This is a genomic window from Finegoldia sp. P2-F-LR (assembly GCF_052932265.1).
In genome coordinates this window covers 1-57,671 of record NZ_JBRFJF010000002.1, presented here as the reverse complement: position 1 = coordinate 57,671, position 57,671 = coordinate 1, and the positions used below count along the sequence as shown (strand labels likewise).

Below are 57,671 nucleotides of genomic sequence, written 5' to 3'. Positions count from 1 at the left end.
AAAATGGCAGAAGAATTTATATATTGAAAGAACTAAAAATGAAACAAAACATGAAAGAACAGTTGTTGACCAAGAAGCCATTGTCTTTAATGTTTCAATTATCTATACCAGCAGTAATTGGCATGGTGGTTATAGGTCTATATCCACTTATGGATGGAATATTTGCTGGACAAATAATTGGTGAGAATGCTATGGCGGCTTGCTCAATAGCTATGCCACTTACATTTTTTAATAATGGGATTGCAACGCTTATAGGGATAGGTTCGGCATCAATTTTATCAAGAGCCATGGGAAAGAGTGATAAAGATACTATAGACAAGCTTATGGGAAATCTTATCTATTGGATTATATTTTTTTCAACGATCATAACAATAGGAGGAATACTTCTAGGACCATATTTTTTAGATTTAATTGGAGCAACAGGAGAAATAAAGGCATTAGGCATAAGGTATTTAAGAATAATATTTCTAGGCTCAAATTTTGTAAACTTTACCCAGTCAGCCAATATGGTTATGCGTGGTGAAGGACTTATGAAAAGAGCAATGAGTATCATGGGACTTGGTGCCTTTATCAATATAGCTCTTGATCCAATACTAATGAAATTAATGGGTGATTATGCCATTGAGGGAGCAGCTATAGCAACTGTAACAGCACAAATAATTCAAGCGGTTATTACTCTTTATTATTTTAAGAGTAAAAGTGAAAATGTAAAAATAAAGAAAATAAAAAAAGAAAAAGATATATCAAAGGAAATGTTTGGAGTAGGAGTATCAGCTATGATCATGCAAGTATTTTTCATGGTTCAACAAACATTGCTTTATAGACAAGCTTTTAGATATGGAGGAGATCCAAATGCAATATTAATGTCTGCAACTTTGAGGTTTTATGGATTTTCATTTATACCAATTTGGGGAATGAGTCAGGCATTACAGCCGATTATTGGTACAAACTTTGGAGCAAAACAATACGATAGAGTAAAGGAAACTATGAAGATATTTTCTATAGGAGGAACAGTACTTGCGGCAATTTTTTGGTTACCAGCACAAGTATTTTCAAAACAGTTACTTGGTTTATTTAAAGTAAGTCAGGATATAATTTCAAGTGGAGTTAATAATTTCAGAATGTTCTATTCAGTATTTATTCTTTATGGAATTATGATTATGACAATAACTTTTTTCCAAGCGATAGGGGATGGAAAAAAAGCTGGAATGATTGTAATGTTAAGACAGCTAATACTACTTGTTCCAGCCTTACTTATATTACCAAGAGTATTTGGAGCAGCGGCTGTTTGGTGGACAGAACCAGTTGTAGATTTTACTATGATAATGGTAGGTTTAGCAATGCAAGCAAAGGCTCTTTCAAATATGAATGTAAATGATTAAAAATAAAATAAAAAGAAAAATAAAAATGACAGAAGAATTTATTTATTAGGAGGATTAAAATGGATACTAAAAAATTAAAAGTAAAAGATTTAGTGAGTATCGGTGTTTTTGCCGTAATTTATTTCGTCTTGATGTTTGGTGTTGGCATGATGGGTATGATTCCAATATTGTTTTTAGTATACCCAACAGTTTTAGCCATAGTTGCAGGAACGGTAGTTATGTTATTTATGGCTAAGGTTCAAAAACCATGGGCATTATTTATATTCGGTATGATATCACCACTTGTTATGTTTGCATGTGGTCATACCTACGTCCTTGTAGTTTTATCGCTTATAGTAATGATAATAGCAGAATTAATTAGAAAGATTGGTAATTATAATTCCTTTAAATACAATATGCTTTCTTATGCAATCTTCAGCACATGGATATGTAGCTCTTTAATGCAAATGCTTTTAGCAAAAGAAAAATATTTGGAAATGTCTATTGAAATGATGGGAAAAGATTATGTTGATGCAATGGAAAAACTAATAACATATCCTCACATGGCCTTAGTAGCCTTAGGTGCTTTTCTAGGAGGAATAATTGGAGCATATATAGGCAAGGCTCTATTGAAAAAACACTTTGAAAAAGCAGGCATTGTATAATGCCTACCTTTTCTTCAAATGCTCCCTTTAATCCCAATCCAATAAGTAAGATATTAGTAGTATTTCTTACAGGATTAACTATTGCGCATAGCATAAACATCCGTTTTGAACTAGCGATTGTTTGTCTTATTGGTATTTTGTTTTATTTGAATGGGTACAAAAAAACACTTTTTAAATGGATAATTTTATGTATAGCATTATATTCTTTACCTAATTTTATGGTGCTATCTAATATAAATCCAATAATTAAGATGTTTTTAAGCTTATTTATTATCTTCAGAATGTTTTTATTGCCATTTATGGCAGCTAGCTTCATGATAAAGACCTCTGATGTAGGTGCAATAATTTCATCAATGGATAAGCTTAAAATTCCAAAAAATCTTTCCATACCTATTGCGGTTATGTTTAGGTTCTTCCCATCTTTTAAAGAGGAGAAGAAAAACATCAAAATGGCTATGAGAGTAAGGGGGATAAATTTTAAAAATCCAATCAAATATCTTGAATACGTTTCAGTGCCACTACTTATTATATCTTCAAACATTGCAGATGACATTGCAAAAGCGGCAGAAACAAAGGCAATAGAAAATCCAATCGCCAAGACTAGATATATCAGTGTAAAGATACAGCTAATTGATTTTGTTTATGTTTTCGCAGTTGCTGGACTTATTGTGGGAGGCTTAATATGGTTGAAATAAAAAATTTAAGTCTTAATTATGGCGAAGTGCATATATTGGATGACATATCACTATCAATATCCGAGGGAGAGTGTGTGCTATTTACAGGAAAAAGCGGAAGCGGTAAGTCATCTTTAATAAATTCTATCAACGGACTAGCTGTAAGGTATGATAACGCAAAGACAAAGGGCGAAATAATTATTGATGGCAAGAATATAAAAGAGTTGGAGCTTTATCAAATCTCAATGCTTGTCTCAACTGTGTTTCAAAATCCTAAGACATATTTCTTTAACATTAATACTACATTAGAGCTGCTATTTTATTTGGAAAACATAGGGCTTACAAGAGAAGAGATGGACAGACGTTTGAATGAGATGCTAGAAGTTTTTCCAATAAAAAATCTATTGAACAGAAATATATTTAATTTATCTGGCGGTGAAAAACAAATTCTTTGCATTGCCGCTTCTTATATAGCAGGCACAAAGATTATAGTTATGGATGAGCCTTCATCAAATTTAGATATAAAAAGTATAAGTGTTTTGGCAAAGATGCTAAAGATATTAAAAGAGAAAGGCATAAGCATAATTGTTGCAGAGCATAGAATTTATTATTTGATGGACATAGTTGATCGTGTATTTTTGATAGATAAAGGTAAACTTAAAAAAATTTATAGAAGGAGTGAATTTTTAAAGTTTGATAAAAATGAATTGAACGCTTTAAGTTTAAGGGATAAAGAATTAAGCAAAATAGAAGTTTCTTATTTAAAAGAAGGTGGAGAATATCAGATAAAAAATCTTAGCTACAAATTTACTGATGATGAGTGTTTAAGTATAAAAGACATCTCATTTAAGCTTGGTAAAATTTATGGCATAATAGGATCCAATGGACGAGGAAAGTCAACGCTTTTGAGATGCTTAATAGGTCTTGAGAAAAAATCAAAAGAAGGGATTTATTTTAAAGGAGAAAAACTATCCAAGAAAGAAAGGCTGAAAAAATCTTCACTTGTTATGCAAGACGTAAATCATCAATTATTTACAGATGAAGTATTCAAAGAGCTTAGCCTAGGTGTAAAAAATTTTGATGAAGAAAAGGCGAAAATCATTTTAAAAGATTTAGGCCTGGACGAATTTATTGAAAGGCATCCGATGAGTTTATCAGGAGGACAAAAGCAAAGACTTGCAATAGCGTCAGTTATGTGCAAGGACTCTACTTTTATTTACTATGATGAGCCAACTAGCGGGATGGATTATTCTAATATGATAAAAATATCTGAACTGATTAAAAAATACAGAAATAAGGATAAAATAATTTTTATAGTTTCTCATGATATTGAGTTTTTAAATGAAGTGGCAGATGAGATTTTCGAAATATAAAAGATAGACCCTGTGAGCTAAACCTATAGAACTTGATGGTGGTTTGAAAAAATTGACAAATCAAGGTAATTACTATATTATATAGGCAACAGTACCCGATACGCCTCTTAACAATGCGTACCAAGTCGGGTCTTTTGATTATAAGGAGTAATAACGTGAAGAAATCGCCATTTATACAAAACTTCAAAGAAAACTATTCAAGGAGAATAAATGAGAATAGATAGAATCAATACATATGATGACAATCGCTTCAGTCAAGAAGCACTATATCAGCACGGTTGCTACATTGTAGATGGCGATGTGCCTGTAGAAATTAAAATCATATCACAGACCGAGGCGCTTATAAAAGGAGAAGGAGCATATTTTGACGAGGTCATTGAAGAGTTTCGATTTAATGCAGAGCACATCACAAATTTTTATGATGAAAGTGGTAAGCTTATTAAGAAATTCAAAGACGTGGAGGTCTTTAAGCTTGATCTAGATAAAATCCAGCCGATACAGTTCTTTATAGATAGTGATAAATTAGAGGCAGTTAAGAGCTTTGTCAATAGAGAAGAAGACGTGATTATCCCAGTTACAATATGCGAAGACACATACGCGTCCCTAGATGGACACACACGCCTCTACCTTGCATATAGCCTTGGATTCAAGTACGTATACGCCTATCTTAGTGAAACCTTCTGTGGATTTGACTATTTCTTTGATGAAGCAAGAAAAAGAAATATATATACAGTAAAAGACTTGACCTTGCTCACACATGATGACTATACAGTTAAGTGGGATAAGTTTTGCGATGAGTATTATATGAGTATAGAGTGTGAATAGACGAGTGTATTGTTCGGGTAAAATAGTAAATAATATTAAGATAAACTAGTAAATTTCTGGACTGATTTTAGAAATCAAGGACTTGATGGGCTTAAACCAAAAAAGAGAGGAAGACCTTCAAGTATAAATATAAGGTTTCAAATCTTTATATATACAAATTTCGCTGGAAAAATAAAAGCTGACAAAGAAAAATCTACCGAAAAGATAGATGGAGTTATTGCTATGGTGAGCAATAAGGTGTGAAATGGACAAGTCAATCTGTTTATGATGATAGGGGATTGATTGTTTTTATGGGTATAAATTATTAAATAGTATTAGGAGGTACAGACAAATGAACAATAGATATAGTCTTACAAATAACTAAGAGAGGAAAAAATCCTCTCAAAAAAACATAGGAGGATTTATGATATATATACAAAACTTAATAAAAACTTTACCAGATAGAAAGCTATTTGAAATTGATAGTTTATCAATAAATGAAAATGATAAGATAGCCTTAATAGGTGACAATGGAACGGGCAAAACTACTATTTTAAGAATAATATTAGGACTAGATAAAGACTATACTGGTCAAGTAAGAGTGGATAGAGATTTAGGATATTTATTAAATTATGATATTCAAGCTAAGAATTTTTCCGATGAAATCTATTCCAAATCTCAGTTAAAGATTGATGACGATTATAGTCCGGGTGAGGAGCAAAGGTTAAAATTAACAGATATTTTATCAGATAGTTTTAAGTTTCTTTTAATAGATGAGCCTACATCCCATTTAGACTTAAAGCAAAAAGAAGAACTTATAGAAAAGCTAAATTCAAGAAAAACAGGATATATTATAATTTCGCATGATCGTGATTTCATAAATAGAACTTGTAAAAAGATTCTAGAGTTAAAGGATGAAAAAATTGAAGAATATAATGGAGACTACAATTTATATCTTGAAGAAAGAGAAAAAAGACAAAAGTTTCAAGATAAAGAGTATTCAAACTTTATAAAAGAAAAAAGACGATTAGAAAATCTAGCCATAAATATAAAGGCACAATCATCAAAAGTAAGAACCACACCTAAAAGAATGGGGAATTCAGAAGCAAGACTCCATAAGATGGGTGGTCAAGAAAACAAGAAAAAATTAGACAAACAAGTAAAAGCTGTAGAATCTAGGATAAATCAACTTGATACAAAAGAAAAACCTAAAGAAGAAAAAGAGATACAACTATCTATTCCAGATAATAAACGAATTCATTCTAAAATATTGATAAGAGCGGAAAACATAAATAAAAAATTTGGAAATAAGGTTTTGTTTGAAAAATCCAACTTCCAAATAAACAACAATTCTAAAATAGCGCTAATTGGAGAAAACGGAAGTGGGAAAACTACCCTTTTAAAGATGATTCTTAATAAAGAAAATATATGGGTGCATCCAAATCTTAAAATAGGTTATTTTAGTCAAATGAGTGATATTCTAGAAGAAAATTCCAGCATCTTAAAAAATGTATCAAATACGTCTATATATGATGAAACAATGACAAGAATTGTTCTTGCAAGACTAGGGTTTAAGACTAACGATGTATATAAGATTATAAATGTATTGAGCGATGGAGAAAAAGCTAAGGTAAAATTGGCTAAAATTTTAACATCTGATTTTAATTATCTTATATTTGATGAACCGACAAACTTTTTGGATATAAGAGCAATAGAAAGTTTAGAAAATCTACTGAAATCTTATGATAGACCATTTATTTTTGTAAGTCATGATGAGGAGTTTATAAATAAAATAGCCGATACACTTATGATTATAGAAGATAAAAGAATCAAAAATTTTAAAGGTAATTTATCACAATACAAAAATAGAAATAAGAAGACAACAATTAACAAGGATAGAGATATTTTATTACTTGATTTTAGAATATCCTCTATAAGTTCTAGACTAGCAATGGAGATACCCAAAGAGGAAAGAGAAAAACTAGAAGAAGAGTATAATAATCTTATTGAAGAAAAAATAAATAAATTTTAGCATCTTTTATCAATCGGGCTATTAATTTGTTTTGCTGAAAATCTCAACGATATAAAACAAATCTTGAAATTAGTGTAAATCTCGTCAATAGAATTATAAAATCTGAATTTGGAGGAAATAATATGATAATAGATAGTTTTGATAATGAAACAGAGCCACTTATCAGTCTAAAAGACTTTTATGGAGAAAAGAAAAATATTGCAGAAAAATGTTTGATAATATATTCAAAAAGCATAATAGAATATTTGCTTGATAATTTTGAATGCGAAGAAATTGGAAATATAGGATCTGTAAATGGGTCAAGATCAGTATATAAAAGTAGCTTTGAAGGTCAAGAATTTGTATTTTATCTTACTATGATGGGTTCGGCTCTTGCTTCAGGAGGTTGTGTAGAAGTTAATTGGATTACAGGTGCAAATAAATTTATTATGTTTGGATCTTGTGGCAGTCTTGATAAGGAAAAAACTTTTGGAAAGTACATTATACCAACAGAGGCTTATAGAGGTGAGGGAGCATCTTATTACTATGCGGCTCCTTCAGATTATCTTGATATTAAAAACTATGATAAGCTTGAAGAATTTTTTATCAAGGAAAAAGCTCCCTACACTAAGGGAAAAGTCTGGACTACAGATGTTATGCTTCGTGAGACACGCGGACTCGTTTCAAAGAGAAAGGCAGAAGGATGTATAGTAGTAGAAATGGAGCTTGCAGGTGTCCAAGCAGCTTGTGATTTTTATGGATTTGAACTTTATAACTTTCTTGAAGCAGGTGATGTATTAGATGAGAGCTGTTATGAGGTCGAAGGACTCCATAATGCCAACCATGATCTTGGGAAATTGTATTTGGCATTAAAATTTTTAAAAGAAATATAAGATAAACAAATCTAGAGGTTAGTATTGAAATAAATGGTTTTTAGGATTTAAAAGAAATCTTAAAAGCCGTTTTTTATTTAAAAAAAAGTAATATGAAATTTGTTGTGGAAGTCGTAATCTGTCGTTTACACCAGTTTGTTTTGCATAAAATCTTAAATCAAAAGGAGAAAAAGTGGTATAATATAGATGAGAATAAGTATCAAGAGGAGGAAATGTTTAAGCGTTTTTTTGAAAATTTTAGAAAACCGAAAGACAATTTTGGCGGTAGATTTATGTTAAAAAGCATGAATAAAGGACATGAAAAATTGGCAAGTTGGGGAAGGTCTTACATAAATATTGAAAACGATTATATTCTCTTAGATTTGGGCTGTGGCGGGGGTCGTAACATAGAATATTTTTTAACTAAGGCAAAAAAAGTTTATGGAATTGACCACTCAGAAACAAGTGTAAATATGGCAAGTGAGATAAACAAAGAAGCGATTGAGGCTGGAAGATGCGAGATTTCGCTGGGAGAAGTAAGAAGCCTTCCTTTTGAAGATGAATCCATAGATATCGTCACAGCGTTTGAAACTATTTATTTTTGGAATAATATAGAAGAATGTTTCAAAGAAATTTATCGTGTGCTTAAAAAGGGCGGACAATTTTTAATATGCAATGAAGTATCATCTATGAAAAGAAGAGAAGTAAAAAAATTAGCGGATATGATAGAGATGGAAGTATACACACCTGACGACTTAACAAGAATGCTTGGAAAATTGGGATTTAATTTTGAATATCATTTAGATAGAAAACAACAAGTCGTATTTATCGCACGAAAATAGATAAGATAAAGAAAGGCAAGGATAAAAATGAAATATCACAGTTTTTATTTCTATCAGTTTCAACATCCTATGAAAAAAGTTTTGGTGGAAAAATATGGAAGAAAGTATGCCAGGGATATCCTCAAAAAAAGCAAAAAAATTTATCAAAAACTAGTAGAAGAAGCAGATGATATCGGAGATGATAATCCAATGGCATACAATGAGATGTTCGCTCTTGTATTTGTTGCGCCATATTTAGCAAGCGAAAAAGAAATTCCACCAGAGACCATCCAGGAAATGATGCGTCGTTCTCTGTATTTTGTCAAATGGTTTTTTTCATTAACTAATCTAAATACTAATAGAGGAAAAGAGGCTAATAAGAAAAATATAGTTAAGTATTATAAATGGTATACAGAAGAAAAAGAAAAGCTCTATCCCACATCATTTAAGGTCGATTTTGTGGGAGAACCATATGAGGGCGCTTGTTATTACAGAATTACTCGTTGTCCTATTTGTACATACACTAAAAAGCTTGGGGTAAATGAATTAATGCCGCTATTCTGTGAATTGGATGAGGTTATGATAAGTCTTCAACATGGTGTTTTACATAGAAAAGGCACGATAGCAAATGGAGCAGATTGTTGTGATTATTTTATTACAGGTGATAGAGAATGAACCAATGTTATATGAATAAGAAATTGGTAAAGTTTGTGATTAATTTATTATTATTGGAGTAGAATAAAATGAGCTTAACTTATAAAATTGCATCGACAATTGTAAGACTTATCGGAGTTAAAAAAATGTTTTTAAAGAACAAAGAAGAGATGCTTGAGTATGCAAAAGGTGAAAATGCAAAAGTAGTATTTGATTTAGAAAAGGCAAAGGCAAGGGCTACGAGAAAGAATTATTATCTTTTTGATAGAGATGTTATGGGATACAGACTGATTTCATATCAAAAAAATCAAACGCCCGCCGACGGTGCAGTTCTTTATCTATTTGGCGGAGGAATGATTACACAACCGAATAAACTGGATTTTAAATTATCGGAAAGAATAATGGAACAAACCGGAAAAGATGTTTGGTTTTTATTTTATCCTCTTTGTTCAGAAAATGTAAAGATAGATAAGACATATGAAGTATCATTTGAAGCTTATAGACTGATGACCAAAAGTTACAAGGCAGAAAATATCAGCGTCCTTGGATTTTCATCAGGAGCTTGTCTATCACTAGGGATTTTTTTGCATAACAACGCCATAGGAAGACCACTTCCGATGCCAGTCAAGATTATTTCAGTTTCTCCTGGAGGAATTCCGGATGTAACTGTCGATGAAAACAAAGAAATTTGGGAGAAATTAAATGCACTTAACCACAAGGATGTAATGATTGAACCGACGTATATCAAAACAGCAAGAGAAATCGCAAAAGGAGATGAAGACATACCTGAATATATGTTAGATGGAACTGTAGGAGATTTTACAGACTTTCCGAAAACATATTTTTATTACGGCGAAAATGAATGCCTCTATGCCTTTGCGCAAACCTTTAAAAAAGCAATGGAAAAATACAACGCCCCATACGAAATTATTGTTGGAAAAGGAATGTGCCACTGCTATCCATTGGTGAGATTTTTTAAAGAAGGAAGAGAAGCACAAGATGAAATTATTGAATTGTTAGGACAATAATTTAGTACAGACAATGAAATCACAAGAATTTAAAATGCCAATATTCGGTGTCGGGCCAATATATGTAATAACATGTCTAATACTTACAATCGCTGGGATATGGCTTCATCTCAATGGATACATTTATCAAGGAGAACTAAGCCAAGGCAAAATATTTTTTATCATAGCAGCAATATTCATGATCCTTTTAGGAATATATTTATGGATCCAAGCAGTAATAGTTCAAAAAATAAATAAAAAAGTTACAGAAAAAAAGTTGATAACAACAGGAGTATACAGCATAGTAAGAAATCCTGTTTATTCAGCATTTATATTTATATTCACAGGTCTACTTTTATTTACAGCAAACTATATTTTATTAATACTTCCATTTGTATTTTGGGCTTTTTTAACAATACTAATGAAAAATACAGAAGAAAAATGGTTAAAAAATGAATTTGGAGAAGAATATGAAGTATATTTAAAACAAGTAAATCGAGTATTACCATGGATTAAAAGAAAACTAATTCTATACAAGCATCTACAGTTGTAGGTGCTTTTTTATGGATAATTTTAGGAAGAGGTAGTAAATGCAGAAAAATATAAAGCTGAACCGTCAAACACTTGAATGGAAAACCGTCAAATACTTGAATGAAAAACCGTCAAATACTTGAATGAAAAACCGTCAAATACTTGAATGAAAATCTACTAAAGTAACGTGCATGGGAATAAATTATTCAAAAGTATTTATCCAGTTTGAATTAAGTGCTAGATGAACGATTAGACGAAAAGAGTGTTGTTCGAATTTCAAGCTTCAAAATGATTTAAAATTACATGCATCATTTATCGGCCCTGTCCTATATCAGTCTTGTCCTAGTTTTAAAATGATTTTTCTTTTACAACTACTATCTTTATACTTAAAAGATTTTTGTTTTATCTTTAATGCTTTATTATAGAAAGCTTGGGGTATAAGTAATATTACAGAGAAAATATTGGTAAGAAATATTAGAATCTAAGGAACATAATAGGAGGAAAACATGTCAGATAAAAAGGATAATGGCAAGCACGAATTTATTAAAGCACCTTTAACACCAAATGGATCTGAAAAAGTTGATCCTGTAAAGGATAACGACAAGATTAAAGATCTAGAGAAAAATAAGGTTGATAACAAGAATAAAGCTTTCACTACTAACAAGGGTCTTAAGATGGCTGAAGATGAATTTACACTTAAGGCTGGTAGAAGAGGACCAAGTCTACTTGAAGATTTTCATTTTAGAGAAAAAATCATGCACTTTGACCATGAGAGAATTCCAGAAAGAATTGTACATGCTCGTGGTGTGGGTGCTCATGGTATTTTTAAATCCACAAAGGATATGAGTGAGTACACAAAAGCATGTCTATTTTCAGGTCATAATAAGCAAACTCCTCTATTTTCGAGAATATCTACTGTAGCAGGATTTAGAGGTTCTACAGATACTCCTCGTGATGTACGTGGTTTTGCAATAAAATTTTATACAGAAGAAGGAAACTACGATATAGCTGGTAATAATGTCCCAGTATTTATTATCCAAGACGCTATTAAATTCCCTGACTTTGTCCATTCAGTTAAGCCAGAGCCAGACACAGAGGTTCCTCAAGCTCAGTCAGCTCACGACACTTTCTGGGATTTTGTAACTCGTAACCAAGAATCAGCTCACATGGTTATGTGGCAAATGAGTGATAGGGCTATTCCTTTAAGTCTAAGAATGGTGGATGGTTTTGCTGTTCATACATTTAGATGGATAAATAAGGATGGCAAGGCATGTTTTGTTAGATACCAATGGAATCCACAATTAGGAGTTCACTCAAGAGTATGGGATGAAACATTAAAAGTATCAGGTAATGATCCAGATAGCCAAAGAAAAGATTTGTATGATGCGATTGATGAAGGTTCATATCCAGTATGGGATTTCTGTGTACAAATCCTACCAGAAGAAAAAGAACATGACTTCCCATTCGATATACTAGATCCTACTAAAGTTTGGCCAGAAGAAGATATTCCTAAGGTTAAAATTGGGGAAATGATCTTTAATAGAAATGTAGATAATTATTTTGCTGAAACTGAACAAGTTGCATTTAACCCAGGTAATGTTATTCCTGGTATCGACTTTTCTAATGATCCACTTTTACAAGGTAGACTTTTCTCATATACTGATACACAACTTCTAAGATTAGGTGGACCAAACTTTGCACAAATTCCAATAAATAGACCTATAGCTGAAGTTCACAATAACCAAAGAGATGGATGGCATCAACACATGATAAACAAAGGACCTGTAGCCTACCATAAATCAAGTATTGATGACCAATCTCCATATTACGAAAAACCAGAAGACGGTGGATATGAACACTATCAAGAAAAAATTGATGGCGTGGCAATAAAAGCAAGAGATGATAGTTTTAGAGATCATTTTAGTCAAGCTACAGCTTTTTATAAATCTGTAAGTGAAGTTGAACAACAACACATTATCAATGCATTCTCTTTTGAATTATCCAAAGTTAAAAGAGAAGAAATAAGACAAAATGTAGTGGATATGTTTGCCAATGTAGATCAAAAGATGGCAGAAGAAATAGCTGAAAATGTAGGCGCTGATAAGCCAGATGCTGAGCGTGGATTCGACCCTGTTGGAGTTAAACCAAGCGAAGAAGCTAAAAAAGTAAGAATGCCAGAATTTGCTCAAGCTAACACAATCTTTAAGCCAGATACTTTAAAGGTTGGAATTTATTCTGATAATGACGACGACTTTGACTTTAAATCCTTGGTTGAAAAGATTAAAGATTCTAAGGCTAAGGCTGAAATTATCCAAGGAAATCTTCAAGATACTAAGGACGGACAAAAAGTTACTCATAGATATGAAACAGTTCATCCAGTTTTAGAAGATGCTCTAATTGTGGTTGTACCAGAAAAGCCATCCAAAGACTTCAACAAAAATATAGGCGAATTTATAGATGAAACTTTCAAACACTACAAACCTATTTGGATTATAGGTGATTCTGAAGGAATCTTAGACAAGGATCAAGAAAAAGCTTCAGGTGTCATTGTAAGTAAGGATTTGAAGAAAATAGATGACTTTATTGAAAACTTGACTCAACAAAGATTCTGGGATAGAGACGGTTCAATATAGATAGAAAAAAGGGCTTGATTTTTTGAACTGACCCCCAAAAGTTAGACCAAAAAACTAACTAAAGGAGGTCAGTTTTTTAATGGCAAAATATAGTACAGAATTCAAAGTAAAAATAGTAAAAGAATATTTAAAAGGGAATATAAGCTTAAAAAAATTAGCAGAAAAATATAGTATTTCTCACCATGACATAGTTAGAAGATGGGTTAGTTCATACCAAAGACAAGGCTATGAAGGACTAAAAGTAAAAAGAGAAAATACACAATACACTTTGGAATTTAAGTTAAATGTAGTAAACTTGTACTTAACAGGAGAAATGTCCTATCAAAGCCTAGCAAATGAATTAAAGATAAATAATCCTTCAATGATAGCAAGATGGGTAAACGACTTTAGAGAAAAAGGCATAGAAGGACTAAAACCCAAAAAGAGAGGAAGATCTTCAAAAATGCCAAAATCCCCAAAGAAATCAAAAGATATCAAAATAGATTCATCAGAAAACTTAACTAATTTAGGAGATAATTCATTAACAGAAACACAATTAAAAGAAAAAATAAAGAAATTAGAAGAAAAAACTATTGGCTTCAATTAGAAAATGATGCAATAAAAAAAAGATAGAATTGTCTCAAATGACAGATGCAGAAATAAGACAATTACTGAAACAATCGGGATTTTAAGAAATAAATGCAAATTAAAAGACTTGTTAAAATACTTCAATCTTCCAAAATCAACATATATGTATTGGCAAAAACGCATAAATAGACCAAATAAAGATATGGAAATAGAAAACAAAATACTCAAAATTAGAAAAGAAAATCCAAACTATGGATACAGAAGAATAACTGCTATGTTAAAAAGATTAGGACTAAAAATAAACAAAAAGAAAGTACAAAGATTAGTTCAAAATCTAAAACTTCAAGTAAAAAGTTTTTCAAGAAAATCAAGAAAATACTCATCATACAAAGGACAAGTAGGGAAAGTAGCAGACAACAAAATAAAAAGAAACTTTAAAGTAGAAAAACCATATACACAAATAACAACTGACACAACAGAATTTAAGTATTTTGAAAAAGATAAATCAGGGACCTACCAAATAAAGAAACTTTATCTAAATCCATATTTAGATATGTACAACAGTGAAATACAAAACAACCAACTCTAGAACCAATCCTAAAAGCCTTAAACAAAGCCATAGAAATAACTAACAAAAGAAAAAAGAATATTTCACTCAGATCAAGGCTGGGCATACCAAATAGATCAATACACATCAAAACTAGATTCTAACGGTATCACTCAATCCATGTCAAGAAAAGGAAATTGCTTAGATAACTCTCCAATGGAAAACTTCTTTGGAATATTAAAACAAGAAATATACTACGGAAATAAATTCTATTCATACGAATACTTAAAACAAACAATAGAAGATTTCATAAAATATTACAATGAAGAAAGGATAAAAGAAAAACTAGGATATTTATCACCAGTAGAATATAGAAAGAAAAATGTAGCATAAAAATTTCTACCCCTAGGGGTAGAATAGGACAAAAAAACCAGAGACAAATATTTTTAAATGTCTCTGGTACAAAGTCCAACTTTTTGGGGTCACCTTAATTTGTAGGTGCTTTTTTATTTTACTGACAATTTAACAAAGTGAAATTATATTTAACCGAAAATTTTTCACTGTAAGGATAAATTGTTTTACATATTGACAAGTATCGATATGAATATTAAAATATAAATAGATTGATAGATATCGATATTAGAAATTTATTTTATACTAAGGAGATTTAAGTGAAAGAATTATATGCTTATTATGCAGATGTGTTGAAAGTTATTTCTGAAGAAACACGCTTGAAAATTATTGATATGCTTTCATGTGGAGAGATGTGTGCATGTGAGATTTTAGAGAAACTTAGTATAACGCAATCGACTTTGAGTTATCATATGAATTTGTTGACTAAGAGTAGACTTGTTTTTGCGAGAAAGGATGGGTTATGGATGAAATACAGATTAAACGAGTCTAAATTCAAGGAATTAAAATCTTTTCTGGATAAAATAAGCACTGACAAAACAGATTGTATCTGTAAATAACAAAATAAAGGGGAAAAATCATGAAGAATAAAGTTGCATTTGTTTGTGTACACAATTCTTGTAGAAGTCAAATAGCTGAAGCACTGACAAAAAAATTTGCTGGAGATTCTATAGAGGTGTATTCTGCAGGTACAGAATTAAAGGATCAAATTAATCAGGATGCAGTAAGGCTTGTCAAAGAAATGTATTCAATTGATATGGAAAAGACTCAAAAACCAAAACTTCTAGATGATATTCCTGAAGTTGATTATCTAATTACAATGGGATGTAATGTCGTTTGCCCAGTTATACCTTACGCTGTTAAAAAAGATGATTGGGGTCTTGAGGATCCCACTGGAAAAAACGATGACGAATTTATTGCAGTAATTAAGACTATTGAGAAAAAAGTAATAAATTTGATTGAAGAGTTAGAAAGAAGAGGCAAATATTAAAATGAAAGAAAAACAAATAGGTTTTTTGAGAGAAATCTTACATTTTGGGTTTTGATTTGTATGTTTCTGGGAGTTTTCATTGGGAAATTTCTTCCACAAATTCCAAATACTTTATCTAAGTACGAGATAAACAATGTATCAATTCCAACAACGATTTTGCTATGGATATGATTTACCCGATGATGTTAAAAATTGATTTTAAGAGCATTAGAAGTATCAAGGAAAATCCTAAGGGATTGTTTGTAACGTGAATTGCTAATTGGTTAATTAGACCATTTTCGATGTATCTTATATCTTAATAATTCTTTTTTATAATTTACAGTAGATTAATAGTTTTGAACGTTTTTTTCACCCTAGCATTTTATATATTTGATAAAATCTAGAAAATATAATATAATTTAAAAGCAAAGATTTGGTCAAAAAAAACTAAACTGATTACAAACTGTTCTAACATTGTTTAGATTGAACAGACGAAGGAGGACTTCATGAAAAAACCAAGCATAACACAAACAATTCTTTGTCTAATAATAGGACTACTCCCTCTTATTGGATATTATTTTTTAATGATAGAATATTTTAAGGTCAGTCCATTTGAAGGCTATTATTGGATTCCTACAATTTATTTGATAATTTGCTATGTATTATATCCTTCAGCAGTGGGGAAATTGAGCGATTCAACATTTGAGAAAACTTCAACTGAATTTATTTCAGCCAAGACTATAATGATGCTTTCATTTATTTTTGCACCATTTATTTTGATTTTCAAAAGAAATAAATAATTAATGTGAAAATCTTCTCTGTGTACATACGGTGAAGATTTTTAGTTTGTTACAAGTTTTCGATAGTATATGAATTTTGAAAAAATAACTAATTGAGATATAATGTTGACCGTAGACTTGATATTTCTTATAACAACAGATTAATGGAGGTAATTTATGGCTTTATTTGGACAAAACAAAACACCAGAAGAAAAACACGTCGAAAAGTTGCAACAATTTATAAAAGAATACAATCTAGAAGATTTGGACAGAAAAAGCGCGGAAGAGATATTTCAAGCTTCAGAAGTCATGACTAAGAGTTATTTTTCAGCTTTAGTTAAGCAAAATGTTATTATAATTAAGCAGTTGAACAAACTCAATGAAAATATCGAAAAATTATTAGATAAATAAAGTTCACGAAGCATCTACATTTGTAGGTGCTTTTATTGTGGCTAAAATTACCATTTGAAACACAAATTGGGTATAAATAATACAACGAAAGTATATAGGAGTTTATTATGAAAAAATCGATAGTATCTAGAACGATTAAAACGGCTTTGGCTTCACTTTTGGCGATAATTGTCTCGCAAGAGTTATCTCTTGAGTTTGCAGCTGCGGCGGGAATTATTGCGATATTAAATGTGTTTGATACTAGAAAAGCTACGATAGAAGGTGGCTTGAAGAGGACTTTGTCCGCAATAATCGCTCTTTTGATTGGAGGATTTTTATTTGAAAAATTAGGATACAAAACTTGGGTTTTCGGATTGTATTTGCTTTTATTTGTGCCTGTGTCTTTTTTGTTAACGATAGAGCTGGGGTTGGGACCTTCAAGTGTAATTGTGACACATTTATTGGCGTTCGGAAGAATTGACTCAGCTATTATTTTGAATGAAATGGCACTAGTGTTTATAGGGACATGATTTGCAATGCTAACCAATTTCTACGCTCCTACAAGCCAAGATAGATTAAACAAGTTAATCGATAATATTGACGAAGATATGACGTTCATTTTGAATTTGTTCGGACAATCTCTGATAACACATTTAGATGTGAAATTATACAAAGACAAGATTTCAAAACTTGATGAAGACATCGATAAGGCGATTGAAATTGCGATAATTGAAAATGATAATTTAATTGAAAATAGCAGAGATATACTGGACAATTTGCGTTTGAGAGATAGGGAGATGGATTTATTAGAAGAGATGTATCATGATTTGAAGACAATTCCTGCTGAATACTCAGATGGAAAATACATTTCGGATATTTTAATTGAAACTTCTGAAAATTTGAGAAATGGTGAAGAAATCACGAAAGTAAAAAATAGAATTGATTTTCTAAAAAATCATTTCAATATGATGAAATTGCCGGAAAGTCACGAAGATTTTGCTATTCGTTCTGCAATTTTTCAAGCGTTCAGAAGTCTGGATCAATTTGTGGATATAAGTATATATATTAATAATAAACTTAATAAGGAAAAAGGTAGAAGGTGATTATATGTGTGAAGGAAAGAATGAGGAGCTGATTTTCAAGGAAAAGCTAGAGGAAGCTGTGGAGAGTTTTGGCAAGGGTAGCCAAGAGGGAGCGAAGGTTTCTATTAGAAATTGCCAGGATTTTTTTGGTTGTGTTTCGATTAGTCACCAAAAACAAATAGCAGACGCTTTTGATATTGATGAGAAATACATCAAGACGATTATAAAATTCATTCCATCTATCAAAGAATCAAAGGTTGAATACGAGGTTGTGTGCTGTTCGGGACCTAGATGTGCGAAGAACGGCTCGATGGAAGTGTTGAAGATGGTGAAAAAAGAGCTTGGAATGGATTTTAATGAAACATCTGCTGATGGAAAAATTCGACTCAGAACGCAAAACTGTTTCAAGAAATGTAAGGATGGCCCCAATATTATGATTAATGGCAAATTCTATCATCACATGAATTCGGATAAAACAAAAGAAGTTCTGGGAAAAATCAAATAAAATTTTTGTTACAAATAAGCCTTGGATTGAACATTGGCTTATTTTTAATTTGATTATAAAAATTCTATGAATTTAGAGATATCCTTATCAAGAGGGTTTGACAAAGTATACTATTAGAATTATAATTGACATATCAATAATTGACGTATTAAATATTGACATATCAACTTAATGGAGGTTAACATGAAATTATCACAAGGATTGAAATCGAAAAATATTAATTTTAAAAATAGAGTCATAATGCCACCTATGGCGACAGCTAAGGCTGATGAAAATGGTCATATTAAAGATGAAATCCTGAACTATTATGAAGAAAAGACCGAAAACAAATTATTTTCAACTGTAATTATCGAACATAGTTTTGTGGATGTTTTGGGAAAAGCCAGCAAAAACCAAACATCCATAGCAGACGATTCTACAATTGATGGAATGAAAAAACTTGCAAATCTAGTTAAAGCCAATGGTTCATCTGTCGTATTACAGATTTCTCACGCTGGTAGTTCTACTAATGAAGAAGTTATCGGACAACAACCTGTAGCACCATCAGCTATTAAAAATCCATCGAAATCGACAGCAGAGCTTCCAAGAGAACTTTCTGCTGAAGAAATAGAACAAATTATCGATAAATTTGTAGATGCGGCAGTAAGATCAAAAGAAGCTGGATTTGATGGAGTGGAAATCCATTCAGCACATGGATATTTGTTGAATCAATTTTTGTCGCCAATTACTAATAAAAGAACTGATGAATACGGTGGAGATATTGATGGAAGAATCAAAATCCATTTGGAAATTATAAGAAAAATCAGAGAAAAAGTAGGAAATGAGTATCCAATTTTTATAAGAATAGGAGCAGGAGATTATTTGGATGGAGGATTATCGACAGAAGACAGTATTCACGCAGCTGTAGAATTCGTAAAAGCCGGTGCAGATGTGTTGGATATTTCTGGTGGAATGTGTATGTTCTCAATCGATGATAAAAGAGCAGGATTCTTCGATTTTTTAGCAAAGCCAATTTTTGAAAATGTAGATGTGCCAGTAATTTTGACTGGAGGAGTAAAAACAGGTGATGATGTAGAGGACATATTGAATCGTGGAGTATGCGATTTGGTAGGAGTTGGAAGATCAGTGTTCAAGGATTCCAATTGGATGAATGAACAAATCAAACCAATTATGTAAAGGGAAAATATGGAACTTAAGCAATTTAGTAATGCTTTGCACAAACTTAGATGTGTGGAGCAAAATCTTACAAAAGAATTTGAAAATAGTACGGGATTTTCATTAACCAGATACGAAATTTTGATATATCTGGATGAGAAGCAACAAAGCCTTCAAACGGAAATTGCAGAACATATTGGAATTGATCCTGCGGCGATTACTCGTCAACTCAAAATTTTGGAAAAAGAAGGATTTGTTACAAGAGATAGAAATGCTGAAAATGCAAGAGAAATCATAGTGACACTTACTGACTATGCGAAATCTGAACTTAAAATTTGTAAGCAAAAGCACAAGGATAATCCTTGCAATGTTGCAGTGTCTATTTCAAAAAGAGAGATTGAAGAATTAATGCAGATTTTGGAATCTATTGAAGAAAAGCTGCAATAAAAACTAGGGGGTATTTAATGAATAATAATTTTGAAGATGTTGTATTTAACAGACATTCTGTAAAAGAATTTAATGTAAACAAAAAAATTGACAGAGAAGAAATGATACAAATTTTAGAAGAAGCAACACTTGCACCATCGTCAGTGAATCTTCAACCATGGAGATTTGTGGTTGTTGAATCTGATGAAGCAAAGGATAAGCTTCGCCCACTTATTAGATTTAATGTTAGACAAAACGATACTTCTTCTGCGATGATTTTGATATTTGGCGATATGAAATGTTACGAAAAAACCGAAGAAATCTACAACAAAGCAGTTGAAAAAGGTTACATGACAGAAGATGTCAAGAAACAAATGATGGATCTTGTGTTACCTGCCTATAAAAATTTCTCACAATCCAAGATGAATGATGTAGTTAAAATTGACTCAAGTTTGATGGCTATGCAACTAATGCTAGTTGCAAGAGCTCACGGCTATGACACAAATGCTATCGGTGGTTTTGAAGAAGACCAACTTGCACAAGCTTTCGGACTTGACCCTGAAAGATACGCTCCTGTGATTATAATCGCAATTGGTAAATCAAATTATGAACACCATGAATCAGTAAGGTTAGATATTAAAGATATTGCAAAATTTGAGTAAATTATAAATTGAGTGATTGGTTAATTAAATATATTAAAAAACAATGAGCATTAAAATTCATCAAAACCAAGAATGTATTTGAACAAAACTACGGTAAAATATATTTACGGATAATTTTATGGAAATGTCCAAAATTATAATAGATAGTTTGTAACAAAATAAGGCTAGCAATTTGCATAGCCTTATTTTGTTTCATCGCCCAAATGTTTTAATTTGTCCACTTGATCTTCTCTGCCGAGGACAATCAATACATCTCCAATTCGGAAAGTGTAGTTAACTGGTGGGTTGAAAATCATTTTATTATCTTCAATTGTTTTAATTGCAAGTACAATCAGACCTGTTTTATTTGGAATTTGAGCTTCAATTAAATTTTTGTTTTCAAGATATGATCCGCTTTTAACAACAACCTCTTCCAAATCAAGCTCCACATCGCCAATTCTTGTAACCACATCTAAAAACGAAATAATATTTGGTTTGGTCATCGAATAAGCCATTCTTTTGCCGCTGATTTCTACGGCAGACAAAGTTTTGTTGGCGCCTACTTTCATTAACTTTTCGCTTTCCGATTTAGTAATAGCATTGGCTATTATGTAGATGTTTTTGTTGAGATTTCTTGCAGTTAACACAGTAACGATATTGTCTACTTCGGAATCTAACGTCGATACAAGACCTTTTGCTCTGTCTATTCCTGCATGTTCCAAAACTTCTTCTTCAGTTGACATGCCTTCCACAACTAAAATATCGTGATGACTGTAATCATCAAGGTCTTCACGTTTGTCCGTAATAACAACAAAATTCAAATTTTGATCGATAAATTTATTTATAATTACTTCTGCCAATTCACCAGAACCGCAAATAATGTAGTGATCGTCGAGTGAGGCTATTTTCTTTTCCATTTTACTTCCCTTCCAAAAATCTTTAACTTTTACTTCTACAAACATAGCTACAACCGTAGTAAATGCGTATCCGGCGATGCCAACACCTAAAAATATCATAATTATCGAGAAAAGCTCGGACCAACTACTTGTCGTGCCAATCTCTCCGAAACCAACAGTTGAGATGGTTATAACCGTCATGTATAATGCATCTATAAAATCGACTTTTAACAAAAACATGTAGCCAACAACACCTACGATTAATAAAAGTGCAAATGCATATAAAATAAATTTAAGCTTCCTTTTTTCTTCCATAAGTCACACCTCGTTTCTTCAATTATAATATAATTCACAACAAAAAACTATTAATTTTAGATTAATTGAAACAACCTAAAAATCCTAGAATTTAAAAAAAGTGTTGTGAAAACAAAATAAATTTTCTGGTATTTCGGATAGACAATGATATAGCAATGTAGAGTATGAAATTGTTTGTTATTTTTTTATATTTTGATGGTGCAAATTATGGGCAGCTGTGATATAATATATTGTAAATTATTTTAGTGGGGGCAAAATAATGAGCGTTATTGATATTTCAATAAATTTCATAAAAAAGCTTTTTGATTTGAGATTTACAAATCACGATCTAAGCCTTATCAATAAATTGAGAGGCAAATTGAGAGCTATTTTTGCGTCCAATAAAAAAGTGTATATTTGTCAAAAAATTTAGGAGAATTCTATCTAGAATTCTCTATTTTTTTATTTTAGGAGGCTATTATGGAAAAATTGTACGAAGGTAAAGCAAAAGAAGTTTATTCAACAGAAAAGGCTGATGAATATATCATCAGATACAAAGATGATGCAACAGCTGGTAATGGTGAAAAGAAAGCTACAATTGCAGGTAAAGGTGAACTTAATTTGGCAATCACTACAATGATTTTTGAAATGCTTGAAAAAAACGGCATCAAAACTCACTACATTGAAACAATCAACAACACTGATATGAGAGTTAAAAAAGTTACTATTATGCCACTTGAAGTTATCGTTAGAAACATCACTGCAGGTTCTTTTGCAAAAAGATACGGAGTTGAAGAAGGAAGAGTTTTGAATCAACCAACTTTCGAATTATCTTACAAAGATGATGATTTGGGAGATCCATTGATGTGTGAAGATCACGCAATTGCTCTTGGTGTTATCACAAAGGAAGAATACGACTATTTGAGAAAAGAAACTTTGAAAATAAACGAATTATTAAAAGAATTTTTCTTAAAAATCAACTTAAAATTAGTTGACTTCAAAATCGAATTTGGTAAGACTGACGACGGACAAATTTTATTAGCTGACGAAATCAGCCCTGATACTTGCAGATTGTGGGACAAAGATACTAACAAAAAATTAGACAAAGATATTTTCAGAAGAGATTTGGGAGATTTGACAGAAGGCTACAAAGAAGTTCTAAACAGAATGAGAGGCTAGGATGTGTGGAGTTATAGGGATATATTCTAAGTCCGAAGTTAATAAGAAATTATTTTTCGGACTTAACTCCTTACAACACAGAGGACAAGAATCCTGTGGTATCACCGTTAGTAACGGTGAAAACCTACATAGAGAAAAAGGCATGGGACTTGTTATCGATGTGTTTAAGGAAGAAAATTTGAATAATTTAGTTGGTAATATTGGGATAGGACATGTGAGATATTCGACAGCTGGTGGTTCTCACGATTACAACACTCAACCATTGATGGCTTTTGCCAAGGGAATCGAAATGAGTTTGGCTCACAATGGAAATCTTATCAACCATCAAATTTTAAGAACTAGACTTGAAGAAGATGGTGTGATGTTCCAAACAGCGATTGACAGTGAAGTTATTTTGTTTTTGATTGCTAGATATTACAAAGGGGATATCGTCGAAGCTATCAAAAAAACAATGAAACTTATTAAAGGAGCTTACGCAATTGTGTTGTGCTTGAAGGATAAACTTGTAGCATTTCGTGATCCTTTGGGAATTAGACCTCTTGTTATGGGAAAAAATGAAGAGGATGTTGTGTTTGCATCAGAAAATGCAGCAGTAGAAATCGTCGGAGCAACTGAAATCAGAGATGTAAAACCAGGAGAAATAATTGTCGTAGACAAGGAAGGAATAAATTCTTCGATGTATACAACAGAAGGATCTCCACGTCATTGTTTCTTCGAATATGTGTATTTTGCAAGAGAAGACGCTACGTTGGATGGAACAAATGCATACAATTTTAGAAGAAGATGCGGAGAATATTTGTCACAAGAATCTCCATGTGATGTTGATTTGGTAGTTCCAGTTCCAGATTCAGGTATTCCATCAGCGATTGGCTACGCGCAAAAAGCGGGCATTCCTTACGCACAAGGTTTGGTAAAAAACAGATATATGGGAAGAACTTTCATTAAACCAACTCAAGCTGAAAGAGAAATGGCAGTTAAATTGAAATTAAATCCTTTGAGACATGTATTAAAAGGAAAGAGAATTGTACTTATAGATGATTCCATTGTAAGAGGAACTACAAGCGCTAATTTGATTCAACGAATTAGAGAAGCTGGTGCGACAGAAGTTCACATGAGAATTACATCGCCACCTGTCAAATTCCCTTGCTATTACGGAATTGACACTCCTTCAAGAAAGCATTTGATTGCAGCGAACATGGATATCGAAGCTATCCGTGAAAAAATCGGGGCAGATAGCTTAGCGTTTATTTCTATGGAAGGAATGGTAAAATCAAGCAGCGACAAAATAGACAAATTCTGTAAGGCTTGTTTTGATGGGGATTATCCAGTAGATCCGATAGTTATATAGGTGATTAAATGAATATTGCAGTTTTTATTTCAGGTACTGGTACTAATTTGAAAGCTCTGTTGGATGCAAAAAAAGACAATTATTTCAAAAGCGATATTGTTGTTGTGGTTAGTAACAAAAATGCAGCTGGTCTTGGTTTTGCAAGAGATTTCAACGTGGATACTTTGGTTTCAAAAGATGACGAAGAAATCATCAAATGTTTAAAATCAAAAAACGTAGATTTGATCGTGTTGGCAGGTTTCTTGCCTAAAATTTCAAAGAGAATTATAAATGAGTTTACAATTGTAAATATCCATCCATCATTGCTTCCAAAATACGGTGGTAAGGGATGTTATGGAATCCATGTTCACGAAAAAGTTTTTGCTAATAAGGAAAAAAATAGCGGTGCAACTGTGCATTTCGTGAATGAAAAATTAGACGATGGAGATATTTTACTTCAAAGGTCTGTGGATATTTCTGATTGTAAATCGGAAGATGAGATAGCAAAGAAAGTTTTGAAAATAGAACATGGCATTTTAAAAGATGCTATAAAAAAATTGGAGGAGAGTTCATGCGCGCATTAATTTCACTAACGGATAAGACAAATGTTGGTAAGTTAGCAAAAAGTTTACAAGAATTGGGATATGAAATCATATCTACAGGTGGTACTTACAAGGAAATCGAAAAATCTGGAGTAAATGTAATAGACATTTCCAAGGTTACAAATTTTCCTGAAATTTTGCAAGGCAGAGTGAAGACTTTGTCACCATACGTTCACGGTGGAATTTTGTATAAGAGAGATAACGAAGAACACAAGAAAACTGTAGAAGAATTGAACATTCAACCAATCGACATTGTTGTGGTTAATTTGTACGACTTCCAAAATGCATTGAAAACTGGAGACCACGACAACATCGTTGAAAACATCGATATCGGTGGTCCAACTTTGATAAGAAGTGCCGCAAAAAATTACAAGGACGTTTTGGTTGTAACAGATCCGTCTGATTATGACGAACTTATCGACAGATTGAAAAATGACAACGTGGATAATTCATACAGAGAAAAACTAGCAATGAAGGCTTTTAGTTTGACAGCTTACTACGATTCTGTGATTTCAAGATATTTCCAAGAACAAGTTGGAGAACGTAGTGAATACAGAACTTTTGGTTTCAAAAAAGAAGAAGAACTTAGATATGGTGAAAATTCACATCAAAGTGCCAATCTTTACATAGATCCATTTGTAAACGGCAAATTGACAGATTGCGAAGTTATTCATGGCAAAGCAATGAGCTTCAACAATTACAACGATTTGAATGTTGCAGTGGAATTAGCAGACGAATTGGGAGAAAATTCTTGTGTTGCATTGAAGCACCAATCACCATGTGGCGTTGCAATTGCAGACAGCGTTTCAGAAGCGTACCACAAGGCTTACTTGGCAGATTCAACTTCGATTTTCGGTGGAATTATCGCCATCAATGGAGTTGTAGATGAAAAAAGTGCAGAAGAAATGAGCCAAATCTTCTTGGAAATTATAGCTGCCAAGGATTTCGATGAAAAAGCTCTTGAAATTTTGACTAAAAAGAAAAACATCAGACTTGTTAAGATAAAATTCGACAACGATTCAGTAAAAGAAGACATTAAGTATTTGAATGGAAAAGTTTTAATCCAAGACAAAGACTTCGGTGTTGACGAATACAACATAGTTACTAATGAAAAACCAAGTGATGAAGACAAAAAAGATTTGGAATTTGCTATGAAGGTGGTTAAATTCACAAAATCAAATGCAATTGTACTAGCAAAAGATTCTCACACTTTGGGAATTGGTGGAGGACAAACATCTAGGATTTGGGCGTTGGAAAACATAGCCAACAATCACCCGGACGTTGATTTTACTGGATGCGTATTGGCATCAGATGCTTTCTTCCCATTTTCTGATTGCGTAGAATTTGCACATAAATTAGGAGTAAAAGCTATTATTCAACCAGGTGGAAGCATCAAAGACCAAGATTCAATTGACAAATGCAATGAGTACGGAATTAGCATGGTGTTCACAAAAAACAGACATTTCAAACATTAAAAATTGGGAGGTTTTATGAAAATTTTAGTTGTAGGTTCAGGTGGCAGAGAGTTCGCGCTTGGACGTAAAATAAAATCTTTTGATGAAAATAGGAAAGTTTTCTTCGCTCCAGGAAATGCTGGAACTGAAGATATCGGAGAAAACGTAGATATTCAAGCAGACGATTTAAAGGGCCTTCTTGAATTTGCAAAGAAAAATGAAATAGACTTCACAGTTGTTGGCCCTGAAAATCCATTGTGCGACGGAATTTCAGATTTGTTCGAAGAAAATGGTCTTAAAATATTTGGACCTGTAAAAAAAGCCGCTGAATTTGAAAACTCAAAATCATTTACGAAAAAATTCTTGGAAAAATACGACATCAATACAGCTAAGTATTTGGAGAGCAAAGATTTTGATGAGTCTTATGATTTTGCAAATAAATTGTTGGAAGAAAATGGCAAAGTTGTCGTTAAAAGAGATGGCCTTGCAGCTGGAAAGGGAGTCTACATTGTAGATAATTCTGATGATTTAAGAGAAATTCTACAAGATGTACTTGATAAAGATAACATGGTTGTAATCGAACAATTCCTCGACGGATTTGAGATGAGTTTGTTGTGCTTTACTGATTCTAAGACGATTCTTCCACTTCCAACTGCGAAGGATCACAAGAAGATTTTTGAAAGAGAAATGGGAGCAAACACTGGCGGCATGGGAACTTACGCTCCGAATGTCGAGGCAGAAGTATTCGTAGATAGAATCAAAAATAGCGTATTGGACAAAATTCTCACAGGATTAAAAGAAGAAAACATTGATTTTAGAGGATTGTTGTTCATTGGATTTATGATAACTGATGATGGAATTTACGTTTTGGAATTCAACGCAAGATTTGGAGATCCTGAAACTCAAGTCGTGCTTGAACTTATCGACAATGATTTGTTGGATATTATGATGAAAACAAGTGAAGGGAAATTATCCGATGTCGATTTGAAAATAAATGACAACAAGGCGCTTTGCGTTGTTGTAAGTGCTGGTGGATATCCAGAAAGTTATGACAAGGGCGATGAGATTACAATTTCTGATATGGACAGTGTTGTTTTCCATGCAGGAACGAAAAAAGTCGACGGCAAAATCGTTACAAACGGTGGCCGAGTACTAAATATTGTAAATTCTAAAAAGAATTTTGATGATGTTATTAAGGCTTGTTATGAAGATATAGAAAAGGTGGATTTTAAAAACATGTATCACAGAACTGATATTGGTCCTAGAGTTAAAAGAGTTTATGTCAGAAAAAAAGACGAATACGATTATGAATCTAAGGAAAAGAAAAAGCAAATTGAAAACTTACTTGGAATTGATTTGGATAAATTCGTAATTTACAAGAGATACGATTTGGAAATTAGCGATGATAATTTGAAAAAAATTGTCGACACTGTCCTTAGCGAAAAATCTGTAGATGATGTGTTCTATGGAGAAGATGCGTTGAAATTACAAGCTGATATGAAAAACGCAATCGCTGTGGAATATTTGCCAGGTCAATTTGACCAAAGAAAACAAGGTGTGCTTGACACATTGAGTTTGATTTTGGATGATGAGGTGGATTGTAAGACATCGACAGTTTACGAAATCGAAGGCGCTAACAAAGAAGATTTGGCAAAAATCGAAAAATATTTGGTAAACCCTGTTGACAGTCACAAGGTTAGTTTGCTTGGAATCCCAACAACTTTGAAACAAGAAAATCCTAAGAATTTGGAAAACGAAACATACAATGGTTTCAGAGATATGAAAGATGATGAGCTTCAAAAATTCGTCGACGATTACTCATTGGCGATGAATGACGAAGATTTGAAGTGTATTAGAGATTATTTCAAATCAGAAGACCGTGATCCAAACGAAACAGAAATCAAGATTTTAGACACTTACTGGTCTGACCATTGTAGACACACAACTTTCAACACTTTCTTGGATATTGAATTCAATGCAAAAACAAAACTTGACGAAGCAATTCACAACAGTTTTGAAGAATATTTGAAAGTCAGAGAAGAATTAAACATAGAAAAACCAATCAATCTTATGAATTTCGGAACGATTTTGTCCAAATATATGAGAAGCAAAAACGAGTTTGATGATTTGGAAATTTCATCTGAAATCAACGCTTGTTCTGTTAAAATCAAAGTTCGCGTGGAAGTTGATGGTGCCTATGAAACAAGAGATTATTTGTTGATGTTCAAAAACGAAACACATAATCACCCTACAGAAATCGAACCATTTGGTGGCGCAAGTACATGCTTGGGTGGAGCAATCAGAGACCCATTAAGCGGTAGAGCATTTGTTTACCAAGCTATGAGAATTACAGGAGCTGGAAATCCTCTTACTTCATTGGAAGACACGATGGACGGTAAACTTCCTCAAATTAAAATTACACAAGAAGCTGCTAAGGGATATTCTTCTTACGGAAACCAAATTGGTTTGGCAACTGGATTTGTAGATGAGATTTACCATGACGGATATGTTGCTAAGAGATTGGAATGTGGAGCTGTAATGGCAGCTGCGCCAATTGAAAATGTCAAGAGGATTGAACCTGAAAAAGGAGACATCGTAATCTTACTTGGCGGAAGAACTGGACGTGACGGAATTGGTGGAGCGACAGGTTCATCAAAAAGCCACAAAGTTACAAGTATCAAAACAGAATCTGCACAAGTTCAAAAAGGTAACGCACCTGAAGAAAGAAAAATCCAAAGACTTTTCAGAATTCCTGAGCTTGCAAGTTTGATCAAAAAATGTAACGACTTTGGAGCAGGTGGAGTGAGCGTTGCGATTGGTGAGCTTCACGATGGTGTAGATATTTATTTGGACAGGGTTCCATTGAAATACAAAGGTCTTAAACCATTTGAAATTGCTATCAGTGAATCACAAGAAAGAATGGCATGTGTTATAGCTAAGAAAGATTTGGAAGAATTTGTAAAATATGCAGACGCAGAGAACATCGAGACAACTGTGGTTGCAGACATCACAGATACTAACAGAATGAGAATGTTCTACGATGAAGATTTGATTGCAGACATAAGCTACGATTTCATCAACACAAATGGTTCAGATAGAAACGCTGAAGTTGAAGTTGTATCAGAAGATGTTCCAGAAATTTTGACTGAAAAATGTTCTGATGCGAACAAATTCTACGACAAAGTTAAAAAACTCAACATAACATCCAAGAGAGATTTGATAGAGATGTTCGACTCCACAATCGGAAGAAACACTGTTATCAATCCAATGGGTGGTAAGTTGCAATTGAATCCATCACAAGCAATGGTTGCAAAAATCCCTACAATGGACGGAATTATGAAAACTGTATCCATGATGAGTTACGGATTTGATGCTGATTTGTCAGAACAATCTCAATACTTGGGAGGATACTACGCAGTTGTGGAATCAATCAGTAAACTAATCGCGTTGGGTTCTGACAAAAACTTAATCAGATTGACATTCCAAGAATATTACGAAAAAATGCTAGATAAAAAGATCTGGTCCAAACCATTGAAAGCATTACTTGGTACATTCACTGTCTCCAAACATTTCAAAGCAATGCCAATCGGTGGAAAAGACAGTATGAGTGGAAACTTCGAGGACATCAAGGTTCCACCAACAATGATTTCATTTGCAGTGACTCACGAAGATGTGGACAACATCATTACGAATGATTTGAAAGGCAAAGGCAAAATCGGTCTTGTCAAAACTGTTTACGAAGAAGACGGAACATTGAACCTTGAAAAATTAGAAGAAAATTTCGATTTTATCACAGAACAAATCAGAAAGAAAAATATTATTTCTGCGATTGCATTGGATAAAAAAGGCTTGTTGGCTAATATTTTTGAACAATCTGTAGGAAACACTGGTTTTAATATCAAATTTGATAATTTGTACAACCCAATGTACGGAAGTTTCGTAGTTGAATATATTGAAGACGACGAAAACATCGAACACATCGGTGATTTTGCAGATGAAATTATCGTAAATGATGTTAAATTAGATTCAGAAAAATTACTAGAAGGCTACACTACAGTCTTAAATAAAGTATTCACACCAAAAGAAAAAATCGAGTACAAACCAATAGAAAACAAAAAAATCGAACAACGTAGAATGAAATCCAAGAAACCAACTGATACACCTCACGTTGTAATCTTGGCAGCTCCTGGAACAAACTGTGAATGGGATACATTGAATGCATTCAAAGAAAATGGAGCAGATGGAGAAATTGTTCTATTCAAAAACAGAAACCAAGAAGATATATTGAGTTCGATAGATGTTTTGGCAGAAAAAATCAGAAAATCGCAAATATTTGCCATTCCTGGAGGTTTTTCACTAGGGGATGAGCCAGATGGATCAGCTAAGTTCTTGGCAAATATTCTAAGAAATGAGAAAATAAGTAGTGCGATAGATTATTTGTTGAACGAAAACGACGGATTGGTAATTGGAATTTGTAACGGATTCCAAGCTTTGGTGAAGACTGGACTTCTTCCTTATGGAAAAGTTACATCACCACAAGAAGACGATCCAAACTTGACATTCAACACAAACAGAAGACACATTGCAACTTTTGTAGATACATTGTGCTTGACTAATAACAGCCCTTGGACAAATGGAATTGACTTGAACAAAACTTACAAAATGCCGATTTCACACGGTGAAGGAAGATTTGTAATTAAAGAAGACAAACTCAAAGAACTTTTGGATAATGAGCAAGTTTTCTCTGCTTACAAAATCTCTCCAAACGGATCAGACTACAATATCGAAGGAATTTTGTCCAGAGATGGTAAGATTTTGGGAAGAATGTGTCACACTGAAAGAATCGCAGATGATTTGTACAAAAATATTTACGATATCGACAAGCAAAATATTTTTAGAAATGCAGTAGAATACTTCAAGGAGAAATAATGAACAACGATATTTACCAAAGTCCATTAAACACGAGATACGCAAGCCACGAAATGAGCCACAATTTTAGTTCACAAGTTAAGTTTGAAACTTTCAGAAGATTGTGGTTGGCATTGGCGAAATCTGAAAAAGAATTGGGACTTAATATTACAGACGAACAAATAGAAGAATTGCAAACTCACATTTCAGACATTGACTTTGACAAGGCAGCTGAATACGAAAAAGTTCTTCGACATGATGTAATGGCTCACGTGAAAACATACGGAGAAGTGTGTCCAAACGCAGCTGGAATTATCCACTTGGGAGCGACAAGCTGCTATGTAACTGATAACACGGACATTATCGTGATGAGAAATGCTCTTGAAATCGTAGAGAAAAAGTTAGCGATTTTGATTAAACACTTGTCTGATTTTGCGATTAAATACAAAGATTTGCCAACACTTGGCTACACTCATTATCAACCAGCACAATTGGTGACTGTTGGAAAGCGTGCTACGTTGTGGATTCAAGATTTTCTTATGGATTTGGAAGAAGTCATCTACAGAAAAGAAAATTTGAAATTGAGAGGAGTAAAGGGAACTACTGGAACTCAAGCATCATTTTTAAAACTTTTCGACAATGACCACGACAAAGTAAAAGAATTGGAAAAGAAAATCGTAAGAGAAATGGGATTTGACAGCGCAGTTAGCGTGAGTGGACAAACATATACAAGAAAAATCGACTATCACGTGCTTCAAGTTCTATCATCAATCGCACAATCAGCTCACAAAATGACAAACGACATCAGACTTTTACAAAACAGAAAAGAATTGGAAGAACCTTTTGAAAAGACACAAATCGGTTCATCGGCGATGGCTTACAAGAGAAATCCAATGAGATGCGAAAGAATCTCATCGCTTTCAAAATACGTGATGAGTTTGGTTCAAAATCCACAATTTGTGGCTAGTACTCAATGGCTTGAAAGAACATTGGATGACTCTGCAAATAAGAGAATGAGCGTTCCAGAAAGTTTCATGGCAGTCGACAGTATTTTGGAAATAGCAATCAACGTTACAGACGGGCTTGTTGTTTACGAAAACCAAATCAAAGCACACGTTAATGAGGAATTACCATTTATGGCGACTGAAAACATATTGATGGAAGCTGTAAAACGTGGCGGCGACAGACAAGAACTTCACGAAAAAATCAGAGAATATTCAATGGTTGCAGGTAGAAGAGTAAAAGAAGAAGGACTAGACAACAATTTATTAGAATTATTGGAAAAAGACGAAGCTTTTAATCTTAACAAAGACGATTTGAATTTACTTTTAGACGGCAAACTTTATATTGGAAGATGTCCAGAACAAGTGGTTGAATTTATCGAAGAAGATGTCAAACCAGTTATTTCAAAATACGACACAGAATACTCTGTTGATTTGAAAGTTTAAAAATATTAGGAATGCACATAGCAAAAGCTGTGTGCATTTTTTTAGTTGATTATATTAAATTTATACGATACAATGAATTCAAATATAATTAGTAGGTGAAATATGGAAAAATTTAAGAAAATATTTTTGATAGTCCTATTGATAGCATTGACAGTCGGATTAATGGTATTTGTTCCTTACGATTCAATCAGAAACTTGGTACAAAAATCTGGCCCATGGGGAGCGGTTGTGTATATTTTATTGTTCACGATACTTCCAATTGGTTTCTTCCCAGTTCCAGCGTTGGCGTTGATTGGTGGAGTTAGTTTCGGACTTGTTAAAGGAAGTATTTACACAGTTATTGGAGCAGCTATGAATTGCTTGCTTATGTTTGAACTTTCTAGAAAAATTGGACACGATTATGTTGTTAAGATGATTAATGAAAAATTCTCCGAAAAAAATAGGGACAGAATACTAAATGCACCAGATTCAAAACTGTTCACTCTATTGTTCATTTGCAGATTGATTCCGATTATTCCCTACAATCTTATAAATTACGGATTTGGATTGACGAACATAAGCATGTCCAAATATATGTTTGCATCAGTTCTTGGAATAATTCCTGGAACGCTTGTGTATTTGAATTTGGGGGATAAAGTGTTGAATGTAGGATCCAAGGAATTCTACCAAGCGATTATTTTAGTAGTAGGACTTACTGTTGTGAGCTTGATAATGGCTAAAATAATCGACAAAAAAGACAAGGAAAAACAAAAAAATTTGAAGTAATTTTATGATGATGGAGTAGTAGCTAAATCTCCTAAAAAAGTAAAGCGAGTAAGTCCTAAAATATATCAAAGTATAACTCGCTTCGTCTCGCTTACAAAAATTTTAAAATTCTAATCTCGAAATTCTAAAATTCAAAACTCGACTACGCTCAAACAGTTGAATTTTTACGAATTTCTCGATTGAATTTTATAAAATTTTTTTCAGAGGACTCGTTCATTATACTTTGATATCATTCATTATTATTTATATGACTTACTTCATCTCACTTAATAAAAACATACACAAAAAACCGCAATGCTTACAGTATGAGCTATTGCGGTTATTTTTATGAATTAAAAATTCTCTTCTAAGTATTTTTTTGTGAATTTTACGAAATCTATAACTGGCTCTGAGAGTAAAGAGTTGGAACGATATACCAGATAGAAGTGACGTACCGATTCGAAATCGTCGATTTTGAAAGAAATCAATTGATTATTTGCAACTTCTTCTTCTACGGATAGCTTACTCATAATCGATATCCCCATTCCATTTCTAATGCATTGCTTCAAAGTTTCTGTGCTATTTGCTGTTCCAATCAAATTCAGTGAATTCTTGCTGATTCCTAAAGCGTCTATCATTTTCATAGATTCCTTTAATGTTCCAGAACCTTGTTCACGAAAAATTATTGGTTCCTTTAAAATGGAACTTATCTTGACATTGTTTTTCTTCAATGCGTTATAATAATCGTTATATGGTGTGACTACTACTAGCTTATCGCTTAGAACTTTCTCAAAGGTAAGTTCTTTATCCATTGTAGTCATGCCTACGATTCCAATATTGATTGAACCATTTATAACTCCGTCAATCGTAGTTAAACTATCTGATTGAATTATATTCACCAAAGTTTTGATGTGAGATTTGTGATATTTTGTTAAAAGAGAAGGTAGAATATATGTTGCAGGAACAGAACTTGCACCGATGTTGAAGGTAGTTAGACTTTTTTTTGAAAAAGAATCCTGCATGCTTTCCATAATCCTTGAAATAGCCTTAGCATAGTTGTAGAATTCTCTTCCTTCAGGAGTAAGCTCTAACTTTTTAGTAGTTCTTTTTAATAATTCTGCATTAAGTTCATTTTCAATTTGTTTGATATGAGTGCTTATCGTGGGCTGTGTAAGATAAAGTCTTTTAGCAGCTTCAGAAAAACTATCCCATTCCACAACAGTTATGAACGTTTCTAATTGTTTTAAATCCATAATATCTCTCTCTTCGTGGTATTTAATATATATATTTTATCATATACCTTTTATTTTACAAAATACGCAAATACTTTATAGTAATATACCCAATTGTAAATAAATTTAACAAACGATTTACTATTTATAGGAAAAATCTATAAGTGATTCAAAATTACAAAATGTTAATAAATCAATATTTGTAAGATAATTTTTAGAATATAAATGATAAAAATTTGCAAAAAGTTAAAAATACGGCGTTATTTATAGAAAATTTCAATTAATGAACTAATGATATTTACGATAAAATAATTTTGATGTAAAAATGAAATAATCTTATAAACATTAAATATTTAACAGGAAAATTATGAAGAAAATTTTGAAAATTTTACAATTAGTAGTTGCAATTATTTTAGCATTAATACCAAAAGTTAACGCAAAACCATGTAAAGTAATGCCGGGCAAAATGCCAATGAAATGTTTCCACATGTCAAATGCAGAAATACTAATTATATCGGCGATAACATTATTAGTTTCAGTAGTAATTGCCCTAATCGAGCAAATATTCAATGTAACAAAAATATCCAAAGACGAATTAGCACTAACATTGAGAGGTAATTAAATGGAAATATTGAAAATACAAAATTTATCAAAAAATACGACATGGAAGAACTTCTTCAACTAAACAGCGCTAAGAACTTATCTGGGGGAGAAATCAAAAAATTAATGATTCTAAGGGCGTTAATTAATGAACCAGAGCTATTAATACTAGATGAACCAACAGCTAACTTGGACGAAGAATACGTAGACAAATTCTTGGATTTGCTCGATGAATTGAATAAGAAAATTACACTTATATGTGTAACTCACGATTCAAGACTAAAAAACAGAGCAAAAAAAGTTTACAAATTATCGGGGAAAAATTTATCTGAATAAAATATAGCTGATCTTCAAAAGTCATGAAACTTAGAGGGTCAGTTTTTTTATTGCAATCATTGACACGTTAATTTACTAAGAATAAAATATAATTGAGAGAAAAAGGGAAAATAAATGAAAATATTAGAAGCTACACAAAAGGATTCGCAAATACTTGCCGAAATGGCAACAAAAATTTGGGAGAATGAAAATGTTGATGAATTAGTACAGGAATTTATAGAAATCAATCAATCCGCCAAAGATACTTGTTTTATTGCATTTGACGGTAAATTTCCTGCTGGATTTGCGAATGTCAGCCTTCGATTTGATTATGTCGAAGGAACTGAAAGCTCACCTGTAGGATATTTGGAAGGAATATTTGTAGATGAAAACTTTCGAAACCGAGGTATAGCGAGAAGTTTGGTAAAATCATGTGAAGATTGGGCTAAGGAAAAAGGCGCAAAAGAGTTTGCTAGTGATTGCCTACTGGATAATACCCAAAGCTTGAAATTTCATTTGGCAATTGGTTTCGAAGAAGCAAATAGGATTATTTGTTTCAAAAAAGATTTGTAAAAGGAGAAGACATGGAAATATTTAAAATACTTTTACCTTTGATTATAACGGCGATATTAGTTCTAATCGTCATCAAAAAATCAAAGAAACAATCAGATAAATCCGATGATAATTATATGTCACTTGGAATGGCGTTAGGAATGACGCTAGGCGCGGGTTTCGGAACTGCTTTAGGAAAAGACAACATCGCGAGTTCGATATCAATCGGTATGATTTTGGGTATGGTTATAGGAATGAGCATAACAAAAAAATAATCAAAATGAAAATGGCACCTTAGAAGGTGCTATTTTAAATTATTACGAATCCAATAAAACTTACAATGAACACTATAATAGATAAGATATATTTTCTAGGATGTTTCCAAATATCCATATTAGTTTTTTGATTTTGTATATTAAATTTATTTTCTAAAATGAATGAGCCTATGATATCAATCAGGCATGTGATAATAATTAGAGTAACTAATTTAATGCTCAAATCCTTGTAATTTACGGCTAGTACAAGTAAATTAGCAATCGCAAAATAAATCGCTAAAACCTTTAGGTATTCTGAAGAAAGGCTAACGAATTTACTAGGTAACATTTTTGCATAATATTTAAGACCTTTTTCTGTTGAAAAAATTGTCAATAATGGAGAATTTATCGTAGCTACAGCCAAAGCGAGAGGAATGTTTATAGGTTTTGGCATTAATAATGAAACTAAAATCATCATCGATAAAATGGCTAGAGTATTCACCCAATATATTTTCTCTGCAAAAATGAATTTCAAGAAATAATTTGAAATATTAGCATTACCAATTACATTTGAATCATTACTGTTTACAATGATTTTCTTAAATAAAACAAAGTATGAAATTACACAATAAATTATAGCTTCTATTAAAAGTATGGCAATTGATATGAGCTCTAATCCAAAATTTTTATCAAGAAAATAAAGGCTTGCAATAATTAACAGCGATACGATGACAAATATTGTCTTTTCTGATTTAAGGATATTAGTAGAATTGTATACTAAAGCGATATTACAAACGATTAGGCCTATTATGAATATGAAACAGTAGTTGTAAACATTTGATTTCATCAAAAATAAAAATATAAATATTATCGACATTTTTCTAATAATCGTGTCAACAATGAGTGCTGATAAAAACCCGAAATTTATTTTTTCTCTACTAAAAGGAAGTGCATAGTAAAGCAAAATATTATCGGAATTCGAGAAAGATTTTACAAAAAAATAAGTCGTACTGAGTAGTGCCAAGAAAATGAAGTATAAGAAATTTATATTAATACTCACACTCAAAAATCCAGGTTGTTTATCCATTAAATAACTCACACCAATAAAAAACAACACACAAGTTAGAAGATAATTTCTGATAGTTTTTCTATCGAGCATATCCTTAAGAAACACCTTAGTCATCTTCTTCACCTTTAAAAACCTTCATAATATCTTCCATGTCTAAACGTCCGTCTAACTCTTTCTTTTCTGACAAATATCCGTCTTTCAATAAAACAAGCTGATCACAAGACTCATTAATACTTTCCAAAATATGAGATGACATAAACACTGATCCGTACTTTTTGTATTCTTTAATTAATTTATATAAGAAACTTGTAGATTCAAAATCTAACCCGTCGACCGGCTCATCTAATAAAACTAAAGGAAGCTTCAGTGACATAGCAGCAATAATAAAAAACTTCTTCTTATTTCCAGTAGACAAGTCCTTGCAAGGTTTTTTTAAGTGCTTTTTGAAATTAAATTCCTCAATCATGTACTCTTCATAGCTTTTATCAAAATTTCTGTTATATGATTTGTGCAAAAAGTTGTTGTATTCTTCAAAAGTCCAATACTTAAATGAATTATCTTCTGTAAACACTGCTATCCTATTTAATTTAAAATTTTCATCAGAAAAATCAGAACCCTTGTCCATGAATTTCATATTTTTTACACTAAACTTAGGATGAATATCCATTAAAGTTTTTATTAGAGTTGTCTTTCCAGAGCCGTTTGAACCAACTAATGCCACATTTTCATTATTGTTTATATGAAAACTGACATCCTTTAAAACCAGATTACCTTCTTCGTACCATGATTTTAAATTTTCGACCAATAAAATTACATTATTCATATATACCTCCAGGTTGTCATAGCTTTCCTACTTATATAATTAAACACAAGCATCATAGAAATAATAAATACATGTAAAATATTTGTAAAAATATCGAAAATCGTGATAAATCGCTTATTTTTCACGAATAATCGGGTATAAATAAAAAAGAATACACGTGCAATTAAAGTGAGTGAAAGGAAAAGCAGTGAGGAAAAAATACAGGGATAAATTTACCAATCCCGAAATCGTAAAACGAATTACCACAATCTGTTAAGGATTATGTAAAGAAAAATATCAAACAAATCACAGTTGTTGGTGGAGAAAAATATGTTCTACAAGAAAATGTTGATTCACTAAACAATCTTATAAAATAACACACAAAAATCAGAGTTTTACACAACTCTGATTTTTTCATGTATATTTAGTTCTATAATCGCAAACTTTAGCAAATCGCAATGCTTTTGGAACCACTTCAAAATCCAAGAAATCAGTCGTGAAGATTTCTCCATCGACATTGACCATCAATTCTTTTTCGAATTTGATACTTCCTTTAGTCAATTTTTGAAAATGAATAAGAGGATGTGACAGATGAGCACCCTTTTTGTATTTAAAAATCAAAGGAATTATCTTGTACAAAGGCATTGTTTCTGCCAAGCACATTTCCAACACTCCATCGGTCAAATTCGCATATGGTGAAGGATTGAACCCTCCTCCGTAGAAACCACCATTGCAAATGGCACCTAAAAGATAATATCCTTTCAAATTCACATCTCCGTTTTGTCCGTTACTTGTACTAGATTCCAGCTTGTATTTTGGAATTTTAAATATATTTTGAAAAACGGCTAGAGGATATGCATTTGCCCTGAGTTTTGGGCTTTTCTTCAACAAATTATATGCAGAATTTAAAATCACTGTATCAAAACCAAAGCTTAGTACGTTCACACAATATCTTCCGTTGACTTTGATTAAATCGATATCGTCAATAACGGGCTTGATTGTGTTTTCGATTTTGAAGTTTGAATAATCGAAATTCTTGGAAAAATCATTCGCTGTTCCCGATGGAATAAGTCCCACACTGAACTTTGCATTGATTTCTTTCATTTTATTTATTACTTCGTTTAATGTTCCATCTCCTGAACACACATACAAAACGACGTCCGAACAATCGCAATATTTTTGAACGATTTCAGATGCGTGGTTTTTGTGTTCAGTTTTTATTATTGTATATTTCAAATTATTGCTTGAGTAACACTTCACAATTGAGTGCTCTAATTCTGAGAATGAGCCTGCTCCAGCCTTGCTACTCAACAAAAACACGTATTTCATTTAATCACCATTCATATTATAATATAAACATAAATACCTGTACATAGAATTTTACGCAAAGGATGATATCATGAATAAATTTTTTTATAATATAATTTACGTGCTGATAGTCGTGGCATTAATCGCTTTATTCGAAAGAATCTTCAGAAATAGAAAAAACAACCCTACGCTCAATAAAGTCTATAAAATAATTGTGGGAATTTTCTGGATAATCGCTGTACTCGTAACGGTTTTGCTATACTGGGCAGGTTACGGATATTTCAAAGAAGGAAACCCATCCGTTGCGACAAAGCTTTTTGTGTTTGGAATTTTGATGACTGTAAGCGTTGGTTATAAGATTTATACTTTGATTGGAAATAAAAATGGAAATAATTAATGAACTAAAATCTCTACAAGATTTTAAATATCGTGATTTTCAAGCAAAACTAATTCCTAATATCGACAAGTCAACGATAATTGGAGTTAGGATGCCTGATTTGAGAAAATTAGCGAGAAAAATCGATGAAGAACAAGTGCATATTTTCATGGAAGATTTGCCACACACATACTACGAAGAAAATATGCTTCATTCTATTTTGATTTCCAATATGAAAAGTTACGACGATTGTATCTATAACTTGGAGAGATTTCTTCCGTTTGTCGATAATTGGGCAGTGTGCGATTGTATTTCGCCAAAAATTTTCACGAAAAACACAGATAAATTAATCGGGAAAATAAAATTGTGGGCAAAATCATCTCACACATATACAGTAAGGGTTGCCATTTGTTTGTTGATGAAATATTTCCTCGATGAAAAGTTCAAGGTAGAGTATTTGAACGTTGCAACTCAAATAAAAAGCGAAGAATATTATGTGAATATGATGGTTGCGTGGTTTTTCGCGACAGCATTGGCAAAACAATGGGACGATGTTATATTCGTGCTGGAAGATAATTTGCTAGATGATTGGACACACAACAAAACCATTCAAAAAGCGAGGGAAAGTTTCAGAATAACACCAGAACAAAAACAATATCTAAAATCGTTAAAGAAAAGGAGATAAAATGCGAAGAAAAGATCGTGAAATCACAAGTTTTGATGAACAATTGAAGATAATTGATGCGTGTGATGTATGTAGGCTTGGGCTTGTGGATGAAGAGGGTTATCCCTATATTTTGCCGTTGAATTTTGGATATGAAGTGATTGACAGTGAATTGGTGTTGTTCTTTCATGGCGCATTGGAAGGCTACAAATACGAACTCATCGACAAGAACAACAAGGCTTCTTTCGAGATGGATTGCAATCACGATTTGTATTCCAATAGAGAAATAGGATACTGCACGATGAATTATTCGAGCATAATGGGAAAGGGTGTAGTAGAATATGTGACAGATCAGCATGAAAAATTCAAAGCACTAACTGTGATGACAGACAAATATCATACAAAACATTTTGAATTCAATCCAAAAGCAATTCCAAGAACTAGAGTTTTTAAATTAACAGTCACATCTATGACTGCAAAGCATAAAGAAATGAAAAGATAAACTTATAAAACACAAAAATTATTTTTCAAAAAAACTTGACAGTATAATTTTTACGTTGTATACTATAAGTGTAGTAAGTAATTAAGAGTAGTGAATCAAAGTTTTGTAAAATATTTTATTCTCTTAAATTAATTAGTTATCACAAAAAATAAAAAACAGTACAGTGGTACGGTTATTCTACGGAATAACAAGGAGGATATTATGAGTAACGGAACAGTTAAATGGTTTAATTCTACTAAAGGATTCGGATTTATTACAGGAGAAGACAACAAGGACATTTTTGTTCACCAAAGTTCAATCCAAGAAGAAGGATTCAGAACATTAGAAGAAGGACAAAAAGTTTCCTATGATGTTGAAGCTTCTGAAAAAGGCGACAGAGCAGTTAACGTAGTTAAATTATAATACAACAAGGTTCAATCAATTTTGGTTGGACCTTTTTTATTTTGAAAAAAATGGGTATAAATGTACTGTAGGAACGTCGAAATAATTTTAAATCAAGAAAGGACACAAAATGGCAAACACAGAACAAAAAATTATGGATTTAATTCCAGAAGAATTGAAGAACAAATTACCGGGATTTTTACAAGGTGGTGCACTATCAGAAATTGTAAACAAAGTAAAAGAACAACACCCTGATCTTTACAAAAAAGTTGAAGAATCAGAAGGTCAAATCCCAGAAGATGTAAAACAAAAATTGACAGAAGTATTCAACAACTTCACTCAACAAAAGTAATTAATAGGATATTCCAGTACGCGTGAAAATGTGTACTGGTTTTTTGTTTGTCAAAATATTACAAAATCTCATAAATGTGATATATTAGTATTAGATTTTAAAAATTACGGGAGGAATAATATGGATTTTGAAGAAGTAATCAAAAATCGATATTCTTGCAAAAAATATAGCGACAAAAAGGTAGAAAAGGAAAAACTGGACAAGATTTTGGAAGCTGGAAGACTAGCTCCAACAGCGAAAAACTTGCAAGAACATCACATTTATGTAATACAATCAGAAAAAAACTTGAAAAAAGTCGACGAAGTGACACCTTGTAGATATGGAGCAAGTACAGTTTTGCTTGTAACTTTTGACAAGACAAACGTGTTTACATATCCTGGTGATAGAAGAGATTCCGGAATAGAAGATGCATCTATCGTCGCTACTCATTTGATGCTTGCAGCGAAAAACCAAGGATTGGAAAGTTGTTGGATTAATTTCTTGGATCCAGACATCACACACAAGAAGTTCCGCCTTCCTGCAAAAGAAGAAGTGCTAATGATGTTAGACATCGGCTATCCTGCTGAAGATTCTGAAATCAATCCACTTCACGACAAAAGAAAAGACTTGTCAGAAACAGTAACATTTATTTAAACAATACTTAATCTGGAGATTTAATGAATTTAAAATATAACGAAATATTAGTTAGAAACGCCTCTTTGGAAGATGTAGCTAATTTATTAAAATGGTGGAATGATGGCAGGGTAATGGAACATGCAGGATTTCCTCTTGGACTAAACACTACCGATAACAGAGTTATACAAAATATTAAAAATCACGACATGATAAATAATGCTCTGTTGATAATTGAATATAATAAAATTCCAATTGGGGAAATGAATTACAAGAAACTTGATGATAAATCGGTGGAGATTGGAATTAAAATTTGTGAAGAAGAATATCAAAATAAAGGTCTGGGAAAAATTATTTTAAGTTTATTAATCAGTGAGTTGTTTTCAAAAGGATTTGAGAAAATAGTATTGTCAACAACTGTTGAGAATAAAAGGGCACATCATGTTTATGAAACATTAGGCTTTGTCAATACCGAAATTAAAGAAAATTCGTGGACAGATCAATTGGGGAACATTCGCTCCTCTGTAATATATGAACTAATTGAAGAAAATTTTAATAACCAATTAACAAAACGAATAGAAGATTAACCAGCAAAACGACTCAGTCACATTGATGACTAAGTCGTTTTTAAATTGCTCACTTGGTAGAAATAGTTTGCCAATTCTTCGGTGCTTTCCACGCCACCTTTTCTAATCCAATGCAAAATAATTCCTGAATTCAACGACAAAAAAACCTCCGTCGAATAATCTTTCGGCAAAAACGGGTGATTGCCAATCGAATGCTTCAACTCCGGAAGTGTTTCAATCAGCGCCAACAAAAACTTCCTCAACATATCATTGATGTAGTTGTAGCTATTCATCGTCAACGCGTAAATAAAATCAAAATCATCCTTTACATAATCGATAACTTTTTTGATGATATCGTAAGAATATTTACTGCCGACCTTTTCCGACGTCAAAATCTCCTTCAATTCCTCGAAGATTTCCTCCACCAAATTATCCACCAAATCCATTTTATCATCGTAGTGCAAATAAAATGTACCACGATTGATGCTAGCCTCTTTCGTCAATTCGCTCACAGAAATATCGTTCAAACTTTTTTCGTTCAACAAAATCGTCAACGCTTTTTTTAATTTGTCCCTCGTATCCGTTTCTCTAATCATAAAATCTCCTTAAATGAACAAACTGTTCACTATTGTTTTGTTACAATTCTACTTTTAATATAAAATAATTTATAAGATAAATCAACACATTGTTCATATAAGAGGTGACACATGGCATACATTGAAATGAAAAACAGCTACAAACGCTACAAATCAGGACAATCTGAAATAATTGCAAACAACGACATATCGTTTGAAATAGAAAAAGGAGAATTGGCGATCATTCTCGGCTCATCAGGAGCGGGCAAATCAACCGTCTTAAATATTCTCGGTGGAATGGATACTAATGATGAAGGAAATGTCCTCATAGATGGCAAGGACATCAGTACATTCAACGAAAAAGAACTCACAAATTACAGAAGAAATGACGTTGGATTTGTGTTTCAATTCTACAATCTTGTTCCCAATCTAACTGCCAAAGAAAACGTGGAGCTAGCATCTGAAATCGTCAAAGATGCGCTAGATGCAACAGAAGTTTTACAATCAGTTGGTCTTGGAGAAAGAATCGACAACTTTCCAGCACAATTATCCGGAGGAGAGCAACAACGTGTCGCAATCGCACGTGCAGTTGCGAAAAACCCCAAGCTATTATTGTGCGACGAACCCACAGGGGCTCTCGATTATCATACAGGCAAGCAAGTTTTGAAAATCTTGCAAGATATGGTTAGAAAAGAAGGGGCGACTGTTGTTATCGTTACGCACAACCAAGCGTTGGCGCCGATTGCAGACAGAGTTATTCATATGCACGACGCGAAAATTCGTGATGTCGTAATGAATGCAAATCCACAAAACATAGAAACGTTGGAATACTAAAATGAAAAAGAAAACATTAAACAAGACGATTTTTAAATCGTTTATAGAATCTAAGGGACGATTTTTGTCGATAATGTTGTTGATGATGCTAGGATCCATGACACTTGTCGCACTCAAAGTCACAGGCCCCGATATCGACAAATCGGCTAACAAATACTACGAAGATTATAATTTGTCCGATGTCAATGTCATCAGCGATTACGGAATAACGACAAGTGATACGAAGGAGACCGACCAAATCAAAAACATAGCAGATGTTGAGTACGGATATTTTTCAGATGCGACGATAGATGACACGCCAACATCATTCAGAATTTTTTCTAATACTAAAAACATATCTAATTTTGACCTATTAAGTGGCAAATTTCCACAAAAAATCGGAGACATAGCACTTACCGATCAATACAAATCAAAATACAAAATCGGAGATAAAATCAAATTCAAAGAAAAAGACGAAGATAGCAAGATTTTGAAAAAAGAAGAATTCACAGTAACAGGATTCGTCAATTCTACAGAAATTGTATCCAAGACAGCTTTGGGAAATTCTTCTGCGGGATCTGGAAACTTGGAAGGATACGCAGTAGTAACACCAGACAACTTCGACACAGATGTCTACACGATTGTGCGTGCACGCTTTCACGATGTGCGTGGGCTTAATTATACAGACTCTGAATACACCAGAAAAGTCGACAAACATCAGAAACAACTCGATGAAATACTGAAAGATAACGGCAAACAACGACTCGAAGAAATCAAATCAAAGGCGAATGACAAAATCGCAAAATCCAAGAAGAAAATTGAAGATGCAAAAAAAGAAATAACTGATGCTGAGAAGAAATTATCCGACGGACAAAAGAAAATCGACGACGAAAAAGCAAAGCTAGTATCGGCACAAAAACAAATCGCAGACAAGGAGTCCGTAATCAAGAATTCAAAATACCAAATCGAATCAGCAGAAAGCCGTCTTCAAGCAACCAAGAAACAATTGGACGATGCGAAAGTTCAGATTGACAACGGACAAAAACAATTGGATTCTAAGAAAAAAGAAGTCGAAGCAAATAGAAAGAAGCTATCACAATCAAAAACAACTCTTGATGCCACAAAAGCGAAGTTAGATTCATCAAACGCCCAAATCCAACAAGGAAAAGCAAAGCTACAACAAGCAAAACAAAACCTTGAACAAAAGAAAGCAGAACTCAAAAAGCAGGGAATAAATCCTGAAATTGTTCCAGAAATCCAACAAGCTGAAAGTTCAATCGCAGAACAATCAAAAATGATACAACAATCCGAAGCTCAGTATAACCAAGGATTGGCGAAGTACAATCAGGGATTTGAACAATACAAAGCCGGAATGAAAAAAATTGATGAATTCGACACAGCACAAACTAAACTATCCGAAAAGAAAAAGCTCTATCAAAATTCTGTTGCGAAGTATAACGCTGGAAGAAATCAGCTTAACGCATCCAAAACAAAATACCAAAACGGAATAGCACAGCTGAACTCATCAAAAAAACAAATTCAAGAAGGACTGAACAAAATTTCCTCGTCACAAAAAGAACTCGACGACAAGAAAAATGAATTTGAAACAGAAAAGAAAAAAGCCGACGACAAAATCCAAGACGCAGAATCCAAAATCCACGACGCACAAATAGAAATCGACGGATTGTCACTTCCAAAATATTCGACATACACAAGAAGGACAATGCCTGGTGGAGATGGAATCAAAATGGTCGAAACGATATCTTCCGGAATTACCAAAGTAAGTAATTTGTTCCCGGTTGTGTTGTATCTTGTCGCAGCGCTTGTAACCATCACAACTATGACGAGATTTGTCCAAGAAGAACGAAACAATGCAGGAATTCTGAAGGCATTGGGCTACAATGATACTGATGTAATCAAGAAATTCGTGTTGTACGGACTGATCTCAGGAGGATTGGGCACGATTTTGGGAACACTACTTGGAACGTACGTACTTCCGTACATTTTGTGCACGTCGCTTTTGGCAAATATGACCATACCACCTGTCAAATATTATTTTTCATTTAAAATACTCGGACTATCGGTGCTATTTGCAATAATTTGCAGCGTGTTGCCAGCAGTTTACATCTCGGTAAAAGAACTAAGAGAAACAGCAGCACAGCTCTTGCTTCCAAAACCACCGACAAAAGGCTCCAAAATTTTCATGGAAAGAATTACACCGTTGTGGAGCAGAATGACATTCACACAAAAAGTCACAGCGCGTAACATCTTCAGATATAAGCAAAGAATGTTAATGACGATATTTGGCGTTGCAGGATCAGTTGCACTATTATTCGCAGGACTTGGAATCTCGTCGTCAATCAACGGTATCCAAACCAAACAATACGGACAAATCATCCAATACGATGCAGTTGTATTGAAGAAGGATTTCGTCACAGAAAAAGAACAAACGACAATTGACAATTTGCTTAAATCAGACGAAATACAAGGATACATTCCAATTCGTTTTGAAACCATAACAGAGAAAATCAAAGGCATAGAAGATGAACAAACCCTATCCATGCTTGTCACACATACGGACACATTTTCTCCGTATATTAATTTGGAACACAAAAACTCCGAAGACAAACTCAAAATAACGAATGACGGAGTAGTTGTCTCACAAAAACTAGCCGACTTGATGGATAGGAAAGTGGGCGACACCATAACATTGAAGGTTTTGAACGAAGACAGAAATTTCAAAATATCACAAATCACCAAAATGTACGCAGGACACTTCGTATTCATGAGTGACGATTATTTTGCAAAAGTTACAGGAGAAAAACCAACGAACAACAGCTATTTCATATCACTCAAAGATAAATCAAAATCAAGCGTTGAGAAAGTCACAGCCAAATTCATGGCATCAAATGGAGTAAAAGCAGTATCACAAAACACCAACATCATAATACAAGTACAAACTATGACCAACTCACTCACAAAAGTAATGACAGTGTTGACTATAATGTCCCTATTACTTGCCATGGTAATACTCTACAACTTAACCAACATCAACGTAGCAGAAAGAATCAGAGAACTATCGACTATAAAAGTTCTAGGATTTTTCAACAACGAAGTAACCATGTACATCTATCGTGAGACGATTTGCTTGTCGATAATAGGTATAATCGCAGGAATATTTGGCGGGAAAATATTGCACAAAGTAATCTTGGACAAAGTCGCCCCAGCGGAAATATTCTTCAACCCGAACATCGAAGTGTGGGTATATATCTTACCGGTAATTTTAGTAATTGCTATACTCTACGCATTGGGAGTAATAGTCAACCACAAATTGAAAAAAGTAGATATGCTTGAAGCATTAAAATCAGTAGATTAGTTATAGAAAGTAGAAAACCGTGTTTACACGAATATCTAGACTACGAAAATTAACAAATTCTAAGCTCATGAAACTAAAATCGCAAACTCGCTGACGCTCAAACAGTGCGATTTTTAACGTTTCATTTCACTTGAATTTGGAATAATTTTCTCCGTATGATATTCTAAGCAAACACGGTAATCTACTTTTTCAATTCTATATTCCCTCTATACGCCCCAAAAGCCCCGATAGTGTGGTAAAATAAACTAAAGAAATTATCTGGATAGGAGAACCAAATGAAGGTCATACTCACAAGCGACATAATGTCTCCTGACAAAAGACAACTTAACAGCCAAAATGGTTTTGTCGACAAAATCCACGAATACATAGATGACATCAACTGCCTCTATATTCCATCAGATCCACACGCACCATTTCTAACACACACAATAAGCTCTCATCATAAAAGAGCTTTCAAGAAAAGTGGATTCACAGTCAAACGCTGGGAAGTGTTGTATCCTTTTAAAAAAAGAAAATTACAACAACTCATATCACATGTAAACCTCATCATACTTGCAGGAGGACACGTTCCAACACAAAACAAGTTCTTCCACGATATTCATCTTAAAAAATACATTAAAGATTTCGAAGGACTTTTGATTGGAATCAGTGCAGGAAGCATGAACTCTGCAACAGAAGTCTACGCACAGCCAGAAAATTTTGGCGAAGTCAAATCCACTCACTACCGTAGATTTCTCAAAGGACTAGGAATTGTGGATATATCTGTACTTCCACACTACAAAGAGATCAAACATCAACGAATCGACAACCAACGAATCATGGAAGATGTCACACTACCAGACAGCTACGGAAGAAAATTCTACGCCATAGAAGATGGAGCATACATCGTAGCCACAGAAAACATAATCTATGGAAATTGCTACGTCATAAAAGACGGCAAAATCAAAAAAGTATGTAACACTGGACAATCCGTAAATCTAAGAGGAGATTTTTAAATTAATGACAGAATTTTTCAGATACAACGAAGATACCTACACCAATATCAACATAACATTACTAAGACTATCATTAGTCCTAGTAATTTTTTTGGCATACAAATTCAAAAACAAAAACAAACTACTCAAACCAGCATTAATATTAGGATTATGCGGACAAATACTGCTATTCTCATGGTATGTAGGAAATAATACACTCTTCATCAAAGAAGGATTGCCACTATTTCATTGCAGAATATCCGCCATCATGATGCTGGTGGCATACATCCTACACAACGACAAACTCATGCGCTACTTCGCATGGATGGGACTCATCGGAGCTATCATAGCATTCACATTCCCAGACCCATCCAAATACTTGTGGCCACACGTAACCAACCTCACATACATCATCAATCACCTACTACTAGGATATTGTGCCGTGACAATATTATCCACAAGAAAAAGCGAGCTCAAACTAAAAGACTCACTCATGATTACAAGCGTAATGAACGCAGGAATAATGACAGTCAACCTAATCATGCACACCAACTACGGCTACCTCGTACATTTTCCACCAACAGTACCCGTACGATTCACACCAGCCGTAACATTCTTGATAATGTCACTAATCATCACATTCACAATCACACTCACAGACCATACACACAACAAAATCATTCACAAAAAACAAACACAACCACAACTAACTATGCAACAATAATTGCATAGTTTTTTTAGGAGAAACAATGAACACACACATCAAAACATTCGAACAACTCACAACAAAAGAACTCTTTCAAATCTATAAACTAAGAGTAGACGTATTCGTAGTCGAACAACAATGCCCTTACCACGAAGTAGACGACATCGACTTAGAAAGCTATCACATATATCTACAAGATGACAACAATGACATCTTATCCTACTGCAGACTATATCAGCAAAATGACACCTACCACATCGGAAGAGTAGTCGCATCAGAAAGACGCAAAGGATACGGCACACAAATAATGAAAACGGTAATCCAGTTTGCCAAGAAAAACCTAAAAGCCAATACCATAATCATAGAAGCCCAAACCTACGCCCAAAAATTTTACGAAAAATTAGGATTCGTTCAAACCTCAGAACCATTCGAAGAAGATGGAATCCCACACATACGAATGAAATACATCGTAAAATAAATTGGAACCAAAGCTCACCAAGAAAAAATCTTGGTGTTTTTCTTTGGAAAAAGAAAGATTTTTATAAAAATTACAAAAAAGTTACAAAAACTAATCAAATTTATACTAACAGTACCGATAGTGAACACCAAAGTAGCAAACACTTTAGCGTAACAGCGTAAAAACAAATCATATGATAGTAATCAAACGAAATATAAATCAAAATTTATTGTGCTATAAGTACCACTGCTAGTAAAATTACAATAATAAATTAGACGGATAAATATTTTCAGAAATAACACGATATTCAAACATATACACATACTAATTATATATAAAGAAAAGAATTTGGAATAATTAAAAAAAATATTCAGGACTAATGGCAAAAAATGACTGAATTAAACCAAAACCTACCAATAAAAACCAAGAAAATCCAGAATATTTTCATAAAAAATTAAAAAATCATCAAATATCCATTAAAAATATGTAAAAACATAAAATTTTCTCGAAAAAAGGTTGAAATTTTAATTCATTATTGTATAATAGTAATTACATAGACATACGTTATCATTCAGTGAAAGTTTACTAAGTTATATTTTAGGCAAAACAACATTGAACTTTTATTAAAAAGCTTGATTTATTAAATTATTTGATTTAAAATATAATTACAGAAAAACAGTCATAAATGATATAAGTTTAAGTTTATGAAGGTTAAAAATTTTAGGAGGAATATACCAATGAAATTAAACAAAAAGTTATTGACAGCAGCATTAGCTGGTGCTTTAGTTGTAACAGCAGTTCCAGCTGGAACATTCGCTGAAAAGAATTCTGCAGAAAACACTTACACTGAAGAATTAAACTACACTAAACAACAAGCAGCTGCGAGAATGGATCAATTAGCAAAACAAATCGCTGAACTTTCAGCTAGAAGAGCAGCTATCGTTACTCAAGAATGGGAAGCTGGACAAACTTCTGAAGGTTTAATTGAAAAATTACAAAAAGAAGAAGCAGCAGCTAAAAAAGCTTACGAAGCAGCAAAAGCTAACTATGAAGCAGCAGCTAAAGCTTGGGAAAATGCAAAAGACGCTCAAGAAAAAGCTAGATTAGCTAAGAGAAAAGCTATTGATGCTTACGACGCTAAAGTTGGCGAATATGAAAGATTAGTAAAAGAAGCAGAAGCAGCTCGTGATGCAGCTAAAAAAGAAGCTAAAAGAAAATTTGATGATACTATTGCAAACAGTAACAGAAAATTTGAAGTAGCTCAAACAAATGTTGACAGAGCACAAATTGAATTAAACGCTGCTAAAAAAGCATTAGCAACAGTTGAAGATGATGAAGAAAATGTACCAGAAGGAACAAATGCACAAATCGCTCAAGCTAAAAAAGCTGTAAGAGATGCTCAAGCTAGACTTGCTCAAGCAGAAAATGAAAAAGCTAAAGCTCATGACGAAAAAGTTGAAGCTCATGCTGCAGCTGGTAAAACTTTAGAAAATGCTATAAAACAAGCTGATACTTTATTCCAAGCTAAACTTCAAGAATTAAACAAAAAATATAGATTAAACGATAACTATGGAGATGCAGCAGCTGAATTAACTCTTATCGAAAGAGCTAAATTAAAAGCTATCAAGGATTTCGATAATGCAAGAGCAAACGCTGAAGTAGCATTCAGAAACTATTTAGCAGCTGAAAAATCTTATGATGCAGCTTCAAAAGCTTATGCAAAAGCTAACCAAAGAGCATACAAAGTTACTGAAGAATTAAAATCAATTGAAAAACAATTAAAAGAAAAATATGTTAGAATTAACATTATCTTAAAAGATCAAAATCAAGGAATTAATTCTTTAGCTGGCAAATTAGATGCTGACATGATCAAAGAAATCGAAAACTTTGCTGAATTAAGCAAGAGCGAACAAGCAGCAGCTATTGCAAAATTACAAGCAGAATTAAACAAACTTAAAGAAGAATACGATAAAACTAAAGATGAAATCAAAGAAGTTAAATCAGTTTACACTTACAAATTCGCAGTTAAAGATACAACTGGTAAAGGTGTACAAGGATTAACTTTACAATTCACAAACATCGAAGATAGTACAAAAGTTTACAACGGAACTTCTGATGAAAACGGAGACATCGTTGTTAAAGGTATTGCTGAAGGAACATACAAGATTGCTGTAACTCACATTCCAACAGGATACAAAGTAGTTCAAAAAGGAAAAATGGTTTCTGAAGTTAAAGGTTTATTCAGACCAGAAGCTGAAGTAAAAGCTGAAAATAACGTTGAAGAAGCTAAAAAAGACGAAGCTAAAAAAGAAGCTGAAGTTGAAATTCCTGAATATGTAACTATCAAGGGTGGAAAAGAAGACAAAAAAGAAGAAAAAGAAAACAAAGATGAAAAAGTTGTTGATGGTGGTACTATCGTAGTTGAAAAAGAAAAAGACAACAAAGACAACGAAAAGAAACCAGAAAACAACAAAAAACCTGAAAAACTAGGAAAAGAAGATAACAAAAAACCAGCTAAACCATCTAAAAAAGAAAAGGCAGAATTACCAAAAGCAGGTGCAGCAGCTGAAGCAGCTACAATAGCAGCAGCAGCTATGGCTACTATGGGTGGAGCTTATCTTTCACTTAAAAAACGTAAATAATTTACGCAAATAGATTATACTAAAAAGATTTAGAGAGGACATATGTCCTCTCTTTTTTATGTAATGGATTGGTGACTTAATTTGAAATAAATTTTCGGGTTAAAATAATTCTGTCCAAAAATCTCAAAAATCATAAAAATTCATATTGCTTGGAAAACCACTTTATTTATATGAAAACATTGACACTTTTATTTTAATTAAGTCTAATTACTAAATTAAATTGATAATAACAATTCATTTTACAATTTAAAACTAAATAGAATTAACATTACTAGTAAAAAAATAATGTTTAAAACAATATAAACTTAACAAATCAAACAAAAAATTAATATCTTTAACTAATTTCTAAAATAACCATAATTTTTAAAATAAATGGTGTTTTTTGCTAAATGTGATAAATAAGAATAAAAAAGAATAACGATACACAATTTAACACGATAAAAAAATATGCACAAATGTTATCATAGACAGGTTGACCAACATGTAATCCCTATGAATCAGGATAATCCAACAAATAATAGAATTGTTTCATTTACTTCGATTATGGTTATATATGGTTGCAATTTTTATTCATTGTGATAAAATATCCATACGAAGAGTTGATTTTTTTATTTAATGCTAGAAAACTTTTGGACAGATTAATCATTTTGTACATTAGTTTACAAGCCAATTCCCGGGCTTTGCATTATTTAAAAAATAAAATTCTTAGTTCACAATTGTTGTGGTTTGCTTTTTGAAATGAAATTAATAGGGAAATATTACAAAAATTAAACAATTTTTGATAAGAAATTTTATTTTTGTTACAAAAACTAACAACCCAACAGAGAAAATGTTATAAGAAAGGAAAACGTAATGAATAACAAAAAGATTTTTGAAAAAATCATTACTGAAAAAAGAGCCAAAAGCTCTAACGAAAGACCAAAATACGGTCTTAGGAAACTAACAGTAGGTGTAGTTTCATGCCTTTTAGGTTACATGATGTTCTTCACACCTAACGTTGTTGCAGCTGAAAAAGTTGACCAACCACAAGTTGTAGAAGCTGTTGAATCAACAGAAGTTAACAACGGTGAAAACGTTGAAAATGAACCAGAACAACCAAAAGAAAAACCTGCTGAAATTGCAGAAACTGCAGAAACTGAAAAACCAGTTCCTCATGTAGAAGCTTATTCTTCAAATGCAAAAGAAACAAATGCACAAGATAGAACTGTTAGAACAACTGCTGAAAAAACATCTGAAACAGAAACAGAAGGAAAAACAGAACAAGCAAAACAAGCAGATAGTTATGTACCTGAATTAGAGGCTATCAAAGTTGTAAAAGGTCAAAGTGTAGAAAACTACAGAAAAGCTTTTAAGAACCTTCCAGAAGATGCAACTATCAAAGTAATCAACAAAGCAGACACTAATGAAGCTGGAGAAAAAATCGCTACAGTTGAAATTACTTTTGCTGACCAATCAAGAAAACAAGAGATTATCACAGTAAAAGTATACAAAACACAAGAAGATCTTGATAAGGAAGAACTTGATAAGACAGGATTCGAAATGAGTACAACAGGTGCTGAAAATAGTAAGCAACAAGCAGGTCAACCAGCGTCTGAGGAATTCGTAGAAGAAAAAGCAAAGGAAAACTGGGACAAGGACGTACAAGATAAAAGTCGTTGGGCAGTTGGTAAAGACCAAAGACTAGCTAGAGTAGGTACTGGCGATCCAATTAAGATGAGCGACATAGACTACGATGGGGTTTTTGAAGATGCTGAGGGCAATACAGTTATAAGGCTTGTATATAAAGAAAGATCAGCTTCAGCTACAGGAGTGTGGTATAGGGCAAGGTTTAACTTTGGTGAACTTGACCAATATATAGACTATGATAAGTCCTATGTAGTTGATCTAAATACATTCGGAAATGAGGAAGGTACCCTAAAATTAACTCCAGTAAATGACCGAAAAGAAAGAGAATTTGACCTCGGAGTAGCTAGACATGATCCTACAGATGCTAGGCTTAACCTACCTATCAACCTTGTCTTAAAGAAAGGAATGACAGTAGCAGACTTAGCAAACAAGAACTATACTGTCCAAATGAGGTTAACTGATGCAGATGGTAAGAAAATATATGCTTATGCTCCTGGAAAAACATCCATGGACTACTCAACCTATACTAAGACTACATCTGTAGCTATAGAAGATAATATCAACAACACCTTCCTAAAGGGTGGAAAGCAAAAAGATGGCAATAATGCAACAAGTCAAGAAACATTTTTCTCAGAATTTATTGCCAACCCAAAAGAATACAAGGATGAGTCTCAACTAGGTATAATAAGGACCCAATATTATGGAGTCAGGTCAGGTACAGCAGCCTCTCCAACAGTAGGTGGACAACAAATTGGATTTACCCAAGTATTTGATGCAAATCTTGTAAAATTCTTAAAAGCAGATGATGATGGTAATGTTGCCTATGTCAACCTCCTTACAACTGCAAGAGAGGTATCACCTTATGCACACAGATTTGGTATTAAAAAAGAAGATATCAACTATACCAAAGACGGTAAAAAAGCTTATATAGTTATAGCTCCTAACGCTTATCAAAGACCAGGGGATCCTGATTTTAAGAAAGTAGAAGTTGAAAAACACGACCAATACACAATGCTAAATGGATTCTATATCTCTGCAATTGACTATGTAGTGGATAAGAGTAAACTTGCTGAAACTTTTGATAAGAATAAAACTAGAAAACTAGACTATTCAATGATGTCTGGTTGGACCAATCCTAATAATGAAGGTTGGACTGTTTATGAGAAAAAATATGACCATGAAGTTGTAGCTGAAAAAGGTGAATCATTCTTAATAAACACAAACACTATGCCAGAGGGTGGCCAAATTATGATTAAGATTGGAGATAAAGACCAAGCTTTAATCAGAAAACAACAAGGTTACTACACTTATAAAGTTGGTCCAGATCTTGGTAATTCGATTGAAAAAATAGAGGCAATCACCAAAGATGGCGTATTTAAAATTACCCTAAGAGAAGGTGCAAAAATAGAAGCTGGCGACACTCTTAAGGTCTACCTTCCTTATTCACCTAATCATGATGTTCCAGTAGGCTTTTTTGAAGTAAACAATGCTACTACCGAGCTTGACAAAGGTGCAGCTACCCTTACAAAGCAAAAAGATAGCTATATCAATATGCACCTTTACACAGATCTTCCTAAGGGAGCATCCTTTAAGATAAAATACACCTTAAAAAATGGTACAGATAGTTCTTTAATAATTACTAAGGGTGGTCCACTTGGTGGAAAATGGGTTTATAATGACACAGATAAAGTGTTGACAGGAGCAATAAATACAACAACAGGTAAAACAGGTGGAAACTTCTATATTAATCCAGGACAACTAAAACCAGGAGTAGATATTGTAGTCGAAGCTTATGATCAAAATGGAAGCCTAATTGAAGGCAAGACTTCAGCAGTTAGGTATTCAAACTTTGATAAGATTGACCCATACAAGGATCTAACTTGGACAGACGCATCTGACAAATTATCAATCCTATCAATAAACAAGTCACTTTATAAACCATACCAAGTTATCTTTACAAATGACTATGTAGACAACAATACTGATGACTTCTATAAAGATCCTCATGTAATGCCTACAGATAATGCTAACTTCATGACTAAGACATCCAAAATCCAAGGTTATACTAAGTATGATGGTGGATTAATAAGGATGCGTACTGAACTTATAAATAAGGTAGCACTTCTAGGTAAAACACAAGCTCTATCAGATGTATATGATGATAAAGGTAATCTAACAACTGATAATAGTTCTAAAATAAACCTTAAAGATGGAGAATATAGGGTTTACAGATATGACATTGACCTAAATGCACTAGGTACAATCGGATCTACAGGTACAGCATCAAGACAAGCAGGAGAAGAAAACACAAATAGTCTTGAATTACTAAAAGATAAGAAACTCTATTTCAATGCATCAGACGGATCCTCTTTACCAACTGAATTGGTTGTAACCAGAGTAAGAACTAGAATCTTATTTGATACAACAGAAGGACAATTTGCAGATTCTAGCAAAAAGTCAGTAAGAATTGCTCCAGATAACGTGAAATATCTTGACGATGCAGGCTATGTTGCAAACGGATTTACAGGTGACAATGTAGCAGCAGGTACAGGAGATACATTTGCCGAAAATCCAACAGCACAAGGAAAAACATTCTTAGGTTGGGTAACAGAAGCAGGTAAAACTGAATTAGGTAAAACTACTACAACTTCTAAAGCATTTAATGATTTAGCAGCTGATAAGAAATTCACAGAAACAACTCCAATAACTACTCACCAAGTAGTTTATGCAGTATGGTCAGAAGGAGAAAAATTAGTAACATTTGATGCTAATGGCGGTAAGTTTGACGATAATTCACCTACAAAGACAGATGATATAAATGACGGAGTTCAAGCACCAACACCAACTAAAGAAGGAAAAGAATTTGTAGGTTGGGCAAGCAAACCTGATGCAACAGAAGTGGATGTGGTTGTAGCAAACTTAACAGAAGGACAAACTGTTTATGCTGTTTGGAAAGATGAAGCAACACCAGCAGTAGATAAGAAACCACTTCAAGCAGAAGTAGACAAAGATGCTGCAACAAAAGCAGATGTAAAATATGCAAACGCATCTGATGAAAAGAAAACTGCTTATGATGAAGCATTAAAGAAAGCTAATGAAGTTCTTAAAGATGAAAAAGCAACACAAGAACAAGTAAATGCAGCTAAGAAAGCATTAGAAGATGCAAGAGAAGCATTAGACGGAAAA

The 57,671-nt window shown here is 33.0% G+C and carries 54 protein-coding genes and 2 pseudogenes (1 of these 56 running past the window's edge); 50 read left to right on the top strand and 6 right to left on the bottom strand.

Annotated features, from left to right (window positions below; genetic code table 11):
* From ACU68W_RS01490 to ACU68W_RS01370, 25 genes and pseudogenes are all read left to right on the top strand, one after another.
* Positions 1-27, top strand: partial view of an ABC transporter ATP-binding protein gene (locus ACU68W_RS01490; protein WP_446755991.1) — the final stretch only. 1,695 nt of this gene lie to the left of the window's left edge; only the last 27 of its 1,722 coding nucleotides appear in the window; its start codon lies beyond the left edge, outside the window; it ends in the stop codon at positions 25-27.
* 11 nt (positions 28-38) lie between these two features.
* The gene (locus tag ACU68W_RS01485; protein ID WP_154274006.1) at positions 39-1,382 is read left to right on the top strand and encodes an MATE family efflux transporter; all 1,344 of its coding nucleotides are present in this window, start codon (positions 39-41) and stop codon (positions 1,380-1,382) included.
* 59 nt (positions 1,383-1,441) lie between these two features.
* The gene (locus ACU68W_RS01480; protein ID WP_012291059.1) at positions 1,442-2,026 is read left to right on the top strand and encodes an MptD family putative ECF transporter S component; all 585 of its coding nucleotides are present in this window, start codon (positions 1,442-1,444) and stop codon (positions 2,024-2,026) included.
* The gene (locus ACU68W_RS01475) at positions 2,026-2,721 is read left to right on the top strand and encodes an energy-coupling factor transporter transmembrane component T family protein (protein WP_012291058.1); all 696 of its coding nucleotides are present in this window, start codon (positions 2,026-2,028) and stop codon (positions 2,719-2,721) included. The genes ACU68W_RS01480 and ACU68W_RS01475 overlap by 1 nt, the downstream gene beginning before the upstream one ends.
* On the top strand, positions 2,709-4,073 hold the full coding sequence (locus ACU68W_RS01470) for an ABC transporter ATP-binding protein (protein WP_446755990.1): 1,365 nt from the start codon (positions 2,709-2,711) through the stop codon (positions 4,071-4,073). The genes ACU68W_RS01475 and ACU68W_RS01470 overlap by 13 nt, the downstream gene beginning before the upstream one ends.
* A 210-nt stretch (positions 4,074-4,283) precedes the next feature.
* Positions 4,284-4,898: a hypothetical protein gene (locus ACU68W_RS01465; RefSeq protein ID WP_446755989.1), complete on the top strand. Its 615-nt coding sequence runs from the start codon at positions 4,284-4,286 to the stop codon at positions 4,896-4,898.
* A gap of 403 nt (positions 4,899-5,301) precedes the next feature.
* Positions 5,302-6,909, top strand: a complete 1,608-nt coding sequence (abc-f, locus tag ACU68W_RS01460; protein WP_446755988.1) for a ribosomal protection-like ABC-F family protein — start codon at positions 5,302-5,304, stop codon at positions 6,907-6,909.
* A 122-nt stretch (positions 6,910-7,031) separates the two neighbouring features.
* Complete coding sequence (locus ACU68W_RS01455; protein ID WP_446755987.1) at positions 7,032-7,781, top strand: nucleoside phosphorylase; 750 nt, start codon at positions 7,032-7,034, stop codon at positions 7,779-7,781.
* Positions 7,782-7,993: 212 nt separating this feature from the next.
* Complete coding sequence (locus tag ACU68W_RS01450) at positions 7,994-8,602, top strand: class I SAM-dependent methyltransferase (protein ID WP_446755986.1); 609 nt, start codon at positions 7,994-7,996, stop codon at positions 8,600-8,602.
* A 27-nt stretch (positions 8,603-8,629) separates the two neighbouring features.
* Positions 8,630-9,256 carry an L-2-amino-thiazoline-4-carboxylic acid hydrolase gene (locus ACU68W_RS01445; RefSeq protein WP_446755985.1) on the top strand — a complete coding sequence of 209 codons (627 nt, stop codon included), beginning with the start codon at positions 8,630-8,632 and terminating at the stop codon, positions 9,254-9,256.
* 68 nt (positions 9,257-9,324) lie between these two features.
* The gene (locus tag ACU68W_RS01440; protein WP_446755984.1) at positions 9,325-10,263 is read left to right on the top strand and encodes an alpha/beta hydrolase; all 939 of its coding nucleotides are present in this window, start codon (positions 9,325-9,327) and stop codon (positions 10,261-10,263) included.
* Between the two features lie 13 nt (positions 10,264-10,276).
* Positions 10,277-10,795, top strand: a complete 519-nt coding sequence (locus tag ACU68W_RS01435; protein WP_446755983.1) for a methyltransferase family protein — start codon at positions 10,277-10,279, stop codon at positions 10,793-10,795.
* 484 nt (positions 10,796-11,279) lie between these two features.
* Positions 11,280-13,406: a catalase gene (locus ACU68W_RS01430; protein ID WP_446755982.1), complete on the top strand. Its 2,127-nt coding sequence runs from the start codon at positions 11,280-11,282 to the stop codon at positions 13,404-13,406.
* 79 nt (positions 13,407-13,485) lie between these two features.
* Positions 13,486-13,992 carry a transposase gene (locus tag ACU68W_RS01425; protein WP_446755981.1) on the top strand — a complete coding sequence of 169 codons (507 nt, stop codon included), beginning with the start codon at positions 13,486-13,488 and terminating at the stop codon, positions 13,990-13,992.
* Positions 13,993-14,175: 183 nt separating this feature from the next.
* Positions 14,176-14,562 carry an IS3 family transposase gene (locus ACU68W_RS01420; protein WP_158521256.1) on the top strand — a complete coding sequence of 129 codons (387 nt, stop codon included), beginning with the start codon at positions 14,176-14,178 and terminating at the stop codon, positions 14,560-14,562.
* Between the two features lie 48 nt (positions 14,563-14,610).
* A pseudogene (locus tag ACU68W_RS01415) lies at positions 14,611-14,913 on the top strand (transposase); the annotation flags it as partial.
* Between the two features lie 278 nt (positions 14,914-15,191).
* Complete coding sequence (locus ACU68W_RS01410) at positions 15,192-15,491, top strand: ArsR/SmtB family transcription factor (protein ID WP_306479479.1); 300 nt, start codon at positions 15,192-15,194, stop codon at positions 15,489-15,491.
* A 17-nt stretch (positions 15,492-15,508) separates the two neighbouring features.
* Entirely contained in the window at positions 15,509-15,922 is a 414-nt protein-coding gene (locus ACU68W_RS01405) for an arsenate reductase ArsC (RefSeq protein WP_094223783.1), read from the top strand.
* 485 nt (positions 15,923-16,407) lie between these two features.
* Positions 16,408-16,701, top strand: coding sequence for a hypothetical protein (locus tag ACU68W_RS01400; protein ID WP_306479478.1), 294 nt, complete (start codon positions 16,408-16,410; stop codon positions 16,699-16,701).
* 156 nt (positions 16,702-16,857) lie between these two features.
* Entirely contained in the window at positions 16,858-17,091 is a 234-nt protein-coding gene (locus tag ACU68W_RS01395; protein WP_094223781.1) for a hypothetical protein, read from the top strand.
* Positions 17,092-17,198: 107 nt separating this feature from the next.
* Positions 17,199-18,173: pseudogene (locus ACU68W_RS01390) on the top strand (aromatic acid exporter family protein).
* Positions 18,174-18,177: 4 nt separating this feature from the next.
* On the top strand, positions 18,178-18,657 hold the full coding sequence (locus ACU68W_RS01385) for an NADH-quinone oxidoreductase subunit NuoE family protein (RefSeq protein WP_094223780.1): 480 nt from the start codon (positions 18,178-18,180) through the stop codon (positions 18,655-18,657).
* 183 nt (positions 18,658-18,840) lie between these two features.
* Positions 18,841-19,833, top strand: a complete 993-nt coding sequence (locus ACU68W_RS01380) for an NADH:flavin oxidoreductase (RefSeq protein WP_094223779.1) — start codon at positions 18,841-18,843, stop codon at positions 19,831-19,833.
* 9 nt (positions 19,834-19,842) lie between these two features.
* Positions 19,843-20,259 carry a MarR family winged helix-turn-helix transcriptional regulator gene (locus ACU68W_RS01375; protein ID WP_278735982.1) on the top strand — a complete coding sequence of 139 codons (417 nt, stop codon included), beginning with the start codon at positions 19,843-19,845 and terminating at the stop codon, positions 20,257-20,259.
* Positions 20,260-20,276: 17 nt separating this feature from the next.
* Positions 20,277-20,900, top strand: a complete 624-nt coding sequence (locus ACU68W_RS01370; RefSeq protein WP_306479231.1) for a nitroreductase family protein — start codon at positions 20,277-20,279, stop codon at positions 20,898-20,900.
* Between the two features lie 182 nt (positions 20,901-21,082).
* Here ACU68W_RS01370 and ACU68W_RS01365 read toward each other — a convergent pair whose 3' ends face one another.
* Positions 21,083-22,090, bottom strand: coding sequence for a potassium channel family protein (locus tag ACU68W_RS01365; protein WP_446755980.1), 1,008 nt, complete (start codon positions 22,088-22,090; stop codon positions 21,083-21,085).
* 459 nt (positions 22,091-22,549) lie between these two features.
* On the opposite strand from ACU68W_RS01365, the gene purC reads away from it, so the two are divergent.
* The 7 genes from purC to ACU68W_RS01330 all read left to right on the top strand — a co-directional run bounded on the left by purC (position 22,550) and on the right by ACU68W_RS01330 (position 33,752).
* The gene (gene purC, locus ACU68W_RS01360) at positions 22,550-23,248 is read left to right on the top strand and encodes a phosphoribosylaminoimidazolesuccinocarboxamide synthase (protein WP_002836979.1); all 699 of its coding nucleotides are present in this window, start codon (positions 22,550-22,552) and stop codon (positions 23,246-23,248) included.
* A gap of 1 nt (position 23,249) precedes the next feature.
* Positions 23,250-24,596 carry an amidophosphoribosyltransferase gene (gene purF / locus ACU68W_RS01355; protein WP_446755979.1) on the top strand — a complete coding sequence of 449 codons (1,347 nt, stop codon included), beginning with the start codon at positions 23,250-23,252 and terminating at the stop codon, positions 24,594-24,596.
* Between the two features lie 8 nt (positions 24,597-24,604).
* The gene (gene purN, locus ACU68W_RS01350; RefSeq protein ID WP_446755978.1) at positions 24,605-25,159 is read left to right on the top strand and encodes a phosphoribosylglycinamide formyltransferase; all 555 of its coding nucleotides are present in this window, start codon (positions 24,605-24,607) and stop codon (positions 25,157-25,159) included.
* Entirely contained in the window at positions 25,147-26,652 is a 1,506-nt protein-coding gene (gene purH, locus ACU68W_RS01345) for a bifunctional phosphoribosylaminoimidazolecarboxamide formyltransferase/IMP cyclohydrolase (protein ID WP_446755977.1), read from the top strand. The genes purN and purH overlap by 13 nt, the downstream gene beginning before the upstream one ends.
* Positions 26,653-26,667: 15 nt before the next feature.
* Positions 26,668-31,560, top strand: a complete 4,893-nt coding sequence (locus ACU68W_RS01340) for a phosphoribosylformylglycinamidine synthase (protein WP_446755976.1) — start codon at positions 26,668-26,670, stop codon at positions 31,558-31,560.
* Complete coding sequence (gene purB / locus ACU68W_RS01335) at positions 31,560-32,987, top strand: adenylosuccinate lyase (protein WP_446755975.1); 1,428 nt, start codon at positions 31,560-31,562, stop codon at positions 32,985-32,987. Before ACU68W_RS01340 ends, purB begins: the two co-directional genes overlap by 1 nt.
* Positions 32,988-33,089: 102 nt before the next feature.
* On the top strand, positions 33,090-33,752 hold the full coding sequence (locus ACU68W_RS01330) for a TVP38/TMEM64 family protein (protein WP_446755974.1): 663 nt from the start codon (positions 33,090-33,092) through the stop codon (positions 33,750-33,752).
* A 332-nt stretch (positions 33,753-34,084) separates the two neighbouring features.
* Here ACU68W_RS01330 and ACU68W_RS01325 read toward each other — a convergent pair whose 3' ends face one another.
* Positions 34,085-34,984 carry a selenium metabolism-associated LysR family transcriptional regulator gene (locus tag ACU68W_RS01325; protein WP_002834761.1) on the bottom strand — a complete coding sequence of 300 codons (900 nt, stop codon included), beginning with the start codon at positions 34,982-34,984 and terminating at the stop codon, positions 34,085-34,087.
* Between the two features lie 346 nt (positions 34,985-35,330).
* Between ACU68W_RS01325 and ACU68W_RS01320 the strand changes: the two genes are divergently transcribed.
* The 4 genes from ACU68W_RS01320 (at position 35,331) to ACU68W_RS01305 (ending at position 36,705) form a co-directional block, all read left to right on the top strand.
* Positions 35,331-35,585, top strand: coding sequence for a DUF4418 family protein (locus ACU68W_RS01320; RefSeq protein ID WP_278735970.1), 255 nt, complete (start codon positions 35,331-35,333; stop codon positions 35,583-35,585).
* An 8-nt stretch (positions 35,586-35,593) separates the two neighbouring features.
* Positions 35,594-35,899 (top strand): ATP-binding cassette domain-containing protein, encoded by a 306-nt coding sequence (locus ACU68W_RS01315; RefSeq protein ID WP_341460730.1) that lies wholly within the window; start codon positions 35,594-35,596, stop codon positions 35,897-35,899.
* Between the two features lie 114 nt (positions 35,900-36,013).
* Positions 36,014-36,451: an aminoglycoside 6'-N-acetyltransferase gene (aac(6'), locus tag ACU68W_RS01310; RefSeq protein ID WP_094223773.1), complete on the top strand. Its 438-nt coding sequence runs from the start codon at positions 36,014-36,016 to the stop codon at positions 36,449-36,451.
* 11 nt (positions 36,452-36,462) lie between these two features.
* A complete protein-coding gene (locus ACU68W_RS01305) occupies positions 36,463-36,705 on the top strand; it encodes a DUF2700 domain-containing protein (protein WP_446755973.1) in 243 nt (80 codons plus the stop codon).
* A 34-nt stretch (positions 36,706-36,739) separates the two neighbouring features.
* Here ACU68W_RS01305 and ACU68W_RS01300 read toward each other — a convergent pair whose 3' ends face one another.
* The 3 genes from ACU68W_RS01300 to ACU68W_RS01290 form a co-directional block, all read right to left on the bottom strand.
* Positions 36,740-37,867 (bottom strand): hypothetical protein, encoded by a 1,128-nt coding sequence (locus ACU68W_RS01300; protein ID WP_306479223.1) that lies wholly within the window; start codon positions 37,865-37,867, stop codon positions 36,740-36,742.
* Positions 37,860-38,576 carry an ATP-binding cassette domain-containing protein gene (locus tag ACU68W_RS01295; RefSeq protein WP_278735966.1) on the bottom strand — a complete coding sequence of 239 codons (717 nt, stop codon included), beginning with the start codon at positions 38,574-38,576 and terminating at the stop codon, positions 37,860-37,862. Before ACU68W_RS01295 ends, ACU68W_RS01300 begins: the two co-directional genes overlap by 8 nt.
* Positions 38,577-38,969: 393 nt before the next feature.
* On the bottom strand, positions 38,970-39,884 hold the full coding sequence (locus ACU68W_RS01290) for a diacylglycerol/lipid kinase family protein (protein WP_446755972.1): 915 nt from the start codon (positions 39,882-39,884) through the stop codon (positions 38,970-38,972).
* Positions 39,885-39,954: 70 nt separating this feature from the next.
* Between ACU68W_RS01290 and ACU68W_RS01285 the strand changes: the two genes are divergently transcribed.
* From ACU68W_RS01285 to ACU68W_RS01255, 7 genes are all read left to right on the top strand, one after another.
* Positions 39,955-40,260: a hypothetical protein gene (locus ACU68W_RS01285; RefSeq protein ID WP_094225092.1), complete on the top strand. Its 306-nt coding sequence runs from the start codon at positions 39,955-39,957 to the stop codon at positions 40,258-40,260.
* Complete coding sequence (locus tag ACU68W_RS01280) at positions 40,247-40,924, top strand: DNA alkylation repair protein (RefSeq protein ID WP_446755971.1); 678 nt, start codon at positions 40,247-40,249, stop codon at positions 40,922-40,924. Before ACU68W_RS01285 ends, ACU68W_RS01280 begins: the two co-directional genes overlap by 14 nt.
* Before the next feature lies 1 nt (position 40,925).
* The gene (locus tag ACU68W_RS01275; RefSeq protein WP_311437485.1) at positions 40,926-41,405 is read left to right on the top strand and encodes a pyridoxamine 5'-phosphate oxidase family protein; all 480 of its coding nucleotides are present in this window, start codon (positions 40,926-40,928) and stop codon (positions 41,403-41,405) included.
* Between the two features lie 201 nt (positions 41,406-41,606).
* Positions 41,607-41,807, top strand: a complete 201-nt coding sequence (locus ACU68W_RS01270) for a cold-shock protein (protein WP_446755970.1) — start codon at positions 41,607-41,609, stop codon at positions 41,805-41,807.
* 109 nt (positions 41,808-41,916) lie between these two features.
* Positions 41,917-42,138, top strand: a complete 222-nt coding sequence (locus ACU68W_RS01265) for a hypothetical protein (RefSeq protein WP_094223761.1) — start codon at positions 41,917-41,919, stop codon at positions 42,136-42,138.
* Positions 42,139-42,258: 120 nt separating this feature from the next.
* Entirely contained in the window at positions 42,259-42,771 is a 513-nt protein-coding gene (locus ACU68W_RS01260) for a nitroreductase family protein (RefSeq protein ID WP_094204294.1), read from the top strand.
* A gap of 23 nt (positions 42,772-42,794) precedes the next feature.
* Positions 42,795-43,337, top strand: a complete 543-nt coding sequence (locus ACU68W_RS01255) for a GNAT family N-acetyltransferase (protein ID WP_446755969.1) — start codon at positions 42,795-42,797, stop codon at positions 43,335-43,337.
* A gap of 29 nt (positions 43,338-43,366) precedes the next feature.
* On the opposite strand, the gene ACU68W_RS01250 is transcribed toward ACU68W_RS01255, so the two are convergent.
* The gene (locus ACU68W_RS01250) at positions 43,367-43,912 is read right to left on the bottom strand and encodes a TetR/AcrR family transcriptional regulator (RefSeq protein WP_446755968.1); all 546 of its coding nucleotides are present in this window, start codon (positions 43,910-43,912) and stop codon (positions 43,367-43,369) included.
* Between the two features lie 111 nt (positions 43,913-44,023).
* Between ACU68W_RS01250 and ACU68W_RS01245 the strand changes: the two genes are divergently transcribed.
* The 7 genes from ACU68W_RS01245 to ACU68W_RS01215 form a co-directional block, all read left to right on the top strand.
* Positions 44,024-44,725, top strand: coding sequence for an ABC transporter ATP-binding protein (locus ACU68W_RS01245; protein ID WP_094207658.1), 702 nt, complete (start codon positions 44,024-44,026; stop codon positions 44,723-44,725).
* Between the two features lies 1 nt (position 44,726).
* On the top strand, positions 44,727-48,080 hold the full coding sequence (locus tag ACU68W_RS01240) for an FtsX-like permease family protein (protein WP_446755967.1): 3,354 nt from the start codon (positions 44,727-44,729) through the stop codon (positions 48,078-48,080).
* A gap of 275 nt (positions 48,081-48,355) precedes the next feature.
* The gene (locus tag ACU68W_RS01235; RefSeq protein WP_446755966.1) at positions 48,356-49,075 is read left to right on the top strand and encodes a Type 1 glutamine amidotransferase-like domain-containing protein; all 720 of its coding nucleotides are present in this window, start codon (positions 48,356-48,358) and stop codon (positions 49,073-49,075) included.
* A 4-nt stretch (positions 49,076-49,079) separates the two neighbouring features.
* Positions 49,080-49,778 (top strand): YwaF family protein, encoded by a 699-nt coding sequence (locus ACU68W_RS01230; RefSeq protein ID WP_094209013.1) that lies wholly within the window; start codon positions 49,080-49,082, stop codon positions 49,776-49,778.
* A 25-nt stretch (positions 49,779-49,803) separates the two neighbouring features.
* Positions 49,804-50,238: a GNAT family N-acetyltransferase gene (locus ACU68W_RS01225; protein WP_446755965.1), complete on the top strand. Its 435-nt coding sequence runs from the start codon at positions 49,804-49,806 to the stop codon at positions 50,236-50,238.
* Positions 50,239-50,954: 716 nt separating this feature from the next.
* Complete coding sequence (faf, locus tag ACU68W_RS01220; protein ID WP_446755964.1) at positions 50,955-52,859, top strand: adhesion factor FAF; 1,905 nt, start codon at positions 50,955-50,957, stop codon at positions 52,857-52,859.
* A gap of 852 nt (positions 52,860-53,711) precedes the next feature.
* A partial coding sequence (locus ACU68W_RS01215; protein ID WP_446755963.1) for an InlB B-repeat-containing protein occupies positions 53,712-57,671 on the top strand: 3,960 nt, incomplete at its 3' end.

Coding starts and splice junctions, on each gene's coding strand:
- ACU68W_RS01425 (WP_446755981.1), top strand. CDS start 13,486: ATGGCAAAATATAGTACAGAATTCAAAGTAAAAATAGTAAAAGAATAT.
- faf (WP_446755964.1), top strand. CDS start 50,955: ATGAAATTAAACAAAAAGTTATTGACAGCAGCATTAGCTGGTGCTTTA.
- ACU68W_RS01325 (WP_002834761.1), bottom strand. CDS start 34,984: ATGGATTTAAAACAATTAGAAACGTTCATAACTGTTGTGGAATGGGAT.
- ACU68W_RS01285 (WP_094225092.1), top strand. CDS start 39,955: ATGAATAAATTTTTTTATAATATAATTTACGTGCTGATAGTCGTGGCA.
- abc-f (WP_446755988.1), top strand. CDS start 5,302: ATGATATATATACAAAACTTAATAAAAACTTTACCAGATAGAAAGCTA.
- ACU68W_RS01320 (WP_278735970.1), top strand. CDS start 35,331: ATGAAGAAAATTTTGAAAATTTTACAATTAGTAGTTGCAATTATTTTA.
- ACU68W_RS01485 (WP_154274006.1), top strand. CDS start 39: ATGAAACAAAACATGAAAGAACAGTTGTTGACCAAGAAGCCATTGTCT.
- purB (WP_446755975.1), top strand. CDS start 31,560: ATGAACAACGATATTTACCAAAGTCCATTAAACACGAGATACGCAAGC.
- ACU68W_RS01245 (WP_094207658.1), top strand. CDS start 44,024: ATGGCATACATTGAAATGAAAAACAGCTACAAACGCTACAAATCAGGA.
- ACU68W_RS01330 (WP_446755974.1), top strand. CDS start 33,090: ATGGAAAAATTTAAGAAAATATTTTTGATAGTCCTATTGATAGCATTG.
- ACU68W_RS01375 (WP_278735982.1), top strand. CDS start 19,843: ATGGAACTTAAGCAATTTAGTAATGCTTTGCACAAACTTAGATGTGTG.
- purC (WP_002836979.1), top strand. CDS start 22,550: ATGGAAAAATTGTACGAAGGTAAAGCAAAAGAAGTTTATTCAACAGAA.
- ACU68W_RS01265 (WP_094223761.1), top strand. CDS start 41,917: ATGGCAAACACAGAACAAAAAATTATGGATTTAATTCCAGAAGAATTG.
- ACU68W_RS01295 (WP_278735966.1), bottom strand. CDS start 38,576: ATGAATAATGTAATTTTATTGGTCGAAAATTTAAAATCATGGTACGAA.
- ACU68W_RS01400 (WP_306479478.1), top strand. CDS start 16,408: ATGAAAAAACCAAGCATAACACAAACAATTCTTTGTCTAATAATAGGA.
- purF (WP_446755979.1), top strand. CDS start 23,250: ATGTGTGGAGTTATAGGGATATATTCTAAGTCCGAAGTTAATAAGAAA.
- ACU68W_RS01305 (WP_446755973.1), top strand. CDS start 36,463: ATGGAAATATTTAAAATACTTTTACCTTTGATTATAACGGCGATATTA.
- ACU68W_RS01240 (WP_446755967.1), top strand. CDS start 44,727: ATGAAAAAGAAAACATTAAACAAGACGATTTTTAAATCGTTTATAGAA.
- ACU68W_RS01435 (WP_446755983.1), top strand. CDS start 10,277: ATGAAATCACAAGAATTTAAAATGCCAATATTCGGTGTCGGGCCAATA.
- ACU68W_RS01340 (WP_446755976.1), top strand. CDS start 26,668: ATGAAAATTTTAGTTGTAGGTTCAGGTGGCAGAGAGTTCGCGCTTGGA.
- ACU68W_RS01260 (WP_094204294.1), top strand. CDS start 42,259: ATGGATTTTGAAGAAGTAATCAAAAATCGATATTCTTGCAAAAAATAT.
- purN (WP_446755978.1), top strand. CDS start 24,605: ATGAATATTGCAGTTTTTATTTCAGGTACTGGTACTAATTTGAAAGCT.
- ACU68W_RS01420 (WP_158521256.1), top strand. CDS start 14,176: ATGGAAATAGAAAACAAAATACTCAAAATTAGAAAAGAAAATCCAAAC.
- ACU68W_RS01225 (WP_446755965.1), top strand. CDS start 49,804: ATGAACACACACATCAAAACATTCGAACAACTCACAACAAAAGAACTC.
- ACU68W_RS01475 (WP_012291058.1), top strand. CDS start 2,026: ATGCCTACCTTTTCTTCAAATGCTCCCTTTAATCCCAATCCAATAAGT.
- ACU68W_RS01255 (WP_446755969.1), top strand. CDS start 42,795: ATGAATTTAAAATATAACGAAATATTAGTTAGAAACGCCTCTTTGGAA.
- ACU68W_RS01365 (WP_446755980.1), bottom strand. CDS start 22,090: ATGGAAGAAAAAAGGAAGCTTAAATTTATTTTATATGCATTTGCACTT.
- ACU68W_RS01235 (WP_446755966.1), top strand. CDS start 48,356: ATGAAGGTCATACTCACAAGCGACATAATGTCTCCTGACAAAAGACAA.
- ACU68W_RS01250 (WP_446755968.1), bottom strand. CDS start 43,912: ATGATTAGAGAAACGGATACGAGGGACAAATTAAAAAAAGCGTTGACG.
- ACU68W_RS01480 (WP_012291059.1), top strand. CDS start 1,442: ATGGATACTAAAAAATTAAAAGTAAAAGATTTAGTGAGTATCGGTGTT.
- ACU68W_RS01470 (WP_446755990.1), top strand. CDS start 2,709: ATGGTTGAAATAAAAAATTTAAGTCTTAATTATGGCGAAGTGCATATA.
- ACU68W_RS01450 (WP_446755986.1), top strand. CDS start 7,994: ATGTTTAAGCGTTTTTTTGAAAATTTTAGAAAACCGAAAGACAATTTT.
- ACU68W_RS01370 (WP_306479231.1), top strand. CDS start 20,277: ATGAATAATAATTTTGAAGATGTTGTATTTAACAGACATTCTGTAAAA.
- ACU68W_RS01445 (WP_446755985.1), top strand. CDS start 8,630: ATGAAATATCACAGTTTTTATTTCTATCAGTTTCAACATCCTATGAAA.
- ACU68W_RS01270 (WP_446755970.1), top strand. CDS start 41,607: ATGAGTAACGGAACAGTTAAATGGTTTAATTCTACTAAAGGATTCGGA.
- ACU68W_RS01230 (WP_094209013.1), top strand. CDS start 49,080: ATGACAGAATTTTTCAGATACAACGAAGATACCTACACCAATATCAAC.
- ACU68W_RS01385 (WP_094223780.1), top strand. CDS start 18,178: ATGTGTGAAGGAAAGAATGAGGAGCTGATTTTCAAGGAAAAGCTAGAG.
- ACU68W_RS01300 (WP_306479223.1), bottom strand. CDS start 37,867: ATGACTAAGGTGTTTCTTAAGGATATGCTCGATAGAAAAACTATCAGA.
- purH (WP_446755977.1), top strand. CDS start 25,147: ATGCGCGCATTAATTTCACTAACGGATAAGACAAATGTTGGTAAGTTA.
- ACU68W_RS01290 (WP_446755972.1), bottom strand. CDS start 39,884: ATGAAATACGTGTTTTTGTTGAGTAGCAAGGCTGGAGCAGGCTCATTC.
- ACU68W_RS01465 (WP_446755989.1), top strand. CDS start 4,284: ATGAGAATAGATAGAATCAATACATATGATGACAATCGCTTCAGTCAA.
- ACU68W_RS01280 (WP_446755971.1), top strand. CDS start 40,247: ATGGAAATAATTAATGAACTAAAATCTCTACAAGATTTTAAATATCGT.
- ACU68W_RS01455 (WP_446755987.1), top strand. CDS start 7,032: ATGATAATAGATAGTTTTGATAATGAAACAGAGCCACTTATCAGTCTA.
- ACU68W_RS01380 (WP_094223779.1), top strand. CDS start 18,841: ATGAAATTATCACAAGGATTGAAATCGAAAAATATTAATTTTAAAAAT.
- ACU68W_RS01440 (WP_446755984.1), top strand. CDS start 9,325: ATGAGCTTAACTTATAAAATTGCATCGACAATTGTAAGACTTATCGGA.
- ACU68W_RS01395 (WP_094223781.1), top strand. CDS start 16,858: ATGGCTTTATTTGGACAAAACAAAACACCAGAAGAAAAACACGTCGAA.
- ACU68W_RS01275 (WP_311437485.1), top strand. CDS start 40,926: ATGCGAAGAAAAGATCGTGAAATCACAAGTTTTGATGAACAATTGAAG.
- ACU68W_RS01430 (WP_446755982.1), top strand. CDS start 11,280: ATGTCAGATAAAAAGGATAATGGCAAGCACGAATTTATTAAAGCACCT.